The 56,720-nt window shown below is 62.1% G+C and carries 51 protein-coding genes (2 of these 51 cut by a window edge); 25 read left to right on the top strand and 26 right to left on the bottom strand.

The window, feature by feature from the left end:
- On the top strand, window positions 1-706 hold the 3' portion of the coding sequence (locus BQ8482_RS00865) for an LpxI family protein (RefSeq protein WP_123145853.1). The gene continues 197 nt to the left of window position 1, outside the view; the window shows 706 of its 903 coding nt (coding positions 198-903); the start codon falls outside the window, past its left edge; its stop codon occupies window positions 704-706.
- Window positions 696-1,865, top strand: coding sequence for a lipid-A-disaccharide synthase (gene lpxB / locus BQ8482_RS00870; protein WP_123145854.1), 1,170 nt, complete (start codon window positions 696-698; stop codon window positions 1,863-1,865). Before BQ8482_RS00865 ends, lpxB begins: the two co-directional genes overlap by 11 nt.
- 44 nt (window positions 1,866-1,909) lie before the next feature.
- Here lpxB and gltA read toward each other — a convergent pair whose 3' ends face one another.
- Together gltA and gltX are read right to left on the bottom strand one after the other, a co-directional pair.
- The gene (gene gltA, locus BQ8482_RS00875; protein WP_065009590.1) at window positions 1,910-3,238 is read right to left on the bottom strand and encodes a citrate synthase; all 1,329 of its coding nucleotides are present in this window, start codon (window positions 3,236-3,238) and stop codon (window positions 1,910-1,912) included.
- Window positions 3,239-3,421: 183 nt separating this feature from the next.
- On the bottom strand, window positions 3,422-4,846 hold the full coding sequence (gltX, locus tag BQ8482_RS00880; RefSeq protein ID WP_123145949.1) for a glutamate--tRNA ligase: 1,425 nt from the start codon (window positions 4,844-4,846) through the stop codon (window positions 3,422-3,424).
- 102 nt (window positions 4,847-4,948) lie between these two features.
- On the opposite strand from gltX, the gene BQ8482_RS00885 reads away from it, so the two are divergent.
- On the top strand, window positions 4,949-7,405 hold the full coding sequence (locus BQ8482_RS00885; RefSeq protein ID WP_123145855.1) for a ComEC/Rec2 family competence protein: 2,457 nt from the start codon (window positions 4,949-4,951) through the stop codon (window positions 7,403-7,405).
- Here BQ8482_RS00885 and lexA read toward each other — a convergent pair.
- The 6 genes from lexA to BQ8482_RS00915 form a co-directional block, all read right to left on the bottom strand.
- On the bottom strand, window positions 7,399-8,136 hold the full coding sequence (gene lexA, locus BQ8482_RS00890) for a transcriptional repressor LexA (RefSeq protein ID WP_095492879.1): 738 nt from the start codon (window positions 8,134-8,136) through the stop codon (window positions 7,399-7,401). The genes BQ8482_RS00885 and lexA overlap by 7 nt on opposite strands.
- A gap of 104 nt (window positions 8,137-8,240) precedes the next feature.
- Complete coding sequence (locus tag BQ8482_RS00895; RefSeq protein WP_123145856.1) at window positions 8,241-9,446, bottom strand: molybdopterin molybdotransferase MoeA; 1,206 nt, start codon at window positions 9,444-9,446, stop codon at window positions 8,241-8,243.
- Complete coding sequence (gene moaC / locus BQ8482_RS00900; RefSeq protein ID WP_123145857.1) at window positions 9,446-9,943, bottom strand: cyclic pyranopterin monophosphate synthase MoaC; 498 nt, start codon at window positions 9,941-9,943, stop codon at window positions 9,446-9,448. The genes BQ8482_RS00895 and moaC overlap by 1 nt, the downstream gene beginning before the upstream one ends.
- 66 nt (window positions 9,944-10,009) lie before the next feature.
- Window positions 10,010-10,861: an indole-3-glycerol phosphate synthase TrpC gene (gene trpC / locus BQ8482_RS00905; RefSeq protein ID WP_123145858.1), complete on the bottom strand. Its 852-nt coding sequence runs from the start codon at window positions 10,859-10,861 to the stop codon at window positions 10,010-10,012.
- Between the two features lie 4 nt (window positions 10,862-10,865).
- On the bottom strand, window positions 10,866-11,876 hold the full coding sequence (gene trpD / locus BQ8482_RS00910; RefSeq protein ID WP_123145859.1) for an anthranilate phosphoribosyltransferase: 1,011 nt from the start codon (window positions 11,874-11,876) through the stop codon (window positions 10,866-10,868).
- Window positions 11,873-13,765 carry a SurA N-terminal domain-containing protein gene (locus BQ8482_RS00915; RefSeq protein ID WP_123145860.1) on the bottom strand — a complete coding sequence of 631 codons (1,893 nt, stop codon included), beginning with the start codon at window positions 13,763-13,765 and terminating at the stop codon, window positions 11,873-11,875. The genes trpD and BQ8482_RS00915 overlap by 4 nt, the downstream gene beginning before the upstream one ends.
- Window positions 13,766-13,909: 144 nt before the next feature.
- On the opposite strand from BQ8482_RS00915, the gene tpiA reads away from it, so the two are divergent.
- The 6 genes from tpiA to BQ8482_RS00945 all read left to right on the top strand — a co-directional run bounded on the left by tpiA (window position 13,910) and on the right by BQ8482_RS00945 (window position 19,714).
- A complete protein-coding gene (gene tpiA, locus BQ8482_RS00920) occupies window positions 13,910-14,677 on the top strand; it encodes a triose-phosphate isomerase (RefSeq protein WP_123145861.1) in 768 nt (255 codons plus the stop codon).
- A 177-nt stretch (window positions 14,678-14,854) separates the two neighbouring features.
- Window positions 14,855-15,340 (top strand): preprotein translocase subunit SecG, encoded by a 486-nt coding sequence (secG, locus tag BQ8482_RS00925; RefSeq protein WP_123145862.1) that lies wholly within the window; start codon window positions 14,855-14,857, stop codon window positions 15,338-15,340.
- A 212-nt stretch (window positions 15,341-15,552) separates the two neighbouring features.
- Entirely contained in the window at window positions 15,553-16,665 is a 1,113-nt protein-coding gene (locus BQ8482_RS00930) for a L,D-transpeptidase (protein WP_123145950.1), read from the top strand.
- Window positions 16,666-16,858: 193 nt separating this feature from the next.
- A complete protein-coding gene (locus BQ8482_RS00935; RefSeq protein WP_123145863.1) occupies window positions 16,859-18,496 on the top strand; it encodes a CTP synthase in 1,638 nt (545 codons plus the stop codon).
- A 14-nt stretch (window positions 18,497-18,510) separates the two neighbouring features.
- Window positions 18,511-19,050 (top strand): DUF1697 domain-containing protein, encoded by a 540-nt coding sequence (locus tag BQ8482_RS00940; protein ID WP_123145864.1) that lies wholly within the window; start codon window positions 18,511-18,513, stop codon window positions 19,048-19,050.
- Window positions 19,051-19,411: 361 nt separating this feature from the next.
- The gene (locus BQ8482_RS00945) at window positions 19,412-19,714 is read left to right on the top strand and encodes a DUF982 domain-containing protein (protein WP_123145951.1); all 303 of its coding nucleotides are present in this window, start codon (window positions 19,412-19,414) and stop codon (window positions 19,712-19,714) included.
- A 161-nt stretch (window positions 19,715-19,875) separates the two neighbouring features.
- Here the strand turns inward: BQ8482_RS00945 and BQ8482_RS00950 are convergent, their stop codons facing one another.
- The gene (locus BQ8482_RS00950; protein WP_425294064.1) at window positions 19,876-20,559 is read right to left on the bottom strand and encodes a TetR/AcrR family transcriptional regulator; all 684 of its coding nucleotides are present in this window, start codon (window positions 20,557-20,559) and stop codon (window positions 19,876-19,878) included.
- Between the two features lie 145 nt (window positions 20,560-20,704).
- Here BQ8482_RS00950 and BQ8482_RS00955 point away from each other — a divergent pair, with 145 nt between their 5' ends.
- The 3 genes from BQ8482_RS00955 to BQ8482_RS00965 are packed head-to-tail and all read left to right on the top strand — an operon-like array spanning window position 20,705 to window position 23,632.
- A complete protein-coding gene (locus BQ8482_RS00955) occupies window positions 20,705-21,715 on the top strand; it encodes an efflux RND transporter periplasmic adaptor subunit (protein ID WP_123145866.1) in 1,011 nt (336 codons plus the stop codon).
- 7 nt (window positions 21,716-21,722) lie between these two features.
- On the top strand, window positions 21,723-22,964 hold the full coding sequence (locus BQ8482_RS00960) for an ABC transporter permease (protein ID WP_123145867.1): 1,242 nt from the start codon (window positions 21,723-21,725) through the stop codon (window positions 22,962-22,964).
- Window positions 22,961-23,632: an ABC transporter ATP-binding protein gene (locus BQ8482_RS00965; protein ID WP_123145868.1), complete on the top strand. Its 672-nt coding sequence runs from the start codon at window positions 22,961-22,963 to the stop codon at window positions 23,630-23,632. The genes BQ8482_RS00960 and BQ8482_RS00965 overlap by 4 nt, the downstream gene beginning before the upstream one ends.
- Window positions 23,633-23,829: 197 nt before the next feature.
- Here BQ8482_RS00965 and BQ8482_RS00970 read toward each other — a convergent pair whose 3' ends face one another.
- The 3 genes from BQ8482_RS00970 to BQ8482_RS00980 form a co-directional block, all read right to left on the bottom strand.
- Window positions 23,830-25,605 (bottom strand): alpha,alpha-trehalose-phosphate synthase (UDP-forming), encoded by a 1,776-nt coding sequence (locus BQ8482_RS00970; RefSeq protein WP_123145952.1) that lies wholly within the window; start codon window positions 25,603-25,605, stop codon window positions 23,830-23,832.
- 160 nt (window positions 25,606-25,765) lie between these two features.
- Window positions 25,766-27,928 (bottom strand): amylo-alpha-1,6-glucosidase, encoded by a 2,163-nt coding sequence (locus BQ8482_RS00975; RefSeq protein ID WP_123145869.1) that lies wholly within the window; start codon window positions 27,926-27,928, stop codon window positions 25,766-25,768.
- Window positions 27,900-29,033, bottom strand: a complete 1,134-nt coding sequence (locus BQ8482_RS00980) for a glycosyltransferase family 4 protein (RefSeq protein ID WP_123145870.1) — start codon at window positions 29,031-29,033, stop codon at window positions 27,900-27,902. The genes BQ8482_RS00975 and BQ8482_RS00980 overlap by 29 nt, the downstream gene beginning before the upstream one ends.
- A 216-nt stretch (window positions 29,034-29,249) precedes the next feature.
- Between BQ8482_RS00980 and BQ8482_RS00985 the strand changes: the two genes are divergently transcribed.
- On the top strand, window positions 29,250-29,552 hold the full coding sequence (locus tag BQ8482_RS00985) for a DUF982 domain-containing protein (RefSeq protein WP_123145871.1): 303 nt from the start codon (window positions 29,250-29,252) through the stop codon (window positions 29,550-29,552).
- 132 nt (window positions 29,553-29,684) lie between these two features.
- On the opposite strand, the gene BQ8482_RS00990 is transcribed toward BQ8482_RS00985, so the two are convergent.
- Window positions 29,685-30,395, bottom strand: a complete 711-nt coding sequence (locus BQ8482_RS00990) for a helix-turn-helix transcriptional regulator (RefSeq protein ID WP_123145872.1) — start codon at window positions 30,393-30,395, stop codon at window positions 29,685-29,687.
- A gap of 473 nt (window positions 30,396-30,868) precedes the next feature.
- On the opposite strand from BQ8482_RS00990, the gene BQ8482_RS00995 reads away from it, so the two are divergent.
- On the top strand, window positions 30,869-32,398 hold the full coding sequence (locus BQ8482_RS00995) for a PAS domain S-box protein (RefSeq protein WP_342210919.1): 1,530 nt from the start codon (window positions 30,869-30,871) through the stop codon (window positions 32,396-32,398).
- Between the two features lie 195 nt (window positions 32,399-32,593).
- On the opposite strand, the gene BQ8482_RS01005 is transcribed toward BQ8482_RS00995, so the two are convergent.
- A complete protein-coding gene (locus BQ8482_RS01005) occupies window positions 32,594-33,268 on the bottom strand; it encodes a LuxR C-terminal-related transcriptional regulator (protein WP_123145874.1) in 675 nt (224 codons plus the stop codon).
- A gap of 794 nt (window positions 33,269-34,062) precedes the next feature.
- On the opposite strand from BQ8482_RS01005, the gene BQ8482_RS01010 reads away from it, so the two are divergent.
- Window positions 34,063-34,755 carry a N5-glutamine methyltransferase family protein gene (locus tag BQ8482_RS01010; protein ID WP_165848380.1) on the top strand — a complete coding sequence of 231 codons (693 nt, stop codon included), beginning with the start codon at window positions 34,063-34,065 and terminating at the stop codon, window positions 34,753-34,755.
- 176 nt (window positions 34,756-34,931) lie between these two features.
- Here BQ8482_RS01010 and BQ8482_RS01015 read toward each other — a convergent pair whose 3' ends face one another.
- The 3 genes from BQ8482_RS01015 to BQ8482_RS01025 form a co-directional block, all read right to left on the bottom strand.
- Entirely contained in the window at window positions 34,932-35,270 is a 339-nt protein-coding gene (locus tag BQ8482_RS01015; protein ID WP_244602585.1) for an acyl carrier protein, read from the bottom strand.
- A 181-nt stretch (window positions 35,271-35,451) separates the two neighbouring features.
- A complete protein-coding gene (locus BQ8482_RS01020; protein ID WP_165848381.1) occupies window positions 35,452-35,727 on the bottom strand; it encodes a hypothetical protein in 276 nt (91 codons plus the stop codon).
- Between the two features lie 243 nt (window positions 35,728-35,970).
- Entirely contained in the window at window positions 35,971-36,828 is an 858-nt protein-coding gene (locus BQ8482_RS01025; RefSeq protein WP_123145876.1) for a beta-keto acid cleavage family enzyme, read from the bottom strand.
- 94 nt (window positions 36,829-36,922) lie between these two features.
- Between BQ8482_RS01025 and BQ8482_RS01030 the strand changes: the two genes are divergently transcribed.
- A complete protein-coding gene (locus tag BQ8482_RS01030) occupies window positions 36,923-38,245 on the top strand; it encodes an aspartate aminotransferase family protein (protein WP_123145877.1) in 1,323 nt (440 codons plus the stop codon).
- A 12-nt stretch (window positions 38,246-38,257) separates the two neighbouring features.
- Here BQ8482_RS01030 and BQ8482_RS01035 read toward each other — a convergent pair whose 3' ends face one another.
- Entirely contained in the window at window positions 38,258-39,130 is an 873-nt protein-coding gene (locus tag BQ8482_RS01035) for a MurR/RpiR family transcriptional regulator (RefSeq protein WP_165848382.1), read from the bottom strand.
- Between the two features lie 117 nt (window positions 39,131-39,247).
- On the opposite strand from BQ8482_RS01035, the gene BQ8482_RS01040 reads away from it, so the two are divergent.
- A complete protein-coding gene (locus tag BQ8482_RS01040; RefSeq protein ID WP_123145954.1) occupies window positions 39,248-40,231 on the top strand; it encodes a TAXI family TRAP transporter solute-binding subunit in 984 nt (327 codons plus the stop codon).
- A 69-nt stretch (window positions 40,232-40,300) separates the two neighbouring features.
- Window positions 40,301-42,904 carry a TRAP transporter permease gene (locus tag BQ8482_RS01045; RefSeq protein WP_123145879.1) on the top strand — a complete coding sequence of 868 codons (2,604 nt, stop codon included), beginning with the start codon at window positions 40,301-40,303 and terminating at the stop codon, window positions 42,902-42,904.
- Between the two features lie 46 nt (window positions 42,905-42,950).
- Here BQ8482_RS01045 and BQ8482_RS01050 read toward each other — a convergent pair whose 3' ends face one another.
- The 6 genes from BQ8482_RS01050 to BQ8482_RS01075 all read right to left on the bottom strand — a co-directional run bounded on the left by BQ8482_RS01050 (window position 42,951) and on the right by BQ8482_RS01075 (window position 48,705).
- Window positions 42,951-44,000: an L-idonate 5-dehydrogenase gene (locus BQ8482_RS01050; protein WP_123145880.1), complete on the bottom strand. Its 1,050-nt coding sequence runs from the start codon at window positions 43,998-44,000 to the stop codon at window positions 42,951-42,953.
- Window positions 43,997-45,403, bottom strand: a complete 1,407-nt coding sequence (locus BQ8482_RS01055) for a TRAP transporter large permease (RefSeq protein ID WP_123145881.1) — start codon at window positions 45,401-45,403, stop codon at window positions 43,997-43,999. The genes BQ8482_RS01050 and BQ8482_RS01055 overlap by 4 nt, the downstream gene beginning before the upstream one ends.
- A 3-nt stretch (window positions 45,404-45,406) precedes the next feature.
- Window positions 45,407-45,979: a TRAP transporter small permease gene (locus BQ8482_RS01060; protein WP_023798555.1), complete on the bottom strand. Its 573-nt coding sequence runs from the start codon at window positions 45,977-45,979 to the stop codon at window positions 45,407-45,409.
- A gap of 79 nt (window positions 45,980-46,058) precedes the next feature.
- On the bottom strand, window positions 46,059-47,033 hold the full coding sequence (locus BQ8482_RS01065; protein ID WP_123145882.1) for a sialic acid TRAP transporter substrate-binding protein SiaP: 975 nt from the start codon (window positions 47,031-47,033) through the stop codon (window positions 46,059-46,061).
- Window positions 47,034-47,152: 119 nt separating this feature from the next.
- Complete coding sequence (locus BQ8482_RS01070) at window positions 47,153-47,872, bottom strand: FadR/GntR family transcriptional regulator (RefSeq protein WP_123145883.1); 720 nt, start codon at window positions 47,870-47,872, stop codon at window positions 47,153-47,155.
- Window positions 47,873-48,144: 272 nt separating this feature from the next.
- Window positions 48,145-48,705, bottom strand: a complete 561-nt coding sequence (locus tag BQ8482_RS01075) for a hypothetical protein (protein WP_123145884.1) — start codon at window positions 48,703-48,705, stop codon at window positions 48,145-48,147.
- A gap of 56 nt (window positions 48,706-48,761) precedes the next feature.
- On the opposite strand from BQ8482_RS01075, the gene BQ8482_RS39970 reads away from it, so the two are divergent.
- The 5 genes from BQ8482_RS39970 to BQ8482_RS01095 all read left to right on the top strand — a co-directional run bounded on the left by BQ8482_RS39970 (window position 48,762) and on the right by BQ8482_RS01095 (window position 53,236).
- The gene (locus BQ8482_RS39970; protein ID WP_280178792.1) at window positions 48,762-48,890 is read left to right on the top strand and encodes a hypothetical protein; all 129 of its coding nucleotides are present in this window, start codon (window positions 48,762-48,764) and stop codon (window positions 48,888-48,890) included.
- Between the two features lie 274 nt (window positions 48,891-49,164).
- Window positions 49,165-49,602, top strand: a complete 438-nt coding sequence (locus BQ8482_RS01080; RefSeq protein WP_123145885.1) for a YqaA family protein — start codon at window positions 49,165-49,167, stop codon at window positions 49,600-49,602.
- 425 nt (window positions 49,603-50,027) lie between these two features.
- Window positions 50,028-50,564: a FecR domain-containing protein gene (locus BQ8482_RS01085; RefSeq protein ID WP_123145955.1), complete on the top strand. Its 537-nt coding sequence runs from the start codon at window positions 50,028-50,030 to the stop codon at window positions 50,562-50,564.
- Between the two features lie 5 nt (window positions 50,565-50,569).
- Window positions 50,570-52,435, top strand: a complete 1,866-nt coding sequence (locus BQ8482_RS01090; protein WP_123145886.1) for a CHASE2 domain-containing protein — start codon at window positions 50,570-50,572, stop codon at window positions 52,433-52,435.
- Window positions 52,436-52,969: 534 nt separating this feature from the next.
- The gene (locus tag BQ8482_RS01095; protein WP_123145887.1) at window positions 52,970-53,236 is read left to right on the top strand and encodes a BrnA antitoxin family protein; all 267 of its coding nucleotides are present in this window, start codon (window positions 52,970-52,972) and stop codon (window positions 53,234-53,236) included.
- Between the two features lie 43 nt (window positions 53,237-53,279).
- Here BQ8482_RS01095 and BQ8482_RS01100 read toward each other — a convergent pair whose 3' ends face one another.
- On the bottom strand, window positions 53,280-54,761 hold the full coding sequence (locus BQ8482_RS01100; protein ID WP_123145888.1) for an ATP-binding protein: 1,482 nt from the start codon (window positions 54,759-54,761) through the stop codon (window positions 53,280-53,282).
- Window positions 54,758-55,477, bottom strand: a complete 720-nt coding sequence (locus tag BQ8482_RS01105) for a response regulator (protein ID WP_123145889.1) — start codon at window positions 55,475-55,477, stop codon at window positions 54,758-54,760. Before BQ8482_RS01105 ends, BQ8482_RS01100 begins: the two co-directional genes overlap by 4 nt.
- 320 nt (window positions 55,478-55,797) lie before the next feature.
- Here BQ8482_RS01105 and BQ8482_RS01110 point away from each other — a divergent pair, with 320 nt between their 5' ends.
- The gene (locus BQ8482_RS01110) at window positions 55,798-56,268 is read left to right on the top strand and encodes a (2Fe-2S)-binding protein (protein ID WP_123145890.1); all 471 of its coding nucleotides are present in this window, start codon (window positions 55,798-55,800) and stop codon (window positions 56,266-56,268) included.
- Between the two features lie 11 nt (window positions 56,269-56,279).
- Window positions 56,280-56,720 carry the 5' end (the start) of a xanthine dehydrogenase family protein molybdopterin-binding subunit gene (locus BQ8482_RS01115; RefSeq protein ID WP_123145891.1) on the top strand. Its footprint extends 1,734 nt past the window's final position, so the window shows 441 of its 2,175 coding nt (coding positions 1-441); it begins with the start codon at window positions 56,280-56,282; its stop codon lies beyond the right edge, outside the window.

Raw genomic sequence — 56,720 nt, forward strand, 5'->3', positions numbered from 1 at the left:
GAGGCTGGAGGATGTCGGCTCATTGCTGCCGACGCTCAAGAACCATCATGTTACCCATTTGGTGACAGCGGGCCATATCACACGCCGCCCCAGGCCGAGCGCCATGCGCCTCAATCTCGGCCTGCTCGCCTGGGTGCCCAGCCTTCTTGTCGGTGTAACCCAAGGCGACGACACCGTGCTGAAACTGTTCGTGCGAAGGGTCGAGCGCAGCGGCATCAAGGTTGTCGGCGCCCATGAGATCGTGCCGGAACTGGTCGCGGCCGAAGGGACGCTGACCAAGGCTGCGCCGCGGAAATCCGACTGGCGCGACATCGAAGCGGCGCATACGGCGGCAAAGGCCATCGGCGCGCTGGATATCGGCCAGGCGGCTGTTGCGATCGGCGGCCGCGCCATCGCGCTGGAAGGCGTCGAGGGCACTGACGGATTGCTCGATCGAACAAAGCAGTTGCGCGGCCATGGCAGGCTGGCCGGCAGAACGCGCGGCGTTCTGGTCAAATGCGCCAAGCCCGGCCAGGAGTTGCGCGCCGACCTGCCCTCCATCGGCCCGCAGACGGTCGAGGCGGCGCATGCCGCCGGACTTGCCGGCATTGCCGTCGAGGCCGGTCGCTCGCTGGTTCTGGAAGGCCCCACCGTCGTCGCCCGTGCCAATGCGCTCGGCCTGTTCGTGATCGGCCTGCCTGCTGCGGAGCCGGTGCATGGCGACTGAGAAACCGCTGAAGATCGCGATCGTCGCCGGCGAAGAATCCGGCGATCTGCTTGGCGCCGACATTATAGAGGCGCTGAAGCGCGCGACCGGCCGCGAGGTCCGGCTCGTCGGCATCGGCGGCCGGCATCTGCAGGCGCTCGGCCTCACGCCGCTCTTCGACGGCGGCGAGATCGCGCTGATGGGCCTGAGCGCCATCCTGCGCGACCTGCCGCGCCTGATGCGGCGGATCAGCCAGACGGGCAATGCGGTCGCCGGTGAAAAGCCCGACTGTCTCATCACCATCGACAGCCCGGATTTTTCGCTGCGCGTGGCTAAGAAGGTTCGTGCCGCCGATCCGGCAATCCCGATCGTTCACTATGTCTGCCCGAGCGTCTGGGCCTGGCGACCCGGCAGGGCGGTGGCGATGAAACCGTATGTCGATCATATCCTCTGCATCTTGCCCTTCGAGGTGAAGGAGCTCGCCCGCCTCGGTGGTCCGCCCGGCACCTATGTCGGCCATCGCCTTACGCACGATCCGGGCGTGATCGGCGCTGCCAAGGCGCAAAGCCTGCCGCGCGACCTGTCCGACGATCGTGTGAAGACACTGCTTGTGCTGCCCGGCTCGCGTCGCGGCGAGGTGCTACGGCTAGTCGGCCCGTTCGGCAAGACGATCTCGATCCTGCGCGCACGCGGACACCGCTTGCGCCTGCTGCTGCCGACGGTGCCGCATGTCGCCGACCTGGTCAGGGCTTCGGTGGCAAGCTGGGACGAGAAGCCGGAAATCATCCTTGGTCCCGAACGCAAATGGCAGGCCTTCGGCAAGGCCGATGCAGCACTGATCTCATCGGGAACGGTGTCGCTGGAACTGGCGCTGTCAGGGGTGCCGATGATCTCCTGCTACCGGCTCGATCCGGTCATGCGGATGGCCCAGCGCCTGATCACCGTATGGAGCGCCGCCTTGCCCAATCTCATCGCCGATCGCCCGATCGTGCCGGAAAGCTACAACGAATATGTGCGGCCGCACTATCTTGCGCGGCAGTTGGAGGCGCTTTTTTCCGACACCCCCTATCGCGCATGGCAGAAGGACGGTTTTGCCGAGGTGGCCAGACGCATGGCTGTCGACGGACCTTCCGGCGATATCGCTGCGGGGGTCGTGATGAGGTGCATCAAGCAGTGGTGAATAGTGAATAGTGAATAGTGAATGGTTCTTTCGCTATTCACCATTCACCGCTTAGCAATCGGCACGTAGTCGCGTTCCGGCGCACCTGTATAGAGCTGGCGCGGGCGACCGATCTTCTGGTGCGGATCCTCGATCATCTCTTTCCACTGCGCGATCCAGCCGACGGTACGAGCGACCGCGAACAGCACGGTGAACATGGTGGTGGGGAAGCCCAGCGCCTTCAGCGTGATGCCGGAATAGAAATCGACGTTCGGATAAAGCTTCTTCTCGATGAAATAGGAGTCGGTCAGCGCGATCTTTTCCAGTTCCATGGCGATGTCGAGCAGCGGGTCGTCCTTGATGCCCAGTTCGCCCAAGACCTCATGTGCGGTCTTCTGCATGATCTTGGCGCGCGGATCGTAGTTCTTGTAGACGCGGTGGCCAAAGCCCATCAGCCGGAACGGATCGTTCTTGTCCTTGGCGCGGGCGATGAATTCCGGGATGTGGTCGACATGGCCGATCTCGCCCAGCATGTTCAAGGCCGCCTCGTTGGCGCCGCCATGGGCCGGTCCCCACAGGCAGGCGATGCCGGCGGCGATGCAGGCGAACGGGTTGGCGCCTGACGAGCCGGCGAGGCGGACGGTCGAGGTCGAGGCGTTCTGCTCGTGATCGGCATGCAGGATGAAGATGCGCTCCATCGCTCGGGCCAGCACCGGGTTGATCTTGTATTCCTCGCACGGCACGGCAAAGCACATATGCAGGAAGTTGGCCGCGAAATTCAGCTCGTTCTTCGGGTAAATGAAGGGCTGACCGATGTGGTATTTGTAGGCCATCGCCGCGATCGTCGGCATTTTGGCGATCAGCCGCATCGATGCGACCATGCGCTGATACGGGTCCGAGATGTCGGTGGAATCGTGATAGAAGGCCGACAGAGCGCCGACCACGCCGCACATCACCGCCATCGGATGCGCGTCGCGGCGAAAGCCGGTGAAGAAGCGCGACATCTGCTCGTGCACCATGGTGTGGCGCGTCACCCGGTAGTCGAAATCGTCCTTCTGCGCCTTGGTCGGCAATTCACCATAGAGCAGGAGATAGCAGACTTCGAGGAAGTCGCCGTGCTCGGCCAGCTGGTCGATCGGATAACCGCGATGCAAAAGGATGCCGGCATCGCCATCGATAAAGGTGATTTCCGACTCGCAGCTTGCCGTCGACGTGAAGCCGGGATCGTAGGTGAACGCCCCGGTGGTGCTGTAAAGCGAGCCGATGTCGATGACATCAGGTCCGACCGAGCCGCTTCGCACCTTGAGCTCGTGAGTTTTGCCGCCGAATTCAAGTTTAGCAGTCGACGCGTGGGTTTTGCCGCCAAATTCCATCTTTGTCGCAGCTTCGGACATTGCAAACTCCTTTTGGTTTTCTCATGCCGGCAAAGGCGAAATATCTGCAACGCAACACGTCGAAAAAGCATCGGAGTTCGCGCGTTTGCGCCCGCAATTGGATTTGCGTGCCAAATTGGGCCAAGACCTAATGTTGCACTGCGAAACCCACCTTTCAATGCCAATCTTCTTGGGCCAGTTTTGCTAATCGATTTGATCCGCGACGCGCGCCAGGCTTTCCTCACGGCCAAGCACGGCAAGCACGTCGAACACGCCGGGCGAGGTGCTTTTGCCGGTGAGCGCGGCGCGCAAAGGTTGGGCCACAGCGCCGAGCTTATGGCCGCCGGCCACCGCATATTCCCGGATCGCGGCTTCCGCCGCCTCGGCCGTCCAGTCGCCTGAAATCGCCTTCAGCGCCGCGTGGGCGCCCCGCAGGGTCTCGCGCGCTTCACCGCCGAGCAATGCAGCCGCCTTCTCGTCGATCGGCAGCGGCCGCTCGGCAAACAGGAAGACGGCACCGTCGGCCAGTTCGACCAGCGTCTTGGCGCGCTCCTTTAGGCCTGGCAGCGCGGCGAGCAACTGTGCCTTGCGCGTGTCGTCGAGGCGCGCTGCAATCGCCGGGCCGCCTTCGAGATAGGGCAAGGTGTTGATGAAGATATCGAGCAATTCGGCGTCGTTCATGCGGCGCATATGCACGCCATTCAGCGCCTCGAGCTTGGCGAAGTCGAAGCGGGCGGCCCCCTTGTTGACGTCGCCGATGTCGAACCAGGCAATCATGTCGGCGATCGACATGACCTCGTCGTCGCCGTGGCTCCAGCCGAGCCGCGCCAGGTAGTTGAGCAGTGCCTCAGGCAGGTACCCCATGGCACGATAGGCTTCGACGCCGAGGGCGCCGTGCCGCTTCGACAGCTTGGCGCCGTCGGCGCCATGGATCAGTGGGATATGCGACATCGACGGCACGTCCCAGCCCATGGCTCGATAGATCACCATCTGGCGGGCGGCATTGGTCAGATGATCGTCGCCGCGGATGATGTGGGTGATGCCCATGTCGTGGTCGTCGACGACGACGGCATGCATATAGGTCGGATTGCCGTCCGAGCGCAGGATGATGAAATCGTCGAGATCCTTGTTGGGGAAGCGGACTTCGCCCTGCACGAGATCATGCACCACCGTCTCGTCGTCGGCCGGCGCTTTGATTCGGATCGCGCCCTTGGCGCCGGCTGGCGCCTCGGACGGGTCGCGGTCGCGCCAGCGGCCGTCATAGCGGGGAGGCAAGCCCTTGGCCCGCGCGCTCTCACGCATCGCTTCCAGTTCAGCCGGCGTAGCGTAGCAGTAATAGGCCTTGCCCATGCGCACCAGTTCCTCGGCGACCGCGCGGTGGCGCGGCGCGCGCTCGAACTGCGATACCGGCTCGCCGTCCCAGGTGAGGCCGAGCCAGGAGAGTCCGTCGAGGATGGCGGCGGTTGCCGCATCGGTCGAACGCTCACGATCGGTGTCCTCGATGCGCAGCAGCATCGTGCCGCCGGTGTGTTTCGCATACAGCCAGTTGAACAGCGCCGTGCGCGCGCCGCCAATATGCAGGAAGCCGGTGGGCGAGGGGGCGAAACGGGTGACGACCTTGTCGGACATGGAACTCTCAGGCAAGCGCAGGAAACGGATGTGATTGCGCGGACTTTCGCGCGTCGCGCGTTCATGTAGCATAGGAGGTCAAGGGCGCAAGGGGCAGACCCGATGGCTGGACCAGGCCGCGGCGCGGACAAGAGCGAGGGCGCGACCACAAGCGTCAGCGAACGATCGCTGTTTGCCGACGTTCCCCACGCCGAGCCGCTACCCGTTTCGCTGCCTGCGTCGCACCCGGGCATTCAGCCTCTTTCGCCGGACCGCGCCGCGCCAACACCGGCTCCAACACCCGGGCCTGTCATTCGTTTCCGCCGACAGCTTAGCCATCTTTCACCATCCGGTATCCGCAACAGCGTGGCCTCGGCAGCCGGCCTGGAACTAGACCGCGGCGTCGCCTTCCTGCTGGTGCCGGTTTTTCTGGCATGCGGGGTGATCGTCTATTTTTCGCTTGCCGTCGAACCGGACTTTCCGCAGCCCATTGCCGTCGTGGTCCTCACGGCATTGTGTGCGGCGGTGACACGCTCATGGCGCAAAACGCATCTGTGCTTCATGGCAGCGTTGCTGTGCGCACTCGGGCTACTCGCCGCCAAGGTTGAAACCTGGCGCGTGGGAACGCAGATGCTCGGCTCGGAAATCCAGACCCAGCTCACCGGCCGTGTCGTTAGGCTCGATCAGATGGCGAACGGCCGGATCAGGCTGACCATCGACGTGATGTCGACCGCCCGGCCGACACTGCGTTATGCGCCGGAACGTGTCAGGGTTTCGGCACGCAAAATTCCCGCTGAGATGACCGCAGGCTCGGTGGCAACCGGCTATGTGAGGCTTCTGCCTCCGACTGGCCCGGTTAGGCCGGACAGTTATGACTTCTCCTTCGACAGCTATTTCGCCGGTATCGGTGCCAGTGGCTTTTTCCTCGGCAATCCGAAGATCGTCGTTTCCGAAGATGCACCGTTCGCCGCGCGCATTTCTTCCTCGATCGAAAAGGCGCGTGAAACCATCGCCGACCATATCAGGGACAGCATCGGTGGCGCCGAGGGGGAGATTGCCGCCGCGCTGATCGTCGGCGTGCGTGCCGGCATTCCCGAAGAGATAAACGAATCGATGCGGCGCACCGGCATCTACCACATCATCTCGATTTCCGGCCTGCACATGGCGCTTGTCGCCGGCACCATCATGGGATTGCTGCGCGGCGCCTTTGCGCTGGTTCCCGATTTTTCGTCGCGCCGGCCGGTCAAAAAATATGCGGCTGCTGCCGCACTCGTTTCCATCGCTGCCTATCTGATTTTTTCCGGTATCGTGGTCGCGGCTGAACGCAGCTTTATCATGCTGGCGGTAATGCTTGTCGCCGTGCTGTTCGACCGGGCGGCACTCACCATGCGCAATCTGGCGATTTCGGCCATCGCCGTCATCGTCGTGTCGCCGCACGAGGTGGTCGGCCCAAGCTTCCAGATGTCCTTCGCCGCGACCGCTGCTCTCGTGGGCGCCTATGCCGGCTGGTCCGACTATCGTGCCAACAAGGCCACCGCGCCGCCACAGCGACGGTCAACGATCGCTTTCGTCACGCGAAAACTTGCCGCTGGGACAGGTACCATCGCAATGACCTCCATCATTGCCGGCAGCGCCACCGCACTCTTCGCCATCTGGCACTTCCAGCGCGTCTCGCCGCTCAGCCTGTTCGCCAATCTGGCCGTCATGCCGATCGTCACGGTCGTCATGTTCCTGGCCGTCGTCAGCGCTTTGGCAATGCCGTTCGGCTTCGACGGCCCTTTCCTATACATGATGGGCAAGGGGCTGACGGCCATGATTGCAATATCGGGATGGATCTCCGAGCGGTCGCCGGTCGATGCCGTCGGGCTGATCTCGTTGCAGTCGGTTCTGCTGGTGACGGCCGCCCTGGTCATCGCCACGATGGCAACGACATGGTTGCGGCTTGCGGCACTTCCCTTTGCGCTCGCCGGCCTGCTGACGATTTCCGAGACGCGCACCCCCGACGTGCTGATTTCGGAAGATGCGCATCTGGTGGCGCTGCCGATCGGCGGCGGCGAACTTGCCGTCAACCGGGTGCGCTCGAACGAATTCACCACCGACAACTGGAAACATGCGCTGGTTTCAGCGACCATTGTCGAGCCGGAGACATTCGAAAAAGGAGACGTGCGGTTCGACATCGTCGACCCGGCCGACCTGCCGCCGGGAGCGCCCTTCTACTGCACTGCCGGCCTGTGCCTCGCCCGGCACCAGTCCGGCGCGATCATCGCGCTCGCCGACGACCGCAAATCCGCACGGCCAGCCTGTGCCTTTGCGGATTTGATCGTCATCGATGATGCCACAGCCTATTATAATCCCTGCCGCAATCCGCTGGTTCTCGTCGTCACCAAACGGCAGCTCGCTCGCATGGGCAGTGCCGCCGTCTTTTTCGATCCGCTATCGGCGACGACGCGCGCAGAAATCCAGTTTGCCGTCAGACAGCCCTATAGGCCCTGGCATGAGCAGCGGAGATTTTCGCGCGAGGCAAGGGGCCTGCCGCCATACCGCAGGGCCGAGAAACCCCAAAAGCCTGCCGTTCAGTAACGCCGGATCAGTCCGACGAGCTTGCCTTGCACCTTGACCCGGTCCGGCCCGAAGATGCGCGTCTCGTAGGCCGGATTGGCGGCTTCCAGTGCGATCGAGGCACCTTTGCGGCGGAACCGCTTCAGCGTCGCTTCCTCGTCGTCGACCAAGGCGACGATGATCTCGCCAGGCTGGGCGGTGTCGGCGTTGCGGATGATGACCGTGTCGCCGTCGAAAATGCCGGCCTCGATCATCGAATCACCCTTGACCTCCAGCGCGTAGTGCGTGCCGCCGGTGATCATGTCCGGTGGTACCGAGATCGAATGCGTCTGGTGCTGGATGGCGTCGATCGGCACACCGGCAGCGATGCGGCCCATCACCGGTATGGAGATGGTGGCAACGACGTCGTCGTCATTGCCGGCCGCGGGCATGCGCGAAGGCGCCGGCTTGATCTGTCGTCCGAGGCTGCCCTGCCCAAGGCTGCCCTGAATGACGCTTGGCGAGAATTTGCGCGCCGCATTGAGGCCGGGCGCGATCGAATCGGGCAGGCGCAGCACCTCCAGCGCGCGGGCGCGGTTGGGCAGGCGGCGAATGAAACCGCGCTCCTCCAGTGCAGTGATCAGCCGATGGATCCCCGACTTCGAGGCGAGGTCGAGCGCTTCCTTCATCTCGTCGAACGAGGGCGGAATGCCGCTTTCCTTCAGCCGCTCGTGGATGAACATCAGCAGTTCATGTTGTTTGCGTGTCAGCATCGCGACCCCCAACAGAATCAGAAAAACAAACCCAGAACAAACACTATCTGTTCCAGTTGTGTTCCGCAACCGTTTAAAATTTAATGAATGTGTTGACGTTTTGTTCAGCGTAGCATCAGCACGCTGCACGCGGCGCCCGTCGCGGCTGGGGGAGAGAACGGCTCGCGCACGATCAGCCCGTTGGCGTCGGCCAGCATTTTGAGCATCGAGGAATCCTGGATGCCGAACGGGGTCGCCAGCAGCGTGCCGGCTTCTTCGCTCACCACGGCGCGTACATAGTCCTGCCTGAGATCGTTGGCCGGCATGGCGGCGCCGAGCCGCGCCTGACGCATGTCCTGCCGGAAGGCGCGGCCGCCGAGCCGCGCAAGCAGCGGCGTCAGAAAGAGCTGCGTGCAGACCAGGCTCGCCACCGGATTGCCAGGCAGGCCGATGCAGCGGATGTCACCCAGCCGCCCGAACATCAGCGGCTTGCCGGGCCGCATGGCGATTTTCCAGAAATCGAGCGTCATGCCTTCACCGGTCAGCACGTCATGGACCAGGTCATGGTCGCCGACCGAGGCGCCGCCCAGCGTGACGATGACGTCGGCGCCTGCGTCGACCGCTTGTTTCACCAGCGTGGCGATCGCCTCCTTGCGGTCGGGGGCGATGCCGAGATCGAGCGCGCTGGCGCCGACCGAGCGGGCCGCGGCGGCGACGCCATAGGCATTGGACGAGATGATCTGGTCAGGGCCAAGGTCGCTGCCCGGCGGCAGCAATTCGTCGCCGGTGGCGATGATGGCGACCAACGGCCGTTTCACCACGCTGACCTGCGGGTGGTTGGCCGACGCCGCCAGCGACAATGCCGCCGGATCAAGCGGGCGGCCTTTCTCCAGCAGGACGTCGCCCTTCGAGAAATCGAGCCCGAGGCGGCGGATGTTGCGGCCTTCAACCGTCGACGCGGTCACTTCGATGCTGCCGCCGCCGAGGTCGCGGACATTCTCCTGGATGACGATGGTGTCGGCGCCTGCAGGAAGCGGCGCGCCGGTGAAGATGCGCACGGCCTGCGCCGGGCCGACTGTTCCGGCAAAGCCGCGTCCGGCCGGCGCCATGCCGATCACCGAAAGTCTTGCGGGCACGGACGCGACATCCTCGGCCCGCACGGCATAGCCGTCCATGGCGGACGCGTTGAACGGCGGCTGGGTGCGGAGCGCCAGGAGCGGCTCCGCCAGCACGCGGTCGGCGGCGTCCATCAGGGCGACGCTTTCAGCCTGCAAGGGCGCAGCATCCTCAAGCAGGCGCTCGAGCGCCTCGGCGACCGGAAGCAGTGCCATTATTGGCCCGCCCCCTTGGCGTCTGCCTTGTAGTCGCCGGATTTGCCGCCGGTCTTTTCCACCAGCCTGATGCCCGAGATCACCATGGCGCGGTCGACCGCCTTGGCCATGTCATAGATGGTCAGGCAGGCGACCGAGACGGCGGTCAGCGCTTCCATCTCGACGCCGGTCTTACCGGTGACGCGGGCCAGCGCCGTGACCTTCAGGCCTGGCAGCGTCGCGTCCGTTTCGATGTCAACGGATACCTTGGTCAACAGCAGCGGATGGCAGAGCGGGATCAGCTCATGCGTCCTCTTGGCCGCCATGATGCCGGCGATGCGCGCCGTGCCCAGCACGTCGCCCTTCTTGGCATCGCCGTCGAGAATCATCTTCAGCGTTTCGGGCCGCATCGAGACAAGACCTTCGGCGATTGCCGTGCGCGTCGTCTCCGCCTTGTCGCCGACATCGACCATATTGGCTTCGCCTTTCGCGCCAAGATGGGTGAGGGCGGCCGTCATCGTCAGGTCACCTTAGAGCGGCGTGCGTCCGTCTGGACGCGCAACGTACGCTCTAATGCTTTGAATCTATGCATCGTGCTCTCCGAAAATCGATTCCGATTTTCGGGCCGATGCAATGGCGGGCGCCTTGCCCGTCAAAAGCAGGTGCGTCGCAATGGCCACGTCCTGTTGCCGCATCAGGCTCTCGCCGACGAGGAACGTACCGATGCCGCTCCGTTGCAGCCTGCGGCAGTCTTCGTGCGAGAAAATACCGCTCTCGCTGACCAGCAGGCGGTCTGCCGGCATCATCGTCGCGAGCCGCTCCGAGGTCTCGATGCTGGTTTCGAACGTCCGGAGATTGCGGTTGTTGATGCCGATCAGCCGCGATGACAGTTTCAGCGCGCGTTCCGTCTCGGCCTCGTCATGCACTTCGACCAGCGCGTCCATGCCGAGCTCGAACGCCGTCGTTTCGAGTTCGCTGGCCACGGCGTCATCGACGCTCGCCATGATGATCAGGATGGCGTCAGCGCCCCACGCACGGGCTTCGAACACCTGATAAGGCTCGAACAGAAAATCCTTGCGCAAAGCGGGCAATGGCACGGCGTTGCGCGCGTCGGTGAGGAATTCAGGCGCACCCTGGAAGGACGGCGCGTCGGTCAGCACCGAAAGGCAGGCGGCGCCACCTTTCCCATAGGCCCTGGCTAGTGCCGGCGGATCGAAATCGGCACGGATCAGGCCCTTGGACGGGCTCGCCTTCTTGATCTCGGCGATCAGCGCGAAGCTGCCGGATTTGCGCCTGGCTTCAAGAGCCGAGAGAAAGCCGCGCGCTGCATCGGTGTCCTTCGCCCGCGCCTTGATCTCGGCAAGCGGCACGCGCGCCTTCGCCGCGGCGATCTCGTCGCGCTTGTAGGCTTCGATCTTGCGCAGGATATCAGACACGGCTCTATCCGTTCGAAATCTCGACCAGCCGATCGAGCACTTTCAGCGCCCGGCCGCTGTCGATGGCTTGCGCCGCCGTCGCCATGCCGTCGGCAAGCGTCGTCGCCTTGCCCGCCACCACCAGCCCGGCGCCGGCGTTCATTAGCACCGTATCACGAAAGGCGCCGGCAGCGCCGCCCAGCATGTCGCGCAGCGCCTGGGCGTTGTAGGCGGCATCGCCGCCGCGCAACTCGTCCTTGGTGTGCCGCTTCAGCCCAACCGCTTCCGGTGTCAGCGTAAAGGTGCGGATCTCGCCGCCGACCAGTTCGGCCACTTGGGTTTCACCGGTGGTGGTGATCTCGTCATAACCGTCGCCATGGGCGACCCAGGCGTGGTCGGCGCCCAGTGCCTTCAGCGTCTCGGCCACCGGCATGATCCATTCCGGCAAGAAGACGCCGACCATTTGCCGGCTCACACTGGCCGGATTAGAGAGCGGGCCAAGCAGGTTGAAGATGGTGCGGGTGCCGAGCTCGACGCGGATCGGACCGACATGCTTCATCGCCGGATGATGCGCCGGCGCGAACATGAAGCCGACGCCTGTGTCGTGGATACAGTGGCCGATCGTTTCCGGCGGGATATCGATCTTGACGCCGAGCGCGGTCAGCACGTCGGCGGCGCCGGTCTGCGAGGACAGTCCGCGATTGCCGTGCTTGGCCACCGGCACGCCGCAGGCGGCGATGACGAAGGCGGATGCGGTCGAGATGTTGACGCTGTGCGAATTGTCGCCGCCGGTGCCGACGATGTCGATCGCGCCAGCGGGCGCGTCGACGCGCAGCATCTTGGCGCGCATGGTGGCGACGGCGCCGGAAATCTCGTTCACCGTCTCGCCGCGCACACGCAGCGCCATCAGGAAGCCGCCGATCTGGCCGGGCGTAGCGTCGCCCGACATGATGATGTCGAAGGCTTCGCGCGCTTCCTCGAAGGAAAGGGAATTGCCTGCGGCGACCTTGGCGATATGGGTCTTGAGCGCGCTCATCTGGTCAGGGCTTGGGCAACGGCGGTCTGGTCGATGCGAATGTCATATTGCGTCTGCAGCTGCGCCACCAGCTGGTCGAGCAGGTCATCGGACATGCCGGCGGTGAACGATTTCTGCGCCTCATCCGGCACCGAGCTGGCGTCGGCTCCGGCAGGCTCGAAGACTTCGGCGATCTTGAACAGGATCTGTCCGTCGCCGGTGGGCGAGGGGATCAATCCGGTCCCGCCTTGGCCTTCGCCGAACATCGCAGCGGCCCCTTCCTTGCCGAAATCGACGTCGTCCGCCTCGCGCTTGACGCCGCGCTTGGTCTGCTTCTCGAGCTTGAGCTCGCTCGCGATCACATCGAGCGTGGCGCCGGCATCGAGACGCTTTTCGAGTTCGCCCGCTTTTGCGGTGAGCCGCTTGGTCGTTTCCGCAGCCGTCCAGTCGGCCACCACCTTCTGGCGGACTTCATCCAGCGTGCGGTCGCGGGCCGGCGTGATCGACTCCACCTCGTAGAACACGAAGCCGTTGTCGGCGGTGGTGAGGTCGGGATTCTCGGTGCCGGGTTCGGCGTCGAACACCGCCTTGATGAGTTCCGGCGATTCCGGCAGGTCCTTGACGATGGTGCCGTCCGGCCTCAGGCCGGTGCGATCGATCGCGTCGATGGTGACGACCTTCAGCCTGAGTTTTTCGGCCGCTTCCTTGAGCGTGCTGCCCGAAGCGCGGATATCTTCGTAATTGTCATGCACGTCCAACAGAATGCGGCTTGCCTCGCCCAGCGCCAGATCCCTGCGGATATCGGCGGACACTTCGGCCAGCGGCTTCACCACTTCGGGCTTGATGTCGGTGACGCGCAGCAGCACCGGACCGAAGGCGCCCTGAACGACCGGACTGACTTCGTTGACATTGAGCGCAAACGCCGCATCCGCCACTGCCTTGTCAGCGATCTTGTCTTTGGACAGCGTGCCGAGCAGCGTGTCGGCTTGCGTCTTGCCCTCGGCGGCGACGATCTTGTCGAAGGTCGCGCCGGTCTTGAGTGAATCGAGCGCGGCCTTCGCGGCATCAGGCGTTTTGAACACGAGCTGTTCGATGGTGCGCGTTTCCGGCGTGGTGTAGCGCCCCTTGTTCTTGTTGTAGTCGTCGCTGACCTGTTGGTCGGTCACGGCGCTCAGATCCATGATGTCTTGCGGCTCGAGCCTGACATAGGAGAATTTGCGGTATTCGGGAGCCGCATAGGTCTTCTTGTTTTCCTCGAAATAGGCCGAAAGCGCGCTGTCGGATGGCGCTTCAATCGGCTCGACCAGCGATTTCGGCAAGGTCAGATAATCAATGGTGCGGTCTTCGCCACGATAAAGCGCGACTGCCTTCAAGAAAGTATCCGGAGCCTTGAGGCCGTCCGAAACCGCCTCGACGATCTGCTGGCGCACAGCCACCTGGGCGCGATTCCTCAGATAGTCTTCCGGCCGCATGCCGACCTGTTGCAGTATGTATTCGAAAGTCCTTCTGTCGAAGGTGCCGCCGGGACCCTTGAAGGCCGGGTCTTCATGCGTGAGTTGGGCCAGCCGGTCCTTGGACAGCCCCAGCCCGAGCTTGCGGGCCTGCTCATCGAGGACTGCACCCGACACGAGTTGCGCCAGCACCTGGTTGTCGAGGCCGAGCGCCGTCGCCTGTTCGCGGCTGATGCGCTGGCCGAATTGCTGCGACATCACGCTGATCTGGCGATCATAGGCGAGGCGATACTCGTTGATCGACACTTTGGTGCCTCCGGCCGTGACAACTGCGTCGTGGCCTGCAAAACCACCGACCATCTGCCCGGAAATGCCCCAGACGGCGAAGCTCAACACCAACAATATCAGCAGCGCCTTCGCGACCCAGGTCCCCGCCGCGCTTCTCAAGATACTAAGCATGGTCACTTCCGATTTTTGCGCATTTTCGCATGCGTCGAGTCTGAAACAAGCGCAATAGCGTCCTTCCGGCCCACTGTCGATTGCTTTGTGGGCTGAGTTTGGTAGTGAGGACGCAGCCGAATATTGCCCGGAGAAACAAATCCCATGACGCCAGGAATCCGCCCGCTGGTCGCAGGCAACTGGAAAATGAACGGCACCAGCGCCTCGCTCAACGAACTCAGGATGATCGGCAACGGCTTCATGAGCGGGCTCGATGCGGAGACCGAAGCGCTGGTCTGCGTTCCGGCGACGCTGCTGGCGCATGCCGCAGAGATTTTGTCGCGCACCCCGGTTCGGGCCGGGGGCGAGGATTGCCACACCAAGGAGAGCGGCGCCCATACCGGCTGTATTTCGGCCGAGATGCTGAAAGATGCGGGCGCCAGCCACGTCATCGTCGGCCATTCCGAACGCCGCGCCGATCACAATGAGGACGACGCCATTGTACAGGCCAAGGCGTCCGCCGCGTGGCGCGCCGGACTGGTAGCCATCATCTGCATCGGTGAGACGAGAGCCGAACGCGAGGCAGGCGCGACGCTCGACGTGCTGTCGCGCCAGGTCGCCGGCTCGGTGCCGCCCGACGCCACGGCGTCGAATACCGTCATCGCCTACGAGCCGGTATGGGCGATCGGCACGGGACTTACGCCGACCGCCGCCGATGTTGCTGAGGCGCATGCGCATATTCGCGAAAAACTGTCGGAAAAGCTTGGCAGCGCGGCGGCGAAGTTGCGCATCCTCTATGGCGGCTCGGTCAAGCCGTCGAACGCGGTCGAACTGCTCGGCGTGAAAAATGTCGATGGCGCGCTGGTCGGCGGCGCCAGTCTGAAGGCGGCGGACTTTCTCGGCATCGCCGAAGCCTATCGAAATATTTCGTAGCATCGAAAGGCCGTCGGGCACTTCGGATAGGCTGTGCCGCAGCGGAATCGTTGCAAAGGGCGCATTGCTTCCCATATTCCGGCCACGGGCTTGGAAATGCCGTCAAAGCATTGTATTGAGCCGCCTCCAAATCACCGGCCGTATCCGCGGCCGCGCAAGGCTTTGCCAGGGTAAACTATGGAAACCGTACTGATCGTCGTCCACCTCATGGTCGTGCTCGCTCTTGTCGGCGTGGTGCTGCTGCAGCGCTCCGAAGGCGGCGGCCTCGGCATCGGCGGCGGATCGGGCTTCATGACCGCGCGCGGCGCGGCCAACGCGCTGACGCGGGCGACGGCGATTCTGGCGGCGGCTTTCTTCGCCACCTCGCTGACATTGTCGATCGTCGCCCGTTACGGCGAAAAGCCGATCGACATTCTCGATCGTGTACCTGCGACGAACGGTGCGGGCGGCGTGCTCAACCAGTTGCCTGGCACCACGGCGCCGACACCACCTTCCGGCAATACGGCGCCAACGCCGCCTACCGGCAATACGGCGCCAACGCCGCCTTCCGGAAATGATGCCGCAGCCCCGGCGCCGGCTGCGCCGCCTGCGGCGGGTTCGACCACGCCGCCGGCCACAAACGGCGTCACCCTGCCAGTAACGCCGCAGGTTCCAAACCAGTAATCAGCAGACGTTCGGCGCCGCGATCTGTTGTTGTTTGAACACAGTCGCGGCAAATGCCGCACGATCGCGAGGATTCGACCGGGCACGGCACGACAGGGCGCTTGAGGCGTCTCCGATTAATCGACTATAGATTGCGCGCGGCACTTTCGGGGTCCTTGGGGGACGCCGGGCGACGCCGTGGGCAACAAGCATTGAACGATCGGATCTTCGCCATGCAGCTTCGCAGCTTCATTTTAGCCGGCCTTTGTGCCGTGCTCAGCCTTGGTGCGCCCGCTTACGCGGCCATGCCGGCGGGTAATTCGGCCTCTAAAACCGCAGTAACAACTGACGTCGTCAACGTCGCCGCCAAAAGCAATACGGCGCAACTTAGGCTCCTCAAGAAGAAGAAAAACCCGACCGCGGACGATCTTGCCCAGATCAGCAAGATCGAAGCCAAGATCGCGACCGACAAGGAGGCCGCTCGAGCCAAGGCGCTCGAGGCCAGGAAGCTGGCGATGCGCGAAGCGGCCAAAGCCAAGGCCGATGCGGAACGGCAAGCGTTTCTTGCCAAGAAGGGTCTTGCCAAGAAGGATACGTCCGCTGCCCGTCTGGCTAAGAAGACGACCGTCAATATCATCGAACCGGTTCAACCCATCGCACCGATCCAGTCGGCCGAGCCAGTTTCCGCCGAGGCCATGAACGTCGCATTGACTGGCAACAACGGGGAATTGCGCAGCGAGCCGGTTGGACAGAAGCCGCAGAGCGTCGGGCTGTTCGCCGGCCTGTTCGGCGGCACGTCCTCGTCGATGTCGCTGCTCCCCGAGACCCGCGTTCTCGATGCCGCACTCGCCAGGAAGGAAGCCAAGAAGCAGTTCAAGGTGAAGCCGGAGTTCGTGCCGCAAGAGGTCGAGTTCACCGGCTACAGCCCCGGTACCATCGTCATCGATACCAGTGCGCGCCGCCTCTACCTCGTCGAATCTTCATGGACCGCCCGCCGTTATGCGATTGCGGTCGGTCGTGACGGCCTGCAGTTCAAGGGCACGGTCGCCGTCGGCGACAAGCAGGAATGGCCGCGCTGGATCCCGACGCTCGAGATGCAGAAGCGCGAGCCGAAGAATTACGGCCGGTACAAGGACGGCATGCCCGGCGGCGGCGAAAATCCACTCGGCGCGCGCGCCATCTATCTCTACGAGGGCAAGAAGGACACACATTTGCGCATTCACGGCACCATCGCGCCGCAGTCGATCGGAACGAGCGCCTCCAACGGCTGCTTCCGCATGATCAACGAGCACGTCATGGACCTTTACCGCCGGGTGAAAGTAGGCACCAAGGTCGTCATCATCTGACGCAAAAATCAAATTGCTAAAGCGTCCTTTGCGCGTCCTAGGGGGACGCGCGGCGCTAGTAGGCGGATCATCCAAAAAGGGCCGGTCTCGCCGGCCCTTTTGTTTTGGTGCACGCACCACCAGAGCGCCTTCTTGGGAAAAAGCCTTCGCGGTGGTTTTTTCTCTGGCGGAATCAATTCGGCCGCGTTAAGCGATGACTCCCATGGCGCGATATGTATTCATCACAGGCGGCGTGGTTTCCTCACTTGGAAAAGGCATCGCTGCAGCGGCCCTTGGGGCTCTCTTGCAGGCGCGAGGCTATCGCGCACGCATCAAAAAGCTCGATCCCTATCTCAACGTCGATCCCGGCACGATGTCGCCATACCAGCATGGCGAGGTCTTCGTGACCGACGACGGCGCCGAGACCGACCTCGATCTTGGCCACTATGAGCGCTTCACCGGCCGCTCGGCCAACCAGCAGGACAACATCACCACGGGCCGCATCTACAAGAACATCATCGAGCGGGAGCGGCGCGGCGACTATCTTGGCGCCACCGTGCAGGTTATTCCGCACGTCACCGACGAGATCAAGAATTTCATTCTCAACGGCAACGACGACTATGACTTCGTCCTGTGCGAGATCGGCGGCACCGTCGGCGACATCGAGGCGATGCCGTTCCTGGAGGCGATCCGCCAGCTCGGCAACGACCTGCCGCGCAACAACGCCGTCTACGTGCACCTGACGCTTATGCCCTACATTCCAACGGCGGGCGAATTGAAGACCAAGCCGACCCAGCATTCGGTCAAGGAATTGCGCGGCATCGGCATCGCACCCGATATCCTGCTGGTCCGCGCCGACCGCCCCATCCCCAGGGAAGAGCGCCGCAAACTGTCGCTGTTCTGCAATGTCCGCGAGAGCGCGGTCATCCAGGCGCTCGACGTGCCGCACATTTACGACGTGCCGATGGCCTATCACAATGAAGGGCTGGATTCGGAAGTGCTGGCCGCTTTCGGCATCGATCCGGCGCCGAAGCCGCGCATGGAGCCCTGGCAAGCGGTGTCCAAGCGCATCCACAATCCGGAAGGCGAGGTGACCATCGCCGTCGTCGGCAAGTATACCGGCCTCAAGGACGCGTACAAATCGCTGATCGAGGCGCTGTCGCATGGCGGCCTCGCCAACCACGTCAAGGTCAAGCTCGACTGGATCGAGAGCGAGATATTCGAGAAGGAAGATCCGGCGCCGTGGCTGGAAAAGGTCCACGGCATTCTGGTCCCCGGCGGTTTTGGCGAGCGCGGCGCGGAAGGCAAGATCCTGGCAGCGAAGTTCGCCCGCGAGCGAAAAGTGCCGTATTTCGGCATCTGTTTCGGCATGCAGATGGCCTGCATCGAGGCCGCGCGTTCGCTGGCCGGCGTCGAGCATGCCTCGTCGACCGAGTTCGGCCCAACCGAGGAACCGGTCGTCGGCCTGATGACCGAATGGCTGAAAGGCAACATGCTGGAGAAGCGCAGGGAAACCGGCGACCTCGGCGGCACCATGCGGCTCGGTGCCTATCAGGCGGACCTCGCCAGGGGCTCGAAAATCGCCGAGATCTATGGCGATACGCAGATTTCCGAGCGCCACCGCCACCGCTACGAGGTCAATGTCGACTACAAGGAGCGGCTCGAGGATTGCGGCCTGGTCTTTGCCGGCATGTCGCCGGACGGCGTGCTGCCGGAAACGGTCGAATACCCCGACCATCCCTGGTTCATCGGCGTGCAGTATCACCCTGAACTGAAAAGCCGGCCACTTGACCCGCACCCGCTGTTTGCCAGCTTCATCGAAGCGGCGGTGGAGCAGAGCCGCTTGGTCTAAACCGGCAGGCTACCATGCAAACCTACGTCGCTCTGCTTTACAGCATCATCCTGGGCGAGGGACGTCGGGTCGTCATGTCCGATCTCAGGGCGATGGCGGAAGGCCTGGAGCTGAACAATCCACGCACGCTGGTGGCAACCGGCAATCTGGTCTTTGAGACGAAAAAGACAGAAACTGCCGCGCTGGAGCACCGGTTGGAGACGGCATTCGAAAAGACCTTCGGCCGCCATGTCGACATCATCGTGCGCCGCGCGGAGGACTGGTTGAAGCTTGCGGCCGGCAATCCGTTTCCCGCCGAATCGGCTGCCGCCGCGGATCAGGTAGCGGTGCGCGTGATGCGCAAGCCCGTTCCCGCTGAGGCCGTCGCGGCGCTGGAGGCCTATGTCGGCAAGGATGAGCGGATGCAGGCGGTCGGCGGCGACATCTGGATCGCATTTTCCCGCGAGACGCCAAGTTCGCGGTTGCTTGCAGCGGCAAGCCATAAACGGCTCGGGGTCGGCACCTCGCGCAACTGGAATACAGTGCGCAGGCTGGCCGAGATGCTCGGTGAATAGGGCTTCCACTTCTCCCACAAGCAAGGGGGAGAAGGGGAACATTATGTCATGCCTTCGCCGCCCCGGCTCCGGCGGAACTCGCCGTTTTCCCTGTAGAGAGCCTCGACGCGAGGGAAACGGCAACCGATTGATTTGCCGGCTTAGGCCTTATAGGCATTCGATGAAACTCGCGCTTATCGGCGGGCAACGGTTCGTCACATGGTTGTCACGTTTGGTGATTCGATTTCGGTCGAGTGATGTGAAAGACTTCGTTTTAGCCGGGCCTCTTTTTTAGCCCCGGGCTCTGTTTGCCGGAAACCAAATGGCCAGCCGTAAGTTTAAAGGTTCGATCAAGCACATAGCGATCGACCGGGAGGAAACGATGGATCGCCTGCAATTCTTTACGCCTGTGCGGATTTCGCGTGGGCAGGAAAGCCCTGCCGAAGAAATTTATAGCGTAGCCGAAGCGATGGGGTTCTTGCGTAAATGGCCGACAGGCCGACGTGGGCCAGTCTACCAGTGCGCAGTGAATTGCTGCTCCGCTGCTTTGGAGGGCCGGATGTCGGCAGAGGAAGCAAGGAAGGCTTTTGCCGGCTTCGCCCGCATCACGCGCCTGCTCGACGACGACATGGCACTGCCGATGGGCGGCGAAAATACTGATAACGTGCATGCGCTGAGGCGATGAACGTTCATATCTGGCAAAGTCACAGCACCTCGGGCGACATTGACGCCCCCTGATTTGGACAGCGCTGGCAAAACCATCTCCACGGCAGTACGCGGAGTCGCTGGGGCGATCTGTCAGGACGCGGTGAATTGCTGCTCCGCGGCCTTGGCGGGCTCGGCGGCTCACGGGCCTGCTTCGAGGAAAGCCCGGGCAAACCCGGGTTGCGCTGCTTCTATCGTTCCATCGGGCAGCTTCAAAAGCCGGTCGATTGCGATGCCATAGAGCCGCAGCCGGTCGTCGAGCAGCCGCGCCGCTTCGTCGATATTGCCCTGCTCGGCCTTCAGCAAGGCGCGGTGCATTACGTCCCGAAAGATCAGCCGCAGCTGCAAAAACATCTCGGCGAAAGCTTCCGGGTCGGGCACGTCGAAGATGCCTTCCTCGCTTCCTTTCCTGAGCAGATCGGTGATTATCGGCATGGCCAATTCCCTGGTCGCCTGGTCGACCCGATGGAAGAGGGCAAGGTTCTCGGGCCGGAACAGGACGAAAAACGTCTTGCGCAATTGCGGGGCGAGCTCGACGTTCAGCCGCCGCGAGCCGGCAAAGAGCGCATTGAGCCGGCCAAGCCCATCGAGTGAGGGATCGTTGAGCACGGGCTGCAACTCGGTGAAACTGTCGCGCGCGAGACGTGTGGCGAGCGCCTCCAGCAGAGCCTCTTTCGATGCGAAATAGTGGTAGAACGCGCCCTTCGACAGGCCGGCCTCGCGGATGATGTCGTTCACCGTCGTGTTGTCGTAGCCTTGCTCGAAGAAAAGCCGCTGGGCGCAGTCGAGGAGCTCGGCGGATCGTATCTCCGGCGGCTTTATCACTCGGGGCAAAATCGATCCTCAGAAAGTGCAGGTGGAGCAAGAGGAGCACGAACCGGTTCTTTATGCAACTTTTATAGACCGACGGTCGGTCTAGTGTTATGTCTGCCACTGCCCGACGTTCGGATTCGATGATGGAGGGAGATTCTTGCGACGGATACGCTGGATCGTCGGCATCGTTCTTGTCGCGGCGGCTGCTGCTTCCGGCGCTTGGTATCTGTGGCAGCCGGCCAAGGTTTCGGTCGTGACGCCACAACGCGGCGACGCGGCGGAAATCGTTTACGCGAGCGGCTCCGTCGAGCCGCGAACCTGGGCCAAGGTGACTCCCGTGGTCCGCGAGAGGATCGTCGAGCAATGTAATTGCGAGGGGTCGAGGGTTGCACAAGGCGACGTGCTCGCCAAGCTCGACGACAGCGAGGCCCGGGCCGTGCTTGGCGAGCTCGAAGCGCGTCAAGCGCTTGCCCAGGAAGAGCTCCGGCGGCTGACGGTGCTTGCCGAAAGGCGTGCTGCGAGCCAGCAGGCGCTCGATCGTGCGCAGAGCGAGCTCGGCCAGATCGAGGCGCTGGTTGCCGGACAGAAAGCGCGACTCGACACCTACGTCTTGCGAGCGCCGAGCGCCGGTGTCGTGCTCAGGCAGGACGGCGAGGTGGGTGAGGTCGCCGAGCTCGGCACGGTGTTATTCTGGGTCGGCGAGCCGAAGCCGCTCCTGGTGGTCGCCGAGGTCAACGAGGAGGATATCCCCCGGGTCGAGGTCGGCCAGCGCGCGCTGCTTAAATCGGATGCGTTCCTTAGGCGGAACCTGGAAGCGGTGGTCGACAGCATCACGCCCAAGGGCGATCCGGTGACGAAGACCTATCGCGTCCGTTTCCGCCTGCCGGACGATACGCCGCTTCGTATAGGCATGTCGACCGACGTGAACATCGTCATCCGCGTTTCGAAAAATGCGCTGTTGATCCCGCCCGCTGCGATGGATGGGAACAAGCTGTTCATAGTCGAAGGCGACAAGGCCCGGCGCCGTGAAGTCCGAACGGGCATTCGCGGCACCAATGGCATCGAGGTTCTGTCAGGTGTCGACGAGAAGGCTCGCGTCATCTCGCCCTACCCCGCCGACCTGGCCGACGGGGGGCGCGTAAGCATCACCGCCGCCCAGGAGAGATAAAGCAACGATGCCTCTCATCTTCGACATCGCCATCACGCATATTGCCGGCCGCGGTCGCCAGACGCTGGTTGCCGTGATCGGCGTTGCGGTCGGTGTCGGATTCTCCATCGCCATGGCGGCGCTGATGCAGGGCGGGCAGGACGATTTCGTCAGGCAGCTCGTCGATACGATGCCGCATGTCGACATCACCGACGAGCAGCGCACCGCCCGCCGCCAGCCAGCCGAAAATGCCTTCGCGACAGCTGCGATCTCCGGGCTCAGGCCGCGCGACGATCGCCGCGGCATCATCAATCCGACCGCCGCGACCTCCTGGCTCGAGAGCTGGATTCCCGGCCGGTTCGCGGCAAGCCTCAAAACGCAGGGGGTGATCCGCTATTCCAGCCGCGAAGTCGGCGCGGCGATCATTGGGATCGAACCGGAGCGCGAGTCCGGCGTGTCGCCGATCGTCGGAGACTTCGTCGAAGGCAGCTTTTCGGCACTTGCCGCGGGCGGCAACAACGTGCTCATCGGCGACACGATGGCGAGCCGGCTCGGCGCCGGGTTCGGCGACACGATAACGGCGGTCTCCTCCGAGGGGCTGACGCGCAACTTCAAGATCGCTGGCCTGTTCCACACCGGCACCACCGCGCGCGACGAAGGTGAGGCCTATGTACTGCTGAAGAACGCGCAGATCCTCTCCGCGCGTCCAAACGCCATCAACGAGATCCGCATCAAGCTCGACGATCCCAACCGCGCTCCGGCGGTGGCGCAGCGTGCCGAGGCCGAACTGGGCTACAAGGCCGTAGCGTGGCAGGAGGCGAATGAATCGATCCTCGAAGCGCTCGTCGTGCGCAACGTCATCATGTACACCGTCGTCGGCGCGATCATGCTGGTCGCTGGCTTCGGCATCTACAACATCATCTCGACCATCACGCACGAGAAGGCGCGCGACATCGCCATCATGAAGTCGCTTGGCTTTCCGGAGTCCGACATGCGCCGGCTCTTTCTGCTGGAAGGCGTGGCGATCGGCGCGGCCGGGTCCGTGCTCGGCGGGCTGTTCGGCGTTTCCATGACCTATGCACTGTCGCTTGTGCGTTTCGAGATCGCCGCGACCGGCCAGGAGATGACCCGGCTGCCGATCGCCTGGAGCTTGATGCACTACGTCATTGCGTCGGCTTTCGCGCTAGGCTCGGCGGCAGTGGCCGGCTACCTGCCGGCGCGCCGCGCGGCGCGCCTGAACCCCGTCGAGATCATCAGAGGCGCGTCATGAGCGCACTCATCGAGACCGTGAAACTGACGCGCGTGCTGCCCGAGACCGTTCCCGTCACGCTGGTCAAGGACATCACGCTCGCGATCAACGAGAGAGAATTCGTCGCCGTCACCGGTCCCTCCGGGTCCGGCAAATCCTCATTGCTCTATCTGCTCGGGCTGCTGGACCGGCCGACTGCCGGGAGGTTGAGAATAGGCGGCCGCGACACCGAGCCGATGAATGAAAGGGAGCGCGCGCGGACCAGGCTTTCGATGCTGGGCTTCGTGTTCCAGTTTCATTTTCTGCTGCCGGAGTTCACGGCGCGCGAGAATGTCGAAATCCCAATGCGCAAATTGGGCCGCCTGGCGCGGCCTCAGATGCGCGAACGGGCCGGGGAGCTGCTTTCATCCCTGGGGCTCGGCGAACATCTCGAGAAGCGGCCCGACCAGCTCTCGGGCGGCCAGCGTCAGCGCGTCGCGGTGGCGCGCTCGCTCGCCAATGACCCGCCGCTTATCCTCGCCGATGAGCCGACGGGGAGCCTCGACAGCAAGAGCTCCGAGCAGGTCTTCGCAATCCTGGAGAATCTTGTGCGCGAGCGCGGCAAGACCGTCGTGGCGGTTACGCATGATCTCGACATGGCTGCGCGCATGGATCGCCGCATTCACATCGTGGACGGGAAGATCGGCTGATCAGCTTCTCCAGTGGGCCGAGGCGATGGGCAGGGCGCGTTAATCCGATCGAGGTCACCTTGGCGCCTTCCTGATGGGGTTTCTCAAGGACGTCTGGCGCTTGCAGTCGATATACGAACCGTTAACTTAACTCAGAACGTCGAACTGGCGCAGTATTCAGGAGAACTGGTACATGACGCAGCGGCAGCGAATGCTCGTCACGACACTGCCTTTCTTGCCCGCTCGAACATGGGAATCACATTGTTGTTCGATGGCCGCTCGCCGTTGCCCGTCACCCGGTCGAGGTCGCCGCGCTTGCGAAGGCGGGCCGCGTCCAGAAGCATGCTGCCGGCCCATCGATAGACGTTGTTGTCGCGGACCATCTCGCGCATGGGCCGCATACGCTCGCGCTGTTCCTCCGGCGTCATGGTCAGCGCCTGCAGCAGCGCTTCGCTCGTCATGGCCGTATCGTAGGGATTGACGATCAATGCCTCCAGAAGTTCGCGCGAAGCGCCGGCAAAGGTGCTGAGCAACAACACGCCCTGTTCGTCGTCGCGCGCCGCGACGAATTCCTTGGCCACCAAGTTCATGCCGTCATGCAGGCTGGTGACCATGCATATGTCGGCGGCGCGATAGAATTCGTAGACCTGTTCCTGCGGGTGATGTTTGTCTACCATTAGGACAGGACTGTAATCCTCGCTGCCGTAGCGCTGGTTGAGCTCTTCGACGTAGCGGCGGCATTCATCGTGGAGTTGCCTGTAAGCCGGGAGTGTGCCGCGGCTGGGTGCTGCGATCTGTAGGAGAACCAGTTTCCCGACCCATTCGGGATGTCTCGTGAACAATTCTTCCAGCGCCCGGAAACGGTCGAGAATGCCCTTCGTGTAGTCGAGACGCTCGACGCCGACGCACAGTTTGACATCCTCTTTCAGTCCGAACCTCTCGCGCAGGCGGGCGCGGCATTCGTCGACATCAGGAAGTTTCGCCAAAAGTTCGGCCGGCCATTCTATGGAGATGGGATAGGCGTGCACCAGCGTCGTCTGTCCGCCGTAGGAGATCGCCGCATCGGCCCGCTCTATACGGCTTTCCAGAAAGCGATCGACGCTTTCGGCGAAATTGTTGGCATGGAACTGGGTATGGAAGCCGATGATGGAGCTGCCGAGCAAGCCCTCCAGTATCCGTTCACGCCATGGACAGATGCTGTACACTTCCGAGTTGGGCCATGGGATATGCCAGAAAGTGATGACGATCGCCTCGGGCAGGCGCTCTCGGATCATGCGCGGCAAGAGCGCGAAGTGATAGTCCTGGACCAGCACGATCGGCCGCTCGTTGCGCGCTTCGGCAACCACAGTATCGGCGAACTTCCGGTTGACGGCCTCATAGGCCTCCCAATCCGACGCACGGAAAATCGGGCGGGTGAAGGCGATATGGCAAAGCGGCCACAGACCTTCATTGGCGAAGCCCAGATAATAGCCCTGGTATTCTTCCTCCGTCAGCCAGACCCTGCGCAGCGCGTAGGACGGATTGCCAGGCGGCACCTCAATCCGGTCGTTCTTGTCGACCGTGAGGCGGTCCGCTGTTCCGCCGCCATAGGCGATCCAGGTGCCGGCACAGGCGCGGGTGATCGGCTCGAGCGCCGAAACCAGCCCGCTGGCCGGTACCAAGAGCTCGACGCTATCATCCTTGATGTTGTGGATATAGGGCTCGCGGTTGGATACCACGATCACCTGCGTCTCCGGCAGATCGTCCGCCAGGATCTTGCGCAAGGTGTCGGGCGACCATGTGATCAGTGCGGCATCGGCCGAGTGGCCGTTCTTTTCAAACTCCCGCAGCACTTTGCGAGCCGCTTCCGAAGCCACGTCCTCGCCTGCGGCGTATGCGACCGCTGGTGTGTGGCTGTGGCGCCGTTGGAATACCGAGAACACCACGGCAACAGCGGAAAGGCCGAGGCTTGCAAGGATCAGAATCCAGAGTACCTCTATGCCATAGTCTGACATTGGAACAACGATTTTCCTCCGGTTGGTGGCCGTTTTTCTTTTTTTCAAGCCGGCCACTGGTGACAGGCCGCTGTGCGCCGGCATGATTTTGCAACGCACGGATGGGGCCATCGGTTCCGGTAGTTTAAGCGCGGCGGTCAATTCGATGCGTAAAGCCAAACTAGGTCCGCACGATGAGCGGCACTAACCCCTCATGTCGGTCGGCGAGAAAGGCGACGACCCTGTCGCCGACGCGCTGAAATGTCAGATCCACCGCCCTTGCGCCAATGCCCAGATGCCTCAGCGTGAGCATGTCGATACCAATCGGCAGCCTGGGCCGGGTCACGTGGATTTCGCCGTCCCAGCCGTGGATCTCCAGGCCGAGGCAGGCCTGCATCAGCATGAAGGCAGACCCGGCCGACCACGCCTGCGGCAAGCAGGCGACGGGATAGGCGATCGGCGCTTCGCCCGGCGCGCGGGTAAAACCGCAGAACAGTTCGGGCAACCGCATGTTGAAATGGACCGCCGATTCGAAGGTACTGCTCATCAGCCGGACCACGCTTTCACGCTCGCCAAAGCGTGCCAGACCGGCGCCGCACATGGCGGTGTCATGCGGCCAGATCGATCCGTTGTGGTATGACATCGGGTTGAAGAACACAGCATCGTCGGCGACCGTCCTCAGCCCCCAGCCCGAATGGAAGGACGCCGAAAGCAGTTGGTCGGCGACCATCTGCGCCCGCGTCGGCTCGGGGAGCCCGACATAGAGAAGATGCCCGACATTAGACGTCCGCACTTTGCAGGGCTCGCTGGCGCCATCAATCGCCAAGGCATAGAAGCCGAGGTCGTCCAGCCAGAAATGGTGCTCCACAGCGGCGCGCATGGCCTCGGCGCGGCTGTCCCAATGATCGGCCCTGTCGTCCTCGCCGCGGCGACGGGCGAGCGCCGCCAGCCCCCGGAACGCGGCAAAGACATAGCCTTGCACCTCCACCAGGGCGATCGGTCCCTTGGGGATTCGGCCATCTGCATGGAAGACGGAATCGATACTGTCCTTCCATCCCTGGTTGGTGAGGCCGGACTCGGCTGCACGCTGATAGGTGACGAAGCCGGTCGGCCGGCTTGCCTCCTCGGTCCATTCAGCCGCGGCGCAGAGCGACGGCCACAGGCTGTCGACGAACGCCATGTCACCGGTACGGTCCGCATAGGCGCAGGCGAGATGGATGTAGAGCGGCGTCGTGTCGACACCGCCATAGTAGCGGCCGAAGGGGAGCTCCCGCAGCGCCGCCATTTCGCCTTTGCGGGTCTCGTGCATGATCTTACCCGGCTGCGAATCGCTGAACGGCGATGTCTCTGTCGCCTGGTGCTGGGCAAGGAAGGCCAGCACGCCTCGCGCCAAGCCCGGGTTGAGCCACAGCATCTGCAACGCGGAGATCACGCCGTCGCGGCCGAACGCCGTCGAAAACCAGGGGATGCCCGCATAGGGGTAGGGTCCGGTCGTAAGCTCGGTGGTCAGCAGCGCCACATCCGCGCGAGCGCGCGCGACCCAATCGTTGAAGACGCGCCCGGAACTGTGCACCGTGGCACCATGGCGGCGCTTAACCCGCATGCCGAAGCGAGCCCGGGCCGCGGCGGCGCGGAAGCGATCGCGGTTCGGCGTTTCCGCGACCTCGGGACCGACCTCGACATACAGCGCCTTGCTGCTGCGCCTCGTCAAGGCAATCAGGAAATCCGCACGGTCGGCCGTCAGATGGTCCGGCGCCTGCGAGAACGATATCGCCGACATCCGCGCCAGCCCGTCCAACCCGTCGTAGCGAAGCAGGACGGAGGTCGCATCGGTCTCGGCAGCATGGGCCATACCGCGCTTCAGCCTTGTCGAGCCGCGCACTTCGAACATGTCACGGAAGTCGGCTGCAAAATGCAGCGAAATGCGGATAGTGGAGTGTTCCTGACTGTAATTGGAAAGGGTGATGCGTTCAAACAGCCGGTCCTGCCAAAGCAGCCTGACGCGTTCGATATGGATCGCGCCCTGCGGAATGTCCCGGCCGTGGACGCTCTGCATCGGCAGATTGGTCAGGTTGGAGGTGAAGAGCACATTGTCCTGGCTGAGCGACGCACCGAGCAGCGATGTCTGCCGGCCGCCGACGATCAGCCGGAATTCGGAAAGCACTCGCGTGTCGTCACGGAAGAAACCATCGCCGGCGCCGCGGATATCGCCGTAGGCGTCGGCCACGGCGAAGCAATCGCCTTGCTTGAGGGCGAACAGCCGATGCGGCTCTCGAGGTGCGGTGGCGTCCAGGGACGCAAGTGCTACGGCGGGATCAAGCTTGCGCTCGTCGAGTTGGGCCATTCGCTACATATCTCTCTCGTTTCGCCCCCGAGGTAATGCCGCTCACGACCGCTCTTGCTTCGGCCGACGCACCAATCAGGCGCGCGTAGGCGGAAACGTAGTCGCGGGTCATTCTTTTGGCGGAAAACCGCCTCTCGAAGACAGCTCGAACCTTCCGCCTGTCGAGCCGCAGCATGCCCGGCACCGATGCGACCGCGCCCTCCATGGAATTCACGATAAAACCGGTTATGCCTTGATCGACGATTTCCGGCATGGCGCCGGAATTCCAGGCGATCACCGGCGTGCCGCAGGCCATCGCTTCTATGACGGCAAGACCGAACGGCTCGGGCCAGTCGATCGGGAATACGAGGCCCACCGCCTTGCCGAGGAATTCCGCTTTCTTGTCCTCCTCGATCTCGCCGACATAGTCGACACGGTCACCGTCGACCAGCGGCTCGATCATCTCTCGGAAATAGGCCCGGTCGTCGTCGCCGATCTTTGCCGCAAGCTTCAGTTTCAGCCCCGAGCGCAGCGCGATCTCGATGGCACGATCCGGACGCTTATCGCGCGACATCCGGCCAAGGAAGGCGAGGTAGGGCTCCCCTGGGCTCGGCTCGAAAACCGGTTTGTAGAGTTCGATAGGCAGCCCGTGGTGGATCGTCGTCAGCCAGTTGGCGTTGGCGAGCCCCGTTCTTTGGCTACGGGAAACGGAGATCATCGGAAAGCGCGGAAAACGCTCATAGGCCGGCGCCAGATCGACATAGTCGAGCCTGCCATGCGGCGTCGTCACCGTCCGCTCGGGCATGTGCTCGAAAAAAGAAAAATGCAGGAAATGGCTGAGGTGAAAATGAATGATATCAAATTCTTGAGATCGTTTCCTCACCTCGGAAAGCATCGAAAGGTGCGCGGCTGTCTCGGATTTCAGCGGGCGTGGGTCAAGACGCAGCGCACGCTCGCGACACGGCACCAATTTTGCCGACGTTTTTGTATCGCCACTGGCGAACAAGGTTACGTCATGGCCAAGCTCGACCAATCCTTCGGTCAGATAGAAGACAATGCGCTCCGTACCTCCATAGAGCCGAGGCGGTACGGATTCATGGAGCGGCGCCACATGGGCTATTCTCATAGTCTGGCATTTCCCTCAAAGATCATCGCTGAAGTCGAAATGCATCACCCCCCCCGAACGTTCCCGCCACGGCAAGAAGTCGGGCGATGACTGGCCATTCACTCAGCCGACCCGTTGCCATTTAGCAAGGGTGGGCGTTTTTGCCGGGAACCAATTGGCTGGCCGTGAATTTAGCTAGGTTCGATCGAACGCATCGCGATCGACCGGGAGGAAACGATGAATCGCCTGCAGTTCTTTACGCCGGTGCGAATTTCGTGCGGGCAGGGGAAACCTGTCGAAGAAATCGACAGTGTCAACGAAGCGATGACGTTTTTGCGCCATTGGCCGAAAGGGCGGCGCGGCCCGGTGTATCAATGCGCGCTGAACTGCTGCGCTGCGGCTCTGGCGGGCCAGATGTCTGCCGAGGAAGCAAGAAAGGCTTTTACGGGCTTTGCCCGGATCACCCGGCTGCTGGATGACGACATGGCGCTGCCGATGGGCGGCGAAAAGATGGACAGCGCATTCGCGCCGAGGCGATAGACGTCGCGACTGCCGAGGTTGGCCTCTGCTCGTCGGAGCCAGGCTTAGCTGAGCAAGCCGGTGCCACGAACCGCGCAACGCGACGCGCAATCTGCAGGGCCGATGCCCGGGCGCCTGGATCCAAGCCGGCCCTTATGGCAAGACCGAAATGCGCCCGAGAAGAGCCACCAGTTCCGCCTGACGTCTCGTTTCGGTCTTGGCGAACAGCGAGGCAAGCTGGGAGCGGATCGTGGTGCGGCTGAGGCGCCAACTGCGGGCGATCTCCAACGGAGCATCGCCCTGAGCCAAGCGCAGCGCAAGGTGCGTTTCCGCGCTCGTCAAGCCAAACATCCTTTGCAGTGTCTGAGGATTTGGCCCCGACCTGCTCTCACGGTCCAACAATGCCACAATGCTCGTTCCGTCAGGAGCGATCAGGCCGTTCTCTTTCAGTACCACCGGCCTGTCACCTCTGCTGCGGATCACCACCCAAGACAGGGATCCCGGCAGGAAATGGGCCGGAACATTCGCGATCAGCCGTTTTAGGGCTACCGAAAGCTCGCTGGCTGTATCAGCCGGCTCCCCCTGGCGCTCCAGCGTGGTTTGAGCGGCGGCATTCCATTCGATGACTTTTCTTTCGCGGTTCAGTACGAGATAGCCACAGCCGATGCGATCAAGCATCCCCGTGACGGATTCCAGGCTGCGTCTCCGCGGTTCGTCGGCCCCTGCGTCCGGTCGTTCAGATGCACCAATCGAATGATAAGCATATGACGGCCGCATCATCTGGGCGCCAGGGTTATACTTGGCTCCTATTGTAACGTTCCGTTTGCCCGCAACCGCATCACTGTGTCTCTCGATCATAGCCATTTTTAACCTCCCCAAAGGTTCGTCAGCCCGTAGTAAATCGTTCGTGATTTACGAACAGTCTTCTTGCGTGGGGCTCGTGAAAAAACGGGCCCTACTACCTTGAAATTCGATATATTCTGAGGAGTTATGACCAAGTCATGCTCCCCCCACGAGATAAAATGCGCGCTGTGATAGTGGTATGGCAATCCGGCAGTCGTACTAGGTTGTACGTTTTTTGCTCTAGTCTCGACGGCCTAGTCAAAAGGTTGTAGTCTATGCCCATGAACTCGCAGTCGCGCAGGTCGGATTCGAACCCATCAGTCAGACTGCTAACTCACCTTGCCTCCGTATTGGTGCTGGCTGCTACACTGATATTTGAAACAAGAGCGTCAGTATATATTGGGGAGGGATCGAGTTTTCTGGAGTTTATACCAGCTATTATTATCATTTCCTACCTTGAAGACCGTGGGCCTGCGCTTGCGGCGACAATCCTGATGGTGGCTGCCGGCCTATTGGCACGAAGCACCCTGCATGGTCAGATATCCAGCGAAGATTGGGCGCGCGCCATTTTGCTTGTGGTTTCGGGGGGCGTGATTGCCGTGACGTTTCATCGGCTGCGGCAGGACTTGCGTGAGCTGCTGGAAGTAGCAGAGGCCAGACTCGCCGCCGTCGAAGCAACTGAAAGCCGCTACCGCTGGGCTTTCGAACGCGCCGCCATGGGATTCGCAAACACCAACGAGAAAGGTGAGCTGCTGCAATCCAACAGACGCCTCAGTGAGATGACTGGCTACGAGGAGGAGGAGCTTGCCCAATTGCGGCTCGAGACACTCGTTCATCCGGACGACCGTGATGCCTTGGAGCAGTTGCTGGCGGGCCTGGGTAACGACTCTGCTTCGTTCGCTTCGGAGGTTCGTCTGTTAAGAAAGAACGGTTCGGCATTCTGGGCGCGGCTAACCCTGTCTTCGTCCGTGCCCGACGGGGTTCTCTCAGAGAGCATCTTCGTAGTGGTCGACGATATCTCGGAACGACGAGCCGTACACGAAGCGCTTCGGGCTCAGAAGGAGTGGCTGGATCTCGCTTTGTCTGCCGGACGCCTGGCCACGTGGCGGATCGACCTTAAAGACGGGATCGTCACCGGATCGGGCACGTTCTGGGACATTCTCGGCCTGCCCCCGGCCGCTAGCCGCCGTTTGGAGGAACTGTCAGCCGTTGTCCATCCGGCGGACTGGCCAAAGCTGGTAGCATCGAGAAAGCTCGCATCAGTCACGAACTACGACGTCGAGATTCGCGTCCGACGACCGGACGGACATATCCGCTGGGTTGCCCTGCGCGGAAGGGAAGAGAAATACGATGATCGTCTACAGCGGCTCGGCGTGGCCGCCGACCTGACCGAGCGAAGACAAACCACGCTGCTGCGCGCCGCGGCAAAGAAGCGGGAGCGCATCATGCTCGAACAACGCCACAGGTTCAGCAACCTATTTCCTGTGATCACGGCGCTGGTGAAAATGGTCAATGTTCCGGAGAACAATGTCGCCAGGTACAAGGAGACGCTCATCGACCGGATTCGTTCGCTTGAGGCAACGCATCTGCTCCTTTCAGGCAACAGCAGCGCGTCGGGAATGCTCCACGATCTCGTTGTTCAGGAGTTGCAACCGTACATGGGGACACGCGACATATCAGTCAGCGGTCCCTCCGTTGCGATGTCAGGCGGCGCCGCCGAGAGCTTTGCGATGATTGTTCACGAGCTTGCGACCAATTCCCTGAAACATGGAGCGCTTGGCGATTCAAAAGGCCGGATCGAGGTAAATTGGACATTCGCGTCTGAAGACGCACGCAGTGACATCGTGTTCGAGTGGGTGGAATCGGGGCGGCGGCGGACTTCAAAAGTTGTCCGTCATGGGTTCGGTTCTATGATAATCGGAGTGGATGGGGCGCCGCTTGTCGGTTACTCGCCTAAGTTGGAAATGTCGGATCACGGGCTGCAATATTCGCTGCGGCTGTCGCGCAAGGAAATCGGCCCTTAGCGCTTTGACGCAAAAATCGGGCTCGTTTCTAAAGCGCGTCGCGTTTGACCGGCCTCACGCGACGCGCTTTAGGTTGTTGTTTATGCATGTCGTTATCGCAAAACCGCTGCACACTTTTGCGCGACATGCATTAGAAGGCATAACGCGCAGGTTCAAAGCTTTAGAGCGTGCCTTGCGCGTCCAGGATGCGGCGCTCTAATTGACATCCCTCGTTAGCCAGGTCTTCAGCATAACGGCAGCCTCTGTTCGATTCCGTACCCCAAGCTCACGCAGAACCGCAGCGGCATGAATTTTCGTCGTCGCTTCGGCGATTTCCAGATCGCGCGCAATTTCCTTATTCGAGTACCCTTCCGCCATCAGCTTGAGGACCTCCTTTTGCCTCGAGGTTAGCCTGCCAAGATTGCCACTGGTGGTACGTCGGGGTGGGATATGCTCGGATGGAGTAGGTACGTGAGTTGCTTGCGCGGCACCCGGGCGCGACAGAAGTGCAGGCACGTAGATGCGGCCCGAGAGGATTTCGTTGACGGCCATAACGACCTCCTCGTCTCTTTGCGACTTTACGATATAGCCGTGAAGTCCGATCGAGAGAGCCGTGAGTATCTCCGAGCGTGAATCGTTCCCGGAAACAATCGCAAATCGCGTATCCGGATAAGCCGACAGAATGCCGCTGAGCACTTCCTGATTGAACAATCCCGGCATGTTCAAGTCCAGGATCGCAAGATCAACGGACGCCTGTTCCGCCAACAGACTGAGTACGGCATCGAAACACGACGCCTCAAATATTTCCACACCTGGAATGCCTGCGGTCAGTGCCAATCGCAAGCCACGACGATACAAGCCGTGATCGTCGGCGATAACGATTCGATACATTGAACTACCCCAACCAAACCTAGACGGATGGAACGGTCATAGGCCTTAAAGTCGTGGCCAATCACTCGTCGATTCATCCAGTCAACGCCGCGGTGCCCCAACACCGCATGCGTCAGATTGTTAATATAATCCTAAATAACAGGTAAGGCTCCTCTTTTTTTTGAACCCTGTGAACGAGAGCCGCTGACGTCGTCGCATGTGTCAAACGGCTTGCAAAACTGACCCCGATCGGCGTCCAATTTTGACCCCCTTATGGCGATGGCCAGATGCGACTTCCCGATTCCGGTGTGCCGCCGATCAGCCCGCGCATCGAGCCGAACACAACGGAACGTAGATCGAGCGAGCGCCCTTGCGTTGGCTTCATGGTCTGCGATCTTTCGTGCGAAATTGCGGCGCGAACTTGTTGGTCCTGTCGATGATCGCTAACCCTCTCGCCTTTGCGGGAAGCGGCTGCTTTCCGTTAGCTACCGAAACATCACGATTTGCTTACGTATATGTGCCTTTTGATTAAAATGTAGCAAAATCGTGACGCAGGACCGAGAATTCCGGGATTGGCTTTGCAAGGCTGGGATAGCGAGGCGGGAAAAGCTGATATCGCCAATCATGAGGCAATATTCCCAGTCATGCGACAGATGAGAGGCTTGTGATCACTCCTTCCGTTGCATCATGTCTTCAAGCCTATGGCGACGAGTGTTTTTCGATTGCCCATCGAGAATTTTAATGAATTTGAGATACACTTAATTGGTACGCAATTGTCGGACACCGGGACCGGCAAGTCAGGAAGGGGGTCTGTCGTGAGCGAAGAGATCAGTGTCGCCGAAGCCTACAGCAAAGGCCGCACCATCTTCATGGGGCTGGAGTTGCTCATCGCGCCCGGTGCGCTCGTTCCCCGGCCGGAGACGGAGTTGCTCGGCACGACCGCACTTGATGTTCTGAGTCAAATGAACCTGCCGGCGCCGCGCGTTATCGACATGTGCTGCGGGGCCGGCAATCTGGCCTGCGCCATCGCGCATTACGCCCCCACCGCGCTTGTCTGGGCGAGCGATCTCACCGATGGATGCGTCGAAGTCGCGCGCCGCAACGTCGCCCATCACGTCTTGGCGGATCGCGTGTCGGTGCTTCAGGGCGACTTGTTCAGTGCTTTCTCGGGCTTGAAGCTAGATGGCACGATGGACGTGATCATCTGCAACCCGCCTTACATTTCCGAAAAACGGCTCGAGGGCGACCGCGCGCATCTGACCGAACTCGAGCCGCGGGAAGCGTTTGCGGCCGGTCCCTACGGCCTGAGCATCCATATGCGGGTGATCAAGGACGCGCCACGTTACTTGCGGCGCGGAGGCATCCTGCTCTTTGAGGTAGGCCTGGGCCAGGACCGGCAGGTCATCAGTCTGCTGGAGCGTTCCAAGGCGTACGAAACTATCCGCGCGGTCACGAACGAAGCCGGCGAGGGCAGGGTGGTTATGGGACATACCACGCCGCAAGCGTGAGCATGCCGAGACTGCGGAAGGCTCTGTTGCGCTGTCGGCGGCGTAGAACAACGCTAATGCATGTCGCGCAAAAGTGTGCAGCGGATTTGCGATAACGACATGCATAAAACAACAACCTAAAGCGCGTCGCGTGAGGCCCGGTCAAACGCGACCCGCTTTAGGCAAGATGTCGGCAATCAGTTTTGCTTGCGGAGAATATATTGCGCAATTCCTTGGATGGAATCGAGGTTCTCCGGCAGGAGTTCGCTGTCTTCGACGGTGATGCCGAAGGTCTCCTCGATGAAGCCGATAACCTCGAGTACCCCTGCCGAGTCGACGATGCCTTGGTCGAGAAGGGACGTGTGGCTATCCAGAGCATCCGCGTCGGCTATATAGAAATTCGACGCCAGGAAAGCGCGGATCTGGTCCCTGCAGGTTTCGCCTCTATCCTTGGTGGACAACATTGAATTCTCCTGAGCGCGGCGGATCTGCTCGACCGCACCATCGCCGCCAGCCGAAATCTTTTCATCGATCATTCTGATGAAGCCGCGATCTTCGCCAAACGGCCGCGCTTGCTTCCCGTTGGCTGTCACATCGCGGCGCAGCCGATCGCGCCTGGCGTACCGCCAGCGCCGCCGCTATTGGCTTAATTCGTCGCGTTCGCGGTTCTGGGCGATATCACGCAGCGAGGGGGCAAAAAGATCAGTGGTTTTACGCTTACCCGGCCCTCTGATCAGCTTTTTGGCCCTTTTTTTGTTTATTCGGTGCTTTTGTAGGCCCGCTGGTGTCTGAGTCTTCGGCGGAGACAAAGCAGTATGCAAAGATATGTCCCCGGTTCTCGTCGGTTACGCGAATCCAATCCTTTTGCCACGTTCGGAGAGTTACACGTCGATCTGTCGACATGGCGGCGGCTCTGAAGGGGCTCGGCGCGTTGATGATACGCGCCGCGATCACATCATCGCCCTCCATTTGTTCGACGAGGTATGTCTGCATAGATGCCTCCCCAGGTCCGCTACAACTTTAACGTCGGTCAAAGCGTCCGGTTGCAGCGTAGCAAAGAGATTTTTGACAAATGTGACGAACCGACGAGGCCGCTGCTCGGCCGTTCCGAGAACGACGGAGATGGCCCAAGCTCTCATCCTGACGGAAGGCCGCTTACGGATCGCTTACATCTCGGGATCTTGCCGCCGCGCTACATGAGAAAAGGAAACCTGCGTCAAGGTGTACGGTCGAGGGTTAGCGGTGGATCGACCAAGCGGCGCGCAGGTCGTTGGCCTGGGCGGTCCTGCGGCCGCAAGCAGTCAGGGCGCCTTTGGTCGCCGTTACGAGCGCGGCATTGTCCTTGGCGGTTGTGCCGTCGGCCAGAGTAAAATTGTTCTCGAACCCGACGCGGGCATGGCCGCCCAGCAGCGCACCGGCCGTAACGCAAGCGGTTTCTTCCTGACCGAAGGCGCAGACCATCCAGTGCGCGAAGCGCGGGCGGTCATGCGCAAGGAAGGGAAGCAGGTCGGCCGGTCGCGAAACCTGTCCCGGCGTGTAGCGGCCGAGCACATAGAGCACCGGGATGTCGTCGAAGGGCACCAGCCCGCGCTGCTGCATGGCGGCTAGGGCCGAAGCCTCTTCGGGCGCGTAGAGAATCATCTGAGGGGCGATCCGCTCGCTCTTCAGCCACCACAGGAACTCCGCGAAAGCGGTCTCGTGGGCAGCGTCCGGCACCAGTTCGCGCAGCGCCAGCGAAACCGCCTCAGGGCGGGTAGCGCGAACAATCGCCATCTGCTCGGCCGGCTGGTATCGGCCGACCGCTTCGCTGGTGATCTGGATGATCAGCCGCTCGCCTACCGCGTCGCGTATCGCTTTCGTCGTCTCGCGATAAGCGTGCGCGTCGAGCAAATGGCCGCCGTCGCGATCACGGACATGCGTATGGATCATAGCGGCACCGGCCTCGAGGCAGGCGGCGGCGGTCCGGGCCAGTTCCTGGGGGCCGATCGGCAGGGCAAGGTGGTCTTGCTTGCCACGCCGCCCACCATTCGGCGCAACGGCGATCGCCGTCGGTGCGATAAGTCCGGGGCCGGTCACGTCCCTGTCGACGGTCATAGGTGCAGTCCAATCGTTTCAGTATTGCGCACTATGTAACATATGTTGCATGATAGGTTCGCTGTAAATCGCGCCATCGTCAATCGAGGGAAGCATGACACACATCCTGCATCGTCAGATCCATGCGACCCTGCCCGTCGCGGCCGGCGGCAAGGGTATCGAACTCTTCGACCGCGATGGCCGCGCCTATATCGACGCGTCAGGCGGCGCGGCGGTTTCCTGCCTCGGTCACGGCCATCCCGACGTGACGGCCGCGCTCCACGCGCAGGCCGACAAGCTCGCCTATGCCCACACCAGCTTCTTCACCAACGAGCCGGCCGAGACATTGGCCGACAAGCTCGTCGCTGGCGCGCCGCAAGGTATTAGCCACGCCTATTTCGTGTCCGGCGGCTCCGAAGCGGTGGAGGCGGCGCTCAAGATGGCACGGCAGTTTTTCGTCGAAACTGGCAAGCCCGAGCGGCGAAACGTCATCGCCCGCCGACAGAGCTATCACGGCAACACGCTCGGCGCTCTTGCTGCCGGGGGTAATGAGTGGCGCCGCGCCCAATTCCGCCCGTTGCTGATCGACACGCATCATATCGACCCATGCTATGCCTACCGCTTCCAGGAAGCCGGTGAGAGCGAGGAGGCCTACGGCCTGCGCGCCGCCCAGGCGCTCGAGGATAAAATTCTCGAACTCGGTCCGGACACCGTCATGGCCTTCGTCGCGGAACCTGTCGTCGGCGCGACAGCAGGAGCAGTGCCTGCCGTTCCTGGCTATTTCGGGCGCATCCGGGAAATCTGTGACCGCTACGGTGTGCTCCTCATCCTCGACGAGGTGATGTGCGGCATGGGCCGCACCGGCACGCTGCACGCTTGCGAGCAGGACAGCGTCGCGCCCGACCTGATGACAATCGCCAAAGGCCTCGGCGGAGGCTACCAGCCTATTGGTGCGGTGCTGCTTTCACGCCGCATCTTCGACGCGTTCGCCAAAGGCTCCGGCTTTTTCCAGCACGGCCACACCTACATATGCCATCCGATGGCCTGCGCAGCAGCTCTTGCTGTCCAGGAGGTGATCGCTCGCGACGATCTGCTCGCCAATGTTCGGGCGATGGGCGCACACCTTTCGCGACAACTGGGCGAACGGTTCGGCAACCATCCCCATATCGGCGACATTCGCGGGCGTGGCCTTTTCATGGGTGTAGAGCTGGTCGAGGATCGCTCGACCAAAGCGCCCTTCGACCCGAAGCTGAAACTCAATACGAAGATCAAGCGCGAGGCGATGGCTCGTGGCCTACTCGTCTATCCCGCGGGTGGCACGATCGACGGAATACGTGGCGATCATGTGCTGCTTGCGCCGCCCTTCATCATAGACGCAACAGCAATCGACGCGGTTGTCGACCGGCTCGGCGACGCAATAGACGCCGCGCTGGCATAGCGCCAGTGCTCCTCATTCAGGCAGATAGGCCCCGAACGCCTGTAGCTCCAATTCCGTCTCCCTGACACGAGCCGCGGCTGCCGGCCCGCTGCGCGCAAGCATCGTTGCAGCCAGCGCTTCCACGATAGCCATAGCTGCGGCTACTGACGGGAAGAAAGACGGGCTGTCGGTAGAGAATCGCAATGTAACGTCAGCATGCCGCGCGATCGGAGCAGCCACGCTGTCGACAATCGCGACAATCGGAACGCTGTGTCGTTGCGCAGCCTCCATCACCGGCCCGAGTTCACGCGAATAGGGCGAAAAGCCGATCGCGACGACCGCTTCCCTCTTTCCGAGCGCTGCTAGTTCCGCCTCGATCGCACCGCCGTCGCCGCCGAGCAGCGTGACGTCGCGCCGAAACATCCGGCAGAGATAGACGAGCGCGTGGGCGGGCGCGCGGCAGCTTCGGAACCCGGCGACGCGTATGCGCTGTGCCTTCTCCAGTATTGCGCAAGCCTTTGCTATTTCTTCGCTGGCGTTGGCCGCTTCGGCCGCCGCCAGATTGGCAACCGTCGTCCTCAGCGATTCCGCGAAAATCGCCTCCGACCCGCGCTTGACAAGCGCATCGGCCCTTGCCGCGAAAGGCGCCTTGCCGGAGCGCAGCCGGTCCTCGAACGGCTTGCGCAGCGCCGCCCAATCACCGAAGCCCAGTCGCCGCGCCAATCGCACGAAGGTCGTCGGTGTCACCTCTGATCGCGCGGCCAGAACCCGCATGGAAACCAGTGCCACCTCGTCGGGATGATCGACCAGGAATCGCGCCGCCTTGCGCAGCTCTGAGCTCAATTCGGGGAGTTCGGTCAATATGCGCGCCAGAAGCGCGTCGAAACCCATCTCCCGCGTATTCATTGTAACAACCATTTCCCTTGATTGATAAAGCGCAACAATCGTAGCATGCATCGACGTGCCTTGACACTAAAACACCGGATGGCCGCGACGGCACGCAAAGTACCAAGGGAGAACCAGATGAAACATGCCCGGACTGCACGCCATGGAGCGCAGATCGCCGCCTTGTCGGCCGCGCTGCTGCTTTCGGCCAGCGCAATGGCGCAGCAGAATTTCGTTACCATCGGGACCGGTGGCGTCACCGGCGTCTATTATGCCGCCGGCGGTGCTATCTGCCGCCTGCTCAACAAGGATCGTAAGACACACGGCATCCGCTGCTCGGTCGAATCGACCGGCGGATCGGCGTTCAACGTGAACACGATCAAGGAAGGCGAACTCGACTTCGGCATGGCGCAGTCCGACGTCCAGTACAACGCATACAAGGGGCTGGAATCATTCAAGGATGGTGGCGCTCATACCGACCTGCGCGCGGTTTTCTCGATCCATCCGGAGCCGTTCACGGTCCTGGCGCATCCGAATGCCGGCGTGACGAAATTCGAGGACTTCAAGGGCAAACGTTTCAACGTCGGCAATCCCGGTTCCGGGACACGCGCTTCCATGGAACGTCTGCTCGGTGCGATGGGCTGGACGTTGGCCGACTTTTCGCTCGCATCGGAGTTGAAGGCTGACGAGCACGGCCCGGCGCTCTGCGACGGCAAGATCGACGGGTTCTTCTACGGCGTCGGCCATCCCTCGGCGAACATCCAGGATCCGACGACCACCTGCGCCGCCAAGCTGGTGCCGTTGACTGGAGAAGTCGTGGACAAGCTCGTCGCCGAGAATCCTTACTACGCCAAGGCGATCATCCCAGGCGGCCTTTACGCAAACAATCCCGACGATACCGGGACTTTCGGCGTGCTCGCCACGTTGGTGACTTCGGCCAAGGTTCCCGATGAGAGCGTCTATCAATTGACCAGGGCGGTGTTCGAGAATTTCGACGAGTTCAAGTCGCTGCATCCGGCCTTCGCTAAGCTCGACCCGGCCAAGATGGTGTCGGAAGGGAATTCCGCGCCGCTGCATCCGGGCGCTGAAAAATACTTCAAGGAGAAGGGCTGGCTGAAGTAGGCTCCGTGACCTGACGGCAGTCCGGCGGGTCCAGCGGACCCGCCGGGGGCATCCGCAACAGGAGGCGTCATGAGCGAAGTGAAGGGACAACCGGCCGGCGTCGATCTCGAAGAGCTCGAACAGCTTGTCGCGGAGGCCGATACGGGTGGCCGGCATCCGAGCGGAACAGTCGCTCGAATCCTGCTCTGGGTTGCAGTTGCCTGGTCGCTTTTCCAGCTCTGGTACGCTTCGCCTTTGCCGTTCGTCTTCGGCTTCGGCATCCTCAATGACACGGAAGCGCGCGCCATCCATCTCGGCTTCGCGCTGTTTTTGACGTTCCTCGCCTATCCGGCGCTGAGATCCTCTCCCCGCGATCGTGTGCCGCTACTCGACTGGGTGCTGGCCGTGGTCGGCGGGTTTGCCGGCGCCTACCTCTTTCTCTTTTACGTCCAGCTTTCCGGACGGCCGGGCCAGCCGACCACGCTCGATCTCATTACCGGCACCGTTGGCATCCTGTTGCTTCTCGAGGCGACGCGCCGCGCGCTCGGCCTTCCGATGGTGGTCGTGGCATGTGTCTTCATCTTCTACACCTTTGCCGGCCAGTACATGCCGGACGTGATTCAGCATCGCGGCGCATCGCTCAACAAGTTTCTCAACCATCAATGGCTGACCACCGAAGGCGTCTTCGGGATTGCACTTGGTGTGTCGACGAGCTTCGTCTTTCTCTTCGTCCTGTTCGGCACACTTCTGGAAAAGGCAGGCGCCGGCAACTGGATGATGCAGATCTCCATCGCGCTGCTCGGCCATCTGCGCGGCGGCCCTGCGAAAGTCGCCGTGGTCTCATCGGCTCTCAACGGCGTCGTGTCCGGCTCGTCCGTCTCCAACGTGGTTTCGGGCGGCATCTTCACCATCCCGCTGATGAAGCGCACCGGCCTTTCCGGCGTCAAGGCGGGTGCCATTGAGGCTTCAGCCTCGATCAACGGCCAGATCATGCCGCCGGTCATGGGTGCGGCCGCCTTCCTGATGGTCGAATATGTCGGCATTCCCTATTCGGAGATCGTCAAGCACGCGCTGCTGCCGGCGGTCTTTTCCTATATCGCGCTGCTCTACATGGTTCATCTCGAAGCGATAAAGATGGGCCTGAAGACAATCCCGCAGCGTCCGACGCCGGCAAGAGAACGGATGCTGCGGATGGGGCTGGGACTGTCGGGCAGCGTTCTCGCCGTCTGTATCGTTTATTACGGCATCGTTGCTATCCAGGCTGTCTTCGGCGGGACGGCGCCCCCGGTGCTAGCGATCGCCGGCGTAGCTCTCTACGTCGCCTCGGTCTGGTATTCCTCCCGCTACCCCGATCTGGCACTCGATGACCCGAACGCGCCAATCCTGGAACTGCCGCGCGCCTGGGACGTCACGCGGACCGGGCTCGATTTCCTCATCCCGATCGCGGTGCTTCTGTGGTGCCTGATGGTCGAGCAGATGTCGCCCGGCCTCTCGGCGTTCTGGGCGACCCTTTCAATCCTCGGTATTGTCGCCACCCGCAAGCCGCTGATGGCGGTCTTCCGCAAGGAAAACCTCGCCGCCTCAGTACTGGCTGCCTGGGACGACCTGATCGACGGGCTGGCGCTCGGCGCCCGCAACATGATCGGCATCGGTATCGCCACGGCCACTGCCGGCATCGTCGTCGGCACGATCACGTTGACCGGTCTCGGCCTGATGATGACGGAACTCGTCGAGTTCATCTCCGGCGGCAACGTCATCCTGATGCTGATCCTCATCGCCGCGATCAGCCTTGTGCTCGGCATGGGTATTCCGACCACCGCAAACTACATCCTCGTGGCCACGCTGATGGCGCCGGTCGTGGTCGATCTCGGCGCGCAGGCCGGATTGCCAATCCCGCTGATCGCGGTCCACCTGTTCGTCTTCTACTTCGGCATCATGGCCGACATCACCCCGCCCGTCGGGCTGGCGGCCTTTGCGGCGGCGGCGATCTCCAAGGAAGATCCGATCGCCACCGGCTTCCAGGGCGCGCTCTATTCGCTGCGCACGGCGATCCTGCCGTTCGTCTTCATCTTCAATCCGGCGATCCTGCTGATCGGAGTCGACACCTGGCCCCAGACAATCTGGGTGGCTACCGTGTCGTTGATTGCAATATTGCTGTTTTCGGCCGCGACCATGAACTGGTTCGTGATCAAAAGCCGTCTGTGGGAAAGTGCGGCGCTGCTGCTCATCTGCTTCACGCTGTTTCGGCCGGACTGGTGGCTCAATCAGGTGTCGCCGCCTTACGAAGAATTGCCGGCGAGCGAGTTCCTGTCGTCGGTCGCGCAGACGCCGGCCGATGGCCGCATCAATTTCGTCGTCGAGGGCGTCGACCTCATGGGCGAGGATGTACGCAAGACGGTCAACGTGCCGCTCGGCGAGCCGGGCGAGCCGCTGGAGCGGCTGCGCGGCATCGGTCTTACCATCACGCAAGCGGGCGACGCGCTGATGATTAGCAATGTCGATTTCGGATCCTACGCCAAACGCATTGGGCTGGATGTCGGATATGACGTCGTGGCCGTGCTCAGAAAGGCCGACCAGCCCTCGAGCCTCATTCCGATCGGCCTGGCGCTTGCTGCGGCCACCGGCGTCGCCGGGCTGCAGTTCGCGCGGGCGCGCAGGCAGGCGGACAGGAAGGAAACCGGGCCGGCGCGCTGAGTCTGGAGCGGTTGATAACAGATGGTGGCAGGCGCCGGGCAAACCCTCAGTCAGCGGTCAGCACGACCTTGACGCTCTGCGAGCGGTCGGCGGCCAGGACAAACGCATCGCGGGCCGAGGCGAGGGGGCGTTCGGCGGTCACCAGCTTCAGGACGTCTATATCCCCGCCGACGATGAGATCGACCGCCTGGTTGAATTCCGCGCCGAAGCGGAACGTGCCTTTCAGGTCGATTTCCTTGGCCATCACCGCATTGGCCGCCACCGGGATCTGACCGCCCGGAAGATTGCCGACCTGAACGACCGTGCCGCCGCGCCGGACGCTGGCGATTGCCGCCGCGAGACCTGCTGCGGTGCCTGAAATCTCGAACGCGACATCGATCGCGCTGTCGGCTGCGAGCGCCTGGAGTTCGTCGTCGCCGCCGAACAGGTCGATCGTCCTGTTTGCTCCAAGTTTGCTGGCGAAAGCGAGCGGCGCCTTGGCTATGTCGGCGACGGTGAGCTCGCCACATCCCTTGAGCCTGGCGGCGAGCATCGTCAGGAGCCCGATGGGGCCGGCGCCGAACAGGATGACGTTGCGGCCGGTAATGTCGCCGGCCCGCGCCACTGCGTGCAGGCTGACGGCGAGCGGTTCGGCAAGTGCCGCGGCCTGGTAGGCGACATCATGCGGAACCTTGACGCATTGCGCGGGCGTGGCGTCGAACACGCTGGCAAAACCGCCTTGCATGTGCGGCGTTTTCGACGCCGAGCCCATGAAATAGATGTTCTCGCAGAGATTGGCGCGGCCCTCAGCGCATCGCGCGCAGTGTCCGCACCAGCGCGATGGGTTGACCGTTACGCGATCACCGACGGCAAGTCCTGGCGCGTCCGCGTTGATTTCGACAATCTCTCCGGCGACCTCGTGGCCGAGCACGAGCGGCGACGTGACGACAAAATCGCCGGTCCGCGCATGGCGGAAATAGTGCAGGTCGGAACCGCAGATGCCGCCTGCGCCGAAACGCACGCGCACCATTCCCGCCGCAAGGGGGCCGAGCGGATGCTCGACGACGCGCAGATCCTCGGGGCCGAACAGCGTCGCGGCGACTGCGCTATTGATCATCGGATCAGCCCCATTTGCGTCGGCAGCCACAGCGTGATGGCGGGGACGAAGGTGATCAGGATCAGCGCTACGATCAACGGGACGAGCCAGGGCAGAATTGCCATGGTCGTACGCTCGACCGACAGCTTGGCGACCCGCGAGAGGACGAACAGCACCATGCCGAGCGGCGGATGGAGGAGACCAATCATCAGATTAAGCGTCATGATCAGACCGAAATGCACCGGATCGATGCCGTAGAGGACCACGATCGGCAGGAGGATCGGCACTAGGATCGTGATCGCGGCGATCGTGTCGAGGAAACAGCCGACTACCAGCATCAGCATGTTCACCAGGATCAGGAACACCCATTTGTTTTCGGTCAGCGATGTGATGAAGACCGAGAACAGCTGTGCTGCCTGGCTGACCGTGAGCAACCAGGCGAAGATCGACGCTGCTGTAACGATGAAGAGGACCGACGCGGTCGTCTCGATGGTGTCGAAACTGGCTTTGGCCAGGGCTGCGAATGTCATCGTGCGATAGCGCACGAGCCCCAGAAACAATGACCAGATAACAGCGGCCATGGCCGCTTCGGTCGGCGTGAACCAGCCCATGGTCATGCCGCCGATCAGGATGATCGGTGTCATCAGAGCCATGACGGCGGAGAAGTCGAAATACCAGTCGCAGGCGATCAGGATGAGGAGCGCGATGCCAACGGCAATATTGAGCGACAGTCCCATCTCGACAAGGGCATAAACGGCCAGCGGAAAGCAGCACACGACGGCGACCTCGATCGAGGCGGCGGCGAGCCGGTTCAATTTGAACGGCGTGTCCGAACCCCAACCCCGGCGATGGGCGAAGATCGCGACCGTCACCATCATCAGCGCCGTCATGACAACGCCGGGCAGGATGCCGGCCATGAACAGCGCGCCGATCGAGACGTTGGCCATCATGCCGTAGATGACGAAGGGCAGCGACGGCGGGAAGATCGGGCCAAGCGTCGAAGAGGCCGCGGTGACGCCGACGGCCGCCTCCACGGGATAACCATGGTCGCGCATGGCCTTGATCTCGATGGTGCCGATGCCGGCGGCGTCGGCAAGGGCTGCGCCCGACATGCCGGCGAAGACCACCGATCCGACGATGTTCACCTGCGCGAGGCCGCCCTTCATCCAGCCGACAAGCGCCAGCGCGAAGGAATAGATTCGCCCGGTGACACCGGCGATGTTCATGAGGTTGCCGGCAAAGATGAAGAACGGCACGGCAAGCAGCGGAAAGCTCTCGACACCAGCGATCATGCGCTGCGCGGCGATGATGTCGGGCGCCACGCCATAGAAGACGAGATAGAGCAGCGACGACACCGCCATCGACACAGCGACAGGCACTCCGACCAGCATCAGGACGAGAAAGGCTCCGATCAGAAGCAGCATGGCCTATTCCCCCAATCCGTCGAACGCGGCGGGGCGCTCCAGCGCCGAGTAGCCACGGCGGATGTTGCCGATGAATACCTGGATGGCGCGCAGCATCATCAGCACGAAACCGGCGAAGACGGCGTAGAAGACGACGTTGCGCGGCAGGTTGATGGTGACCATCCGCTCGCGGTGGACGATCCCGACATAGCGCCAGAGGAGCCAGGACATGTAGGCGAAGAAGCAAATGGTAATCACATTGACCGCGAGCGCCAGGTAGCGCCCCGCCCCAGCGGGGAGATAGTGATAGAGCACGTCGACGTGGATGTGGCGCGTGGTGCGCGTGCACATGACCGAGCCCAGGAAGACCACGACGACGAGGCAGTTGATCGCAATCTCCTCGGTCCAGGCAAAACTGTTGTTCATGACGTAGCGCGTGAAAAACTGCAGAAACACGCAGAACGACATGCCCCAGAACACGGCGAGCGTGACCCAGTCTTCCACCGCGTATCGTGACAGATCGATGGGCGGCGCCTCTTCCTCGAAGGCATGCGCCAGTTCTTCTGCTGTAACCTGGGTGTGGACCTCTTGGGTCATCGGCAAGCTCCGGGCACTGTTGGACAGCGGGCTCGACAGACCCGACGCGCTTGTCGCGCCGGGCCCGGATTAATGCGGGTTACTTGACGGCGCGGATCGCCTCCCAGTCTTCCTTGCGATAGCCGAACTCCTCGAACGTCACCTTCTCCATCACGTTCTTCTCGAAATCGGCGCGATCGACTTCGGTGACGGTGAGACCGCGCTCCTTGAAGGTTTCAACCAGGGCTTTCTCGCGATCGACAATGATCTTCGTCGCTCGCGCGGCAGCCTCCTGCATCACCTCGGTGAAGATCGCCTTGTCCTGGTCCGACAATTGCGACCAGCGCGATTGCGACACGACCGTGTTGAGATGATCGACGATGTGCCCGGTCAGGATAATGTGCTTTTGCACTTCGTAGAACTTTTTGGCGTCGATCGTCGTCAGCGGGTTTTCCTGCGCTTCCACAGTGCCCTGCTGCAGGGCGAGATAGACCTCGGCGAAGGCGATCGGTGCGGTGTTGGCGCCGCAGGCGCGCGGCATGGCGAGATAGGCCGGCACATCAGGCACGCGGATCTTCAGGCCCTGCATATCGGCGCATTTCTCGATCGGCCGGTTGGAAGTCGTGTGACGCGTGCCGTAGTAGGTGGTCGCCGTGATGTGATGGCCGGACGCTTCTTCGTAGCCGCCGGTCAACTCCTTGTATTTGTCGCTCTTGGTGTAAGCGAGCAGGTGATCCGCGTCGCGGAAAGTGAACGGGAAGTAGGTCACGCCGATCGGCGGGAATTCGCGGGCGGCGAAGCTCGATCCGGAGATGATGATGTCGACCGTGCCGAGGGTCAACCCCTGGTTGATGTCGGCTTCCTTGCCGAGTTGCGAAGCCGGGAAGACGTCGATCGTATAGCGGCCGTTGGTGCGCTTCTTGATCTCTTCCGCCGCCCACACGGTCTCCGTGTGGAAGGGTTCGGAGGTTTCGTAGACGTGGGCCCATTTCAGCGCGGTTTGTGCAGAGGCCGAAGCCATCGGCAGAGCGATTGCGGCGATCGTGCCGAGCAGAACGGCGTATTTCCTCAACATCGTATTCCTCCCTGTGAATGGATTTTGACTGTACCGACAGGATCCTCCGGCCGGCTGCTAGACCTTTTAGTTTGAGCATCGGTTCTTCCCAAACCGATTCCCGCTTTTGGTCCGATGCTCTATTCCGCGACCTCCCTGGCTGCGGATTTCTCACCGAAATTGCGTGAGAATCTCAATTGCGACTGACGCAGATGTTCCTGCATGGCGGCTTTGGCCCGTTCAGGGTCGCGCGCCGCGATCGCGTCGCGCACCGCGCGATGCTCCTCCGCGGCGACCCGCCAGGAATCCCTGTTCTCGAAATAGCTCGACAGGCGTTCGAAATATGGATTCATGCGCTGGTCGAATAGCTCGCCGATGCAGCGCACCAGGACGGCGTTTCCGAGAATGCCCGCCACCATCGTATGGAACTCGCGGTCGAGTGCGATCGTCATCTTGGTCGGGTGAGGTATGTCCTCCATGCGGCGCAGCACGTCGTCCATATGTTCGATGTCGATCGGCCGAACCTGGAGGGCGGCTTCGGCGGCGATCGCGCCTTCGATGAACTCGCGCGCCCGCAACAGTTCGAACGGGCCTTCATCCATTTCTGCCGTCAAAATTTCGGCCCGCGGCGGTTCGGTTACATAGATGCCCGAGCCGACGCGAATGCGTATGCGCCCCTCGACCTCGAGCGCGATCAGCGCTTCACGGACGGTCGGGCGGGAGATGCCAAGCTGATCGGCCAGTTCGCGCTCGGTCGGCAGGCGATCGCCGACTGCGAACTCGCCCGCGTCGATCAGCTGCCTGAGCTGATCGGCGATCTGTCGGTAAAGTCGACGCGGTTCAACGGCCTGGATCGGCATTGTTACCCACTTCAACGGAATCATCTGGCTGATCCCGGATCGGTAAATTGGTCTGACCTATTGATCGAAACTGCCGCGAAAAAGGCTGAGAGTCAAGCAGCAGAGAACGCCCACGGAACCCATTCTCCGTGAACTGGCGTCTTTTTTCGGCGCAGGAGGTCATCGATCGGCCCGGCTTCCGTCGGCTTTAGCAAGAGGGATAGATCCAGCACCACGGACATCAATTCTTCAGCTCGCACTTCTCGATAGAGGAAGTGCCTGTCGCTTTGGGGTCATCGTCCTATTCTCAAGACCACCTTTCGCCCATCGGAAAGGATTCCCGTTCCTGTGCCAGCTGGAGGTTGTCTGCTGGTCAGCGAGAACACGAATCGGGTTGAGAGTTGCCCGCAAACCATCGTTCCTTCTCCACGCGAAAAGGTAAGGTTGATGGTAGTTGTCCCTCGGCATTCGACCCCGGTATTGGTCTGCCCGCGAATAGTTCCGCGCCGTGTGATGCTGTTGACGGCAGCCGTCCCGGAAAAGGAGAGCGTCCCATCAATAGTCTGACCGGAGACTGGTGCCGTGATGATGAGCGGGTTTTGCGCCTGCGCGTAGCCGGCAGCGTAGCCGACACCCCAGGCAATCAACATTGTCGCTAAGATCCGCCGGAAAGTACGGTGCATTTGGGCGGTTCCTGTTGAGACCGCTGCAGTGCAGACTGCGAGACGGTCATCCTCGGCCTTGCCTGCCAGTCGGTCGTGTCCCACCGCGTGGTGTAGGTCGGCGGTAGCGAAGCCGCTCGCGAGCGCGCCCTCAACAGCGCTGTAGCGAGCGAGCGGCGTAGCGGCGGTCATCGATGTTCTTCTGTAGGGTTGGGTTGCTGACACAACCTGATTCGAAGGAACCACCGATGACCAGCGACATGATGAACCTGCGCACGCTCGTAGAGAAGACCCCCGACGCCGATATCCTGCGCGAGATGATCGGCTTTGCCGCCGAGCGGCTGATGGAGCTGGGAGCGGCCCTGCTTATGACTTGATCTTCATACCGCATATCCGTGCCCCTTAATGTTCAGAGGCCATTGGCGGAGAGCTCTTGACCTTCCCAGCGACCGGCAGTCCGTTATCCTGTGGTTTTGGGGCGATGGGGAAGGCGATGTCGCGTCTAGCAGCCGCGTCGGCCCGGAAAATGTTTATCCATCCCGGATATCGGGCATCATGCGAACTACAACAATGTTGAGGGAAAGGCGGTGGCGGACTCATGGTCGTGATCGACGTGCAACCCTGACGCCCGCTCCGCAAGGCGAAACGTAGATGGATATCTTTGCCATCTACGGCGGCCTGTTTGTTGTCGCCTTCGCCGCCGCCACCATTCTTCCGTCGCAGTCGGAGGCCGCCCTTGCTGGGCTCCTCGCCACCGGTTCCTTCTCACCAGCAATGCTGGTTGTTGTCGCCAGCATTGGGAACATCCTTGGTTCGGCGGTGAACTGGGGTCTTGGTCGAGGGATCGAACGCTTTGGGGACAAGCCCTGGTTTCCGCTGCGTCCCGCGAGGCTAAACCGCGCCGCGAACTGGTATCGCCGTTATGGAAGGTGGTCGCTCCTGTTAAGCTGGATGCCGATCGTCGGCGACCCACTGACCGTGGTCGCCGGGGTTTTGCGCGAGCCGCTATGGAGCTTTGTCGTAATCGTCGCCGTCGCGAAAGTTTCGCGTTATCTGGTTGTCGCCGGAGCGGTGCTGGGCCTGATGTAAAATCGAAACGGCAGCCATCGCAGCAGCATCTGCGTTCACCTTTCGTTGCACTGCAACAAAGCGTCCGCATGAAGAATGCTCCTCTTCGAACACGGCAGCCGGATCACGATTCGCCGGCCCGTGAACATGGCCACGGTGGCGTCTGGAAATTTGGCAGCGCAAAGACCAGTTGGCCCCAGTACATTATTGGGACACAGACATACGGGAGCGATGAAAATCTATGACGCTCGGCGCCGTGGCTGGACTCCCGCTCAGGGTGGGAAGTTGCCGTTCCAGTCTCGATGGCTAAGAGCGACAGAAGCGAATGTTCGCTAGCACATTCGCCATTTGGGGACTACCGTCGTGCTGAGGCCGTATGGGTCGTGCCGGGGTTAAACAGCAAAGATTTTCTTGCCGCAGATTTTCGCAAAAGCAAGGAGACGTTCATGAGCGCAAGTGGCCGACATCTCCGGAGCCTGATTGCATGCATGCTTGCCTGTGTCTTTTGGGTGGATACCGCTTCAGCGCAGTCGAATAACGCCGGCTGTACGTTCCGACTGGTAGCAGGTACGTCCCGACAAATTCTGAGATGCCGGGAAGGCCTTACCATCATTGCGGAAGATGGCGCTCGTTTTGCAGTGGTGGACCGTGATCGAAATGGTAGTGCCGATGCGGTCACATTACGGCGCAAGGCGCTGTTGCTCGATGCTCCAGCCGGCAGGGTCCGGGGTGGCTTCGCTGTCGTCACCCCGCAGGCGATCGCCGCGGTGCGAGGCACAAAATGGGCAGTCGACGTTGCCCGTGGCAAGACGTCTGTTTTCGTCGTCAAAGGTCGCGTCGCCGTGCAAAGGCCGGCGTCCAATGCTGGCGTAGTCCTCGGGCCGGGCGAAGGCGTCGATGTGGAAGCCGGAACAGGCACACTGACGGTCAAGCGCTGGCCCGCCGCACGTGTTTCGGCTTTGATGGCCCGTTTCGGTCAGTAAGCTAAATGAGCGGGCGAGCGCTTCAGACGCTGATTGCGCTCGTTCTGGCGGGTCTTTGGGGGGCCGGCCTTGGCTTTGCGCACTGGCGCGGCAACATGTGGTCCCTCGATCGCGTCGAAGCAACGATGACGGATCTTCGAACGCTTGTTCGGGGAACGGCAAAGCCGCCGGAGCTGATTACCATTGTCGCAATAGACGACGAAACAGTCCGAAACGACGGCCGCTATCCCCTCAGCCGCGCCACGCTTGCCCGGATTGTCGATACGATAGCTCGCTTTGGGCCGAAAGCCATTGCGGTCGACCTGCTGCTGGTCGATCCCGGGAAAAAAGATGATGATGAGGCGCTCGCGCGTTCGCTTCGTGGGACTTCAAGCGTAATCGCTGCTGCAGCGGTCTACTCGGGAGGTAAACAATCGATTGCAGTCGAGGGCGATGGCCCTCTCGCCCGAGTGCCGAATGCCAAGCGGTTTCTGTGGCCCCTGGAAGCGTTCTCGGATATCGCCGCTGTCGGCGTCGTGAACGTGGTTACCGACTGGACGGGAACGCCTCGGTTCGTCCCGTTGCTGTTTCGGGCCGGAGATCGGACGGAAGCGTCTTTCTCCCTGCGCGTTGCCGCCATGGCGGTGGGAGAGGATCCGGGAATTGCGCCCGACTATCTATCTCTGGGTGGACAGCGGATTCGGACGGACATTGGTCACATACTCCCTCTGACATTCTATGGCCCCCGCGGCACGATCCGCACGATCAGCGCCACGACGGTTCTGGGGGGCCAAGTCGATGGCGGCATTATTCGGGATCGAATTGTTGTGATCGGTGCCACTGCAACCGGCACCGGCGATGTTTTCCCGACACCGTTTGATCCCGTGCTCCCAGGCGTCGAGGTCATGTCGACGGCCATTGCCCATCTGATGACCGGCGACGGCATAGTGCGAGATCAGTACGTTCGCCTTGCAGATGCCGGCTTTGCAGTGGTGCTGCCAGTGGTCCTTGTGGGGCTGTTGGCATGGCGTCGCAACGCCATCGGCCTTGCGGCGATCGTCGGCGTGGTTGTGACCTGGTTCGTGGTCAATATGACCGCATTCTCACACCATATCTGGCTGAGCGCGGCGTTGCCGATGGCCGCCGCCGTTCCGCCAGCTATTTTGTTCGGGGCCGCGCAGCTTTGGTTGGGCAGGAACCAGGCCCAGTATTTCGCCACGCAGAGCGAATTGCTTCAACGAGTTCAGGCCCCGGGCCTTGCGGGGTGGCTCGCGAAGCATGGCGACTTTCTCCTGGAACCTGTCCGGAGGGACGCCGCCATCATATTCATTGACCTGTCCGGTTTCACCGGACTGAGCGAAACATTGGGGCCGAACGCCACACGCGAACTTTTGAACACGTTCCATGCCTTGGTGGACGAAGAGGTGACAAGCTGCGGTGGCGTTGTCACGAATTTCATGGGTGACGGAGCCATGATCCTGTTCGGTCTACCGGAAGCAACGACAGATGATGCCTTCAATGCTGCCCGCTGCTGCGCAGCGCTCTCCAGCCGTACCAACAACTGGCTCGTCTCGTTGCCCGCATCGACTGCATCGAGGCTCGGCTTCAAGATCGGAGCGCATTACGGAACAATCGTTGCGTCGAGACTCGGTGGCAAAGGCCGTCAGCACATCGCGACTACTGGTGATACGGTTAACGTCGCCAGTCGCTTGATGGAGATCGCGGCCGACCAAAATGCCGAAGTCGCAGTGAGCGACAAAATGGTGCAAGTCGCCGGCCGCGACTGCGAGTTGTTCAAATCTGGTGCTCTAAGAGGACCTGTGGAAGCACAGGTCCGCGGGCGTTCAGGCTCGCTCGCAATCTGGCTGTGGCAGAGTTCGCAGACGCTGTAGGATACTAGGCCCCGTGAACAATGATGGTACCGGAATGTCTGAATGGCGCCCATTTTGGCCGCGACACTTCAAATCCTGCCTGAGGCCTCGGCCAACCCGAACGGGAGACTTTGAAAAAATCCGCATTGATGGAAGGCGGCTTCGGGTCATCAGCGCTGGTTTGCCGCGAATGTCGGCTATCGGGCAGCAAAATGGGCTGGCGAAGGTCGCCTTTGGGTTAGAACGTCCGGTTCAGGCTGTGCGGCGGAAAGACAGAGAGAGGTCGAACCTTGCCGATCAGGTATCGGCGAAACGCTACCGTGAATCTGTGTCCCAATAATGGACAGGGGCCCAGTTGCACCGTCGCCATCGAGGGCGTAGCCACCAACACGCCGGCAAATAATGCAATGGCGCGCATTTCCTCCTCCCGGGGAGGCGAGACCATTGCCTCTCGCGTCGATATTCGATTCACTGTTCCAGGCAGTGGGCCGAAGCATTCAGATGCGTTTTGCGTTGCATGTCTCTTCCTTTCGTTATCTCGAGTCAGGACCATCAATGGCAAATCCTCCGCGCCGGCCGACAAATCCAATGGCTGCCGCCGAAGCCGCCTTCAAGCCTGCCAAGAAGCCGGCCGCACCGGTTCGCGAAACCGCAGCTGCTCCAAATGTCAGAGAGCTTGTTTCAATCAGGATCGATCGAGCTGTCCTGGATTATTTCCAGGGCGACGGACCAGGCTGGCAGGACCGTATTAACGGCGCTTTGCGGGCCATCGTCGAGAAGCGGATCGCTGCCGAGGACGACCGTTCAGACGACATCACCTGACGAAAATGTGAGCGCCTGGCGCGATCGCGGGAACGGGTTTCGGTCAAACCGGCAAGGATTGCAGTCCGGTCGGAGGGTTGGTCTCAGGCACAGGCGCCGGGGCAAGCTGCTTGGCCATGTCGATCAGCGGCAGCCGGATGACCGCACGAAGGCCGTTGCTCCGGTTTTCCAGCACGATGTCGCCGCCGTGGTGACGGGCGATGGCGCGGGCGATTGACAGGCCGAGCCCGACGCCACCGGTCTCCCGGTTGCGCGACTGCTCCAGGCGGAAGAAGGGGGCGAACACCTGTTCCATTTCGCCTGGCGGAATGCCGGGCCCGGCGTCCTCGACCATGATGTCCAGGCTGTCGGCACGCCTGACCAGGCTCACCTTGGCCTGCTCGCCGTAGCGGATGGCATTTTCGACGAGGTTGCGGATCGCCCGGCGCAGGGAGTCCGGCCGGCAGCGGTACAGCACCTTGGGCCCGTCGCTGACGGTGACGTTTTGGCCCAGCTCCGCGAGGTCGTCGCAGAGGCCGCCGACCAGCGCCGAAAGATCGACGGTTCGCGTCTCCTCTACCGCGGCGTCCTCGCGCGCGAAGGCGAGCGCTGCTTCCGTCATTGTCTGGATTTCCTCGATGGTCTTCAGCATCTTTTCCTGGAGGTCGTGATCCTGGACGAACTCCGCGCGCAGCCGGAGCGAGGTCAGCGGCGTGCGCAGGTCGTGGCTGATCGCCGCCAGCATGCGCGTCCGGTCCTCGACGAAGCGCTGCAGGCGCTCCTGCATGCGGTTGAACGCCTCGGCGGTCTGGCGAATGTCGTCCGGCCCTGATTCCGGCAGCCGCGGCACGGCCTCGCCGCGGCCGAACAGTTCAGCGGCATTGGCGAGCCGTCGCAGCGGACGCGCGATTGCCTGCGCCCCGAAAATCGCTATGGCGGACAGGATGAGTGCGGTGAGCGCCAGCGATATCGCCGATTGCGCCGTCCAGAAGGCGTTCGGCATCGCCTTGGCGTAGGCGGCATTCAGCCAGGTGCTATCCTCGAGGCGGACGGAAAGGCCCATGCCGTTTGGGGCGGCGTCCATATAGAGAAACTTGGCCGGCCGCGAGAATGGCATGCCATTGCCGGACAAATCCAGCATGCGCGGCGGCACGGAAGGGTCGGCGGCATCGACTGCGGTCGAGGCCTGCCCGTTCATATACGCGGCATACTTGCCGGCAATTCCTGGCAGCGGCTTGGCGAGCTCGGTCAAGGCTTCCTGCTGCCAGGCGAGGGGATTGCTCGGTCCATCGTCCGAGGTCCAGAAGCGCGTATAGGCCGTGCCGCTGACATTGAGGATGTCGGGCCGAAGCGAGGGCGGCGTCGTGTCCAGCAGAAGCGCAAGCGAGGACGTGCGGCTGACGAACTCGCCCTTGGCCGCCGCGTGCAGGGCCTGGCCGCGCTCGTCCCACGAGATCAGGAACGTGATCGCCTGCGACAGGGCGAGCGCAAGCAGCACCAGCATCAGGAAGCGGGCCGCCAGGCTGCGTCTCCACAACAGCATCATGCCTGGGCCACCTCGGCGGTGAAGCAGTAGCCGCCGCCCCAGTGCGTCTTGATCAGCATCGGATTCTTTGGGTCCGCCTCGATCTTCTTGCGCAGCCGGCTCACCTGGTTGTCGACGGCCCGGTCGAAACCGTCGGCCGAGCGCCCGACGGTGAGGTCGAGCAACTGATCCCGGCTGAGCACGATCCCGACATGCTCGATAAAAGCGGTGAGAAGGCGGAATTCGGCCGTGCTGAGCGCGACCGCCACGCCGTCGTGCCCGACCAGCTCGCGGCGGCCGACATTCAGCGTCCAGCGGTCGAACCGAAGCGCGTTCGACTTTAGACGACCGCGCTGCGGTGGCAGGCTGTGGACGCGCCTGAGCACGGCCTTGATCCGCGCCAGCAGTTCCCGTGGATTGAACGGCTTGGTCAGGTAGTCGTCGGCCCCGATCTCGAGGCCGACGATCCGGTCGACCTCCTCGGCCATGGCGGTAAGGAAGATGATCGGAACGTCGACCGTTCCGCGCACGTGCCGGCAGGCGGCAATGCCGTCCTCGCCAGGCATCATGACGTCGAGGACGATAAGATCGGGCAGGCTGCGGTCGAGCAGCCGCTTGAGCGCGGCCGTGCTGTCGGCGACGCTGACGCGATAACCTTGCTGGGTGAGGTATTTCCCGACCAGGTCGCGGATGTCCCTGTGGTCGTCGACGACCGCGATGTGCTGCGCCGCTTCCATACAATGCTCCAAAGCCGCCGCTGAATAGTCGGCCAGTATCGACGATATCTAGTTTGCGTCTACACGGATGATCACCTTCTGCGCCACGGCGGCAATCTCGCGCGGCATCAACAAAGCGTGAGAAGTGTAACGAAATGTATCAGAGCGCAGCGCCTGCGACAGCTTGCGATGAACTGCCGGTCGTCGGGACAAGGTTCTGCGACAGCTTCCGCCTAACTTGGCCTCGTCGCTAGCCCGGACTTCCAGTCTTTGCCGCCAGGCCATGCCGTGCGGCATCCGGACGGCGGTCCTCGCCAGCCTTTGATCGAAAGGATTGCACAATGGCCAGATTGATCATCAACGGCACGCCACGTGACATCGAGGTCGATCCGGATACGCCGCTGCTGTGGGTGATCCGCGAGCAGATCGGGCTTACCGGGACGAAATACGGTTGCGGCGTTGCCGCCTGCGGCGCCTGCACCGTCCATATAGACGGCGTCGCCACGCGCTCCTGCGTACTTCCGGTGAGCGCGGTCGAGCCGGACCAGCAAATCACCACTATCGAGGGGCTTTCGCCGGACAGTTCGCATCCGGTCCAGCAGGCCTGGCTGGCGCTCGACGTGCCGCAATGCGGCTACTGCCAGGCCGGCATGATCATGGCTGCGGCGGGTCTGCTCATGCAGAACCCGAACCCCGCGGACGAGGACATAAACGCCGAGATCACCAATATCTGCCGCTGCGGCACCTACAACCGGGTGCGCGCCGCGATCAAGCTGGCCGCCAAAAGCGGCGAAACCACGCAACGCGGTTGAGGAGAACAGTCATGAACGCCATAATTTCCATCTCCCGCCGCAGCTTCATCATCGGCGTGGCCTCCACGGCCGGCGGCCTGTCCCTCGGATTCAACGTGCCGTTCATCAAACCTGCGCTTGCCGAGGGCGCCGAGACCACGTCGGAGATCAATGCCTGGGTGGTGATCAGGCCCGACGATACGGTTGTCATCCGCATCGCCCGTTCCGAGATGGGGCAGGGGACGCTGACCGGCCTGGCGCAACTCGTCGCCGAGGAGCTGAATTGCGACTGGTCAAAGGTCACGACCGAATACCCGTCGCCGGCCCAGAACCTCGCACGCGACCGCGTGTGGGGCAATTTTTCGACCGGCGGCAGCCGCGGCATCCGCGAATCGCACGAATACGTGCGCATTGGTGGCGCCGTTGCGCGCGAGATGCTGATTGCCGCCGCGGCCGCCGAATGGGGCGTGCCG

Source organism: Mesorhizobium delmotii (assembly GCF_900149755.1).
In the GTDB taxonomy this organism is placed as follows: Bacteria; Pseudomonadota; Alphaproteobacteria; order Rhizobiales; family Rhizobiaceae; genus Mesorhizobium; species Mesorhizobium delmotii.

Coding starts and splice junctions, on each gene's coding strand:
- BQ8482_RS01040 (WP_123145954.1), top strand. CDS start 39,248: ATGAAACATGCCCGGACTGCACGCCATGGAGCGCAGATCGCCGCCTTG.
- BQ8482_RS01075 (WP_123145884.1), bottom strand. CDS start 48,705: ATGACCGCCGCTACGCCGCTCGCTCGCTACAGCGCTGTTGAGGGCGCG.
- BQ8482_RS39970 (WP_280178792.1), top strand. CDS start 48,762: ATGACCAGCGACATGATGAACCTGCGCACGCTCGTAGAGAAGACCCCC.
- secG (WP_123145862.1), top strand. CDS start 14,855: ATGGAAACCGTACTGATCGTCGTCCACCTCATGGTCGTGCTCGCTCTT.
- gltA (WP_065009590.1), bottom strand. CDS start 3,238: ATGTCCGAAGCTGCGACAAAGATGGAATTTGGCGGCAAAACCCACGCG.
- BQ8482_RS01100 (WP_123145888.1), bottom strand. CDS start 54,761: ATGATGCTGTTGTGGAGACGCAGCCTGGCGGCCCGCTTCCTGATGCTG.
- BQ8482_RS01085 (WP_123145955.1), top strand. CDS start 50,028: ATGAGCGCAAGTGGCCGACATCTCCGGAGCCTGATTGCATGCATGCTT.
- BQ8482_RS00885 (WP_123145855.1), top strand. CDS start 4,949: ATGGCTGGACCAGGCCGCGGCGCGGACAAGAGCGAGGGCGCGACCACA.
- BQ8482_RS00970 (WP_123145952.1), bottom strand. CDS start 25,605: ATGTCAGACTATGGCATAGAGGTACTCTGGATTCTGATCCTTGCAAGC.
- gltX (WP_123145949.1), bottom strand. CDS start 4,846: ATGTCCGACAAGGTCGTCACCCGTTTCGCCCCCTCGCCCACCGGCTTC.
- BQ8482_RS01030 (WP_123145877.1), top strand. CDS start 36,923: ATGACACACATCCTGCATCGTCAGATCCATGCGACCCTGCCCGTCGCG.
- lpxB (WP_123145854.1), top strand. CDS start 696: ATGGCGACTGAGAAACCGCTGAAGATCGCGATCGTCGCCGGCGAAGAA.
- BQ8482_RS01065 (WP_123145882.1), bottom strand. CDS start 47,033: ATGTTGAGGAAATACGCCGTTCTGCTCGGCACGATCGCCGCAATCGCT.
- BQ8482_RS01090 (WP_123145886.1), top strand. CDS start 50,570: ATGAGCGGGCGAGCGCTTCAGACGCTGATTGCGCTCGTTCTGGCGGGT.
- lexA (WP_095492879.1), bottom strand. CDS start 8,136: ATGCTGACACGCAAACAACATGAACTGCTGATGTTCATCCACGAGCGG.
- BQ8482_RS01095 (WP_123145887.1), top strand. CDS start 52,970: ATGGCAAATCCTCCGCGCCGGCCGACAAATCCAATGGCTGCCGCCGAA.
- BQ8482_RS00940 (WP_123145864.1), top strand. CDS start 18,511: ATGCAAACCTACGTCGCTCTGCTTTACAGCATCATCCTGGGCGAGGGA.
- BQ8482_RS01080 (WP_123145885.1), top strand. CDS start 49,165: ATGGATATCTTTGCCATCTACGGCGGCCTGTTTGTTGTCGCCTTCGCC.
- BQ8482_RS00945 (WP_123145951.1), top strand. CDS start 19,412: ATGGATCGCCTGCAATTCTTTACGCCTGTGCGGATTTCGCGTGGGCAG.
- BQ8482_RS01035 (WP_165848382.1), bottom strand. CDS start 39,130: ATGAATACGCGGGAGATGGGTTTCGACGCGCTTCTGGCGCGCATATTG.
- BQ8482_RS00965 (WP_123145868.1), top strand. CDS start 22,961: ATGAGCGCACTCATCGAGACCGTGAAACTGACGCGCGTGCTGCCCGAG.
- BQ8482_RS00990 (WP_123145872.1), bottom strand. CDS start 30,395: ATGGCTATGATCGAGAGACACAGTGATGCGGTTGCGGGCAAACGGAAC.
- BQ8482_RS01025 (WP_123145876.1), bottom strand. CDS start 36,828: ATGACCGTCGACAGGGACGTGACCGGCCCCGGACTTATCGCACCGACG.
- BQ8482_RS01070 (WP_123145883.1), bottom strand. CDS start 47,872: ATGCCGATCCAGGCCGTTGAACCGCGTCGACTTTACCGACAGATCGCC.
- BQ8482_RS01055 (WP_123145881.1), bottom strand. CDS start 45,403: ATGCTGCTTCTGATCGGAGCCTTTCTCGTCCTGATGCTGGTCGGAGTG.
- tpiA (WP_123145861.1), top strand. CDS start 13,910: ATGACGCCAGGAATCCGCCCGCTGGTCGCAGGCAACTGGAAAATGAAC.
- BQ8482_RS01050 (WP_123145880.1), bottom strand. CDS start 44,000: ATGATCAATAGCGCAGTCGCCGCGACGCTGTTCGGCCCCGAGGATCTG.
- moaC (WP_123145857.1), bottom strand. CDS start 9,943: ATGACGGCCGCCCTCACCCATCTTGGCGCGAAAGGCGAAGCCAATATG.
- BQ8482_RS00980 (WP_123145870.1), bottom strand. CDS start 29,033: ATGAGAATAGCCCATGTGGCGCCGCTCCATGAATCCGTACCGCCTCGG.
- BQ8482_RS01105 (WP_123145889.1), bottom strand. CDS start 55,477: ATGGAAGCGGCGCAGCACATCGCGGTCGTCGACGACCACAGGGACATC.
- BQ8482_RS00895 (WP_123145856.1), bottom strand. CDS start 9,446: ATGGCACTGCTTCCGGTCGCCGAGGCGCTCGAGCGCCTGCTTGAGGAT.
- BQ8482_RS00930 (WP_123145950.1), top strand. CDS start 15,553: ATGCAGCTTCGCAGCTTCATTTTAGCCGGCCTTTGTGCCGTGCTCAGC.
- BQ8482_RS00995 (WP_342210919.1), top strand. CDS start 30,869: ATGGTGGCTGCCGGCCTATTGGCACGAAGCACCCTGCATGGTCAGATA.
- BQ8482_RS01045 (WP_123145879.1), top strand. CDS start 40,301: ATGAGCGAAGTGAAGGGACAACCGGCCGGCGTCGATCTCGAAGAGCTC.
- BQ8482_RS00915 (WP_123145860.1), bottom strand. CDS start 13,765: ATGCTTAGTATCTTGAGAAGCGCGGCGGGGACCTGGGTCGCGAAGGCG.
- BQ8482_RS00985 (WP_123145871.1), top strand. CDS start 29,250: ATGAATCGCCTGCAGTTCTTTACGCCGGTGCGAATTTCGTGCGGGCAG.
- BQ8482_RS01020 (WP_165848381.1), bottom strand. CDS start 35,727: ATGCAGACATACCTCGTCGAACAAATGGAGGGCGATGATGTGATCGCG.
- BQ8482_RS00960 (WP_123145867.1), top strand. CDS start 21,723: ATGCCTCTCATCTTCGACATCGCCATCACGCATATTGCCGGCCGCGGT.
- BQ8482_RS00935 (WP_123145863.1), top strand. CDS start 16,859: ATGACTCCCATGGCGCGATATGTATTCATCACAGGCGGCGTGGTTTCC.
- BQ8482_RS00975 (WP_123145869.1), bottom strand. CDS start 27,928: ATGGCCCAACTCGACGAGCGCAAGCTTGATCCCGCCGTAGCACTTGCG.
- BQ8482_RS01060 (WP_023798555.1), bottom strand. CDS start 45,979: ATGACCCAAGAGGTCCACACCCAGGTTACAGCAGAAGAACTGGCGCAT.
- BQ8482_RS01015 (WP_244602585.1), bottom strand. CDS start 35,270: ATGATCGATGAAAAGATTTCGGCTGGCGGCGATGGTGCGGTCGAGCAG.
- BQ8482_RS01110 (WP_123145890.1), top strand. CDS start 55,798: ATGGCCAGATTGATCATCAACGGCACGCCACGTGACATCGAGGTCGAT.
- BQ8482_RS01005 (WP_123145874.1), bottom strand. CDS start 33,268: ATGTATCGAATCGTTATCGCCGACGATCACGGCTTGTATCGTCGTGGC.
- trpD (WP_123145859.1), bottom strand. CDS start 11,876: ATGAGCGCGCTCAAGACCCATATCGCCAAGGTCGCCGCAGGCAATTCC.